Below are 56952 nucleotides of genomic sequence, written 5' to 3' on the forward strand. Positions count from 1 at the left end.
ATCTGGAGGGCGCCGCCGAGCGCTTCTGGCAAGACGTCAACCAGCGTTACGAAAGCCGCCGCGTCGATCCGATGCGCCCGCTACTGGCGCCAGATACGCTGTGGCTGCGCGTCGACGCGCTGTTCGGCGAGCTGAAGGACTGGCCGCGCATCGCGCTGAAAACCGATGAGCTGCCGGCCAAGGCCGGCAATACCAATCTGGACTACCATGCCCTGCCCGATCTGGCGGTGCAGGCGCAGCATAAATCCCCGCTGGATAACCTGCGGCGCTTTATCGAAGGCTTCGACGGCAGCGTAATTTTCTCCGTCGAGAGCGAGGGGCGGCGTGAAACGCTGCAGGATCTGCTCGGCCGCATCAAGCTGGCGCCGGCGCTGATTCAACGCCTCGATCAGACGGAAACGGCGGGCCGTTACATGATGGTCGGCGCCGCGGAACACGGCTTCCTCGACGGCCTGCGCCGGCGGGCGCTGATCTGCGAAAGCGATCTGCTCGGCGAGCGCGTCAGCCGCCGCCGGCAGGACAACCGGCGCACCATCAACACCGATACCCTGATCCGCAACCTGGCGGAGCTGCATCCCGGCCAGCCGGTGGTGCACCTGGAGCACGGCGTCGGCCGCTACGTCGGCCTGACCACGCTGGAGGCCGGCGGCATCAAGGCCGAATACCTGATCCTCTCCTACGCCGGTGAGGACAAGCTGTACGTGCCGGTTTCTTCGCTGCATCTGATCAGCCGCTACGCCGGCGGCGCGGACGAAAACGCGCCGCTGCACAAACTGGGCGGTGACGCCTGGACGCGCGCGCGGCAGAAAGCGGCCGAGCGGGTGCGCGACGTGGCGGCGGAGCTGCTGGATATCTACGCCCAGCGCGCCGCCAAGGCCGGTTTCGCCTTCAAACACAACCGCGAACAGTATCAGCTGTTCTGCCAGAGCTTCCCGTTCGAAACCACGCCGGATCAGGAACAGGCGATCAATGCCGTATTGAGCGACATGTGTCAGCCGCTGGCGATGGATCGCCTGGTGTGCGGCGACGTCGGCTTCGGCAAAACCGAAGTGGCGATGCGCGCCGCCTTCCTGGCGGTGGAAAACGGCAAGCAGGTGGCGGTGCTGGTGCCGACCACCCTGCTGGCGCAGCAACACTTCGACAACTTCCGCGATCGCTTCGCCACCTGGCCGATCCGCATCGAGATGATGTCGCGCTTCCGCAGCGCCAAAGAGCAGCAGCAGGTGCTGGACGACGCGGCAGAAGGCAAGGTGGATATCATCATCGGCACCCACAAGCTGTTGCAGAGCGATCTGCGCTGGAAAGACCTGGGGCTGCTGATCGTCGATGAAGAGCACCGCTTCGGCGTGCGCCATAAGGAGCGCATCAAGGCGATGCGCGCCGACGTCGATATCCTGACGCTGACCGCCACGCCGATCCCGCGCACCCTGAACATGGCGATGAGCGGCATGCGCGATCTGTCGATCATCGCCACCCCGCCGGCGCGCCGGTTGGCGGTGAAGACCTTCGTGCGCGAATACGACAGCCTGGTGGTGCGCGAGGCGATCCTGCGCGAAGTGCTGCGCGGCGGCCAGGTTTACTACCTCTACAACGACGTCGAAAACATCGAGAAAGCGGCGCAGCGCCTGGCGGAGCTGGTGCCGGAAGCGCGCATCGCCATCGGCCACGGCCAGATGCGCGAGCGCGATCTGGAACGGGTGATGAACGATTTCCACCACCAGCGCTTCAACGTGCTGGTGTGCACCACCATCATCGAAACCGGCATCGATATTCCCAGCGCCAACACCATCATCATCGAGCGCGCCGATCGCTTCGGCCTGGCGCAGCTGCACCAGCTGCGCGGCCGCGTCGGGCGCTCGCACCACCAGGCTTACGCCTATCTGCTGACGCCAAACCCGAAAGCCATGGGCACCGACGCCCATAAACGGCTCGAGGCCATCGCGTCGCTGGAAGATCTCGGCGCCGGTTTCGCGCTGGCGACCCACGATCTGGAGATCCGCGGCGCCGGCGAACTGCTGGGCGAAGACCAGAGCGGCCAGATGACCACCGTCGGCTTCTCGCTCTACATGGAGCTGCTGGAAAGCGCCGTCGATGCGTTGAAAAACGGCCGCGAACCGTCGCTGGAAGATCTCACCAGCAGCCAGACCGAGGTGGAACTGCGCATGCCGACGCTGCTGCCGGAAGATTTCATTCCCGACGTCAATACCCGCCTGTCGCTGTACAAGCGCATCGCCAGCGCGAAGAGCGACGGCGAGCTGGATGAGCTGAAAGTCGAGCTGATCGACCGCTTCGGCCAGTTGCCGGACGCGGCGCGCAACCTGTTGCAGTGTGCGGCGCTGCGCCTGCATGCGCAGAAGCTGGGCATCAAACGCATCGAGAGCAACGAGCGCGGCGGCTTTATCGAGTTCGGCGACAACAACCGCGTCGATCCCGGTTATCTGATTGGCCTGTTGCAGGGCAATCCGCAGGTTTACCGCCTGGACGGCCCGAGCAAGCTGAAGTTCACGCTCGATCTGGCCGATCGCCAAAAACGCCTGACGTTCACCGAAGAGCTGCTGGACGCCTTCCGCGAACACACGCTGGCGGCCTGAGGCCACGCGCCCCGCTCGCCGGGGCGCACGCTCCCATCCCCGGCTGCGGCCGGGCGGTTCTATCTTATCGCCAAGCCTTCTATCCCTCCCCAGGCGCTTCAGGCTACTCTGTGCCCTGTGTTATCGGGGGAGAACCGCATGAATATCGACGATGAACTGCAGGCGCTCAGCGAACAGGAAGCGACGCTGGCCTTTACCCATTTTGATGCCGCCACCGCCTGGGAACTGGGCGCGGCGCTGAAAACCGCCGCCGAGCGGCGCGGCCTGAGCATCGCCATCGAGATCCAACTGGCCGGGCAAACGCTGTTTTATTACGCCATGCCGGGCGCAACACCGGACATTGCCGACTGGGTGCGGCGCAAGCGTAATCTGGTGAACCATTTTCACAAAAGCTCTTACGCCATCGGCCTGCGCCTGCAGCAGCGGCAAACGTCGCTGGAAGAGCGCTACGGGCTGAGCGTGCGCGACTATTCGGTGCACGGCGGCGCCTTCCCGCTCACCCTGACCGGCCTCGGCTGCGTCGGCAGCATCAGCATTTCCGGCGCGCCGCAGAAAGAAGACCATCAGCTGCTGGTGAGCACTTTAGCGAACTTTCTCGGCTTATCTCTTCCCGCCCTACACTAACCGTTAAAACCTCGATTATTCCTTTGCTTTTCAGCCGCAGAATCTGCGGCTGACTTATCTGTTATCGGCATTTAGCCCCAAACAAAAGGGCGACTCTCCGATTTCCTGCGCCAAATTGATACAGGTCTGGTAATCCGCTGAGCAAAAGGCGTATGGTATCTGTCACGTGACAAGACGGACCTCATCGGGCCCGCCATTCCTTTCACTTTTGAAGATTTGGTACGCACCGTAGATGAAAACGCATGAAATAAACAAAATTCGCCCCTTCAGCGCACTGATAGACGCCTGCTGGCGGGAACCTTATAGCCTGGCGCGGTTGCTGAAAGACGCTATCGCCGGGGTGACGGTCGGTATTATCGCCATCCCGCTGGCGATGGCGCTGGCGATCGCCAGCGGCGTGCCACCGCAATACGGCCTGTATACCGCCGCCATCGCCGGCATCGTCATCGCCGTCAGCGGCGGTTCGCGCTACAGCGTCTCCGGCCCCACCGCCGCCTTCGTGGTGATCCTGTATCCGGTTTCGCAGCAGTTCGGCCTGGCCGGCCTGCTGGTCGCCACGCTGATCTCCGGAGTATTTCTGCTGCTGATGGGGCTGGCGCGCCTGGGCCGGCTGATCGAGTACATTCCGCTGCCGGTGACGCTCGGCTTTACCTCCGGCATCGCCATCACCATCGCCACCATGCAGATCAAGGACTTCTTCGGCCTGCAGCTGGCGCACACGCCGGAAAATTACGTCGGCAAACTGCACGCCCTGCTGCAGGCGCTGCCGACGCTGGATTTCGGCGATACCCTGATCGGCGCGGTGACGCTCTTGATCCTGATCTTCTGGCCCAAGCTCGGCCTGCGGGTGCCTGGCCACCTGCCGGCGCTGCTGGCGGGCACCGCGCTGATGGGGCTGCTGGCGCTGTTTGATCACCCGGTGGCGACCATCGGCTCGCGCTTCAGCTACCTGCTGGCCGACGGCAGCAGCGGCCAGGGCATCCCGCCGATCCTGCCGCAGTTGCTGCTGCCCTGGGATCTGCCGGGCGGCGGCGGGCAGCCGTTCACCCTGAGCTGGCAAACCGTTTCCGCCCTATTGCCGGCGGCGTTTTCGATGGCGATGCTCGGCGCGATCGAATCGCTGCTGTGCGCGGTGGTGCTCGACGGCATGACCGGCAAGAAGCACAACTCGAACAGCGAACTGATCGGCCAGGGCGCGGGCAACATCATCGCGCCGTTCTTCGGCGGCATTACCGCCACCGCCGCGATTGCCCGTTCGGCGGCCAACGTGCGCGCTGGTGCCACCTCGCCGGTGTCCGCCATCATCCACGCGCTGCTGGTGCTGCTGGCGCTGCTGGTATTGGCGCCGTGGCTCTCTTACCTGCCGCTGGCGGCGATGGCGGCGCTGCTGCTGATGGTCGCCTGGAACATGAGCGAGGCGCACAAGGTGGTTTACCTGCTGCGCCGGGCGCCGAAGGACGACATTCTGGTGCTGCTGCTGTGCATGTCGCTGACGGTGCTGTTCGACATGGTGATCGCCATTACCGTGGGCATCGTGCTGGCGTCGCTGCTGTTTATGCGCCGTATCGCCCGTATGACAAAGCTGAGTGAGCTGAGCGCCGACGGCGGCCGCCTGGTGCTGCGGGTGAATGGCCCGCTGTTCTTCGCCGCCGCCGAGCGCATCTTTACCGAACTGCTGGCGCGCAGCGAAGGCTACCGCACGATCGTGCTGCAGTGGGATGCGGTGCCGGTGCTCGACGCCGGCGGCCTGAGCGCCCTGCGGCGCTTTATCGACGAGTTGCCGGCGGACAAAAAGCTGGTGATCACCGACGTGCCGTTCCAGCCGCTGAAAACCCTGGCGCGCGCGCGGGTGCAACCGATCGAGGGCCGCCTGCAGTTCTACCCGACGCTGCCGGAAGCGCTGGCGGCCACCGGCGCCTAAACGTAAAAAAGCCCGACGAGTCGGGCTTTTTTTATGGTGACGAGCGCTTAGTTGCTGGTATCCAGCTCCGGGAAGCTCTTCACCAGGTCGTCGATGGCTTTCATCTGCGCCAGGAACGGCTCCAGCTTGTCCAGCGGCAGCGCGGACGGGCCGTCGCACTTGGCGTTGTTCGGATCCGGGTGCGCTTCGAGGAACAGACCGGCCAGGCCGACCGCCATGCCGGCGCGCGCCAGCTCGGCCACCTGAGCGCGACGGCCGCCGGACGCGGCGCCGAACGGATCGCGGGTCTGCAGCGCGTGGGTCACGTCGAAGATCACCGGATGGCCGCCGGTCACGTTTTTCATCACGTTGATGCCCAGCATGTCGACCACCAGGTTGTCATAGCCAAAGTTGCTGCCGCGATCGCACAGGATCACCTGGTCGTTGCCGCCCTCTTTGAACTTGTCGACGATATTGCCCATCTGCCCCGGGCTGACGAACTGCGGCTTCTTGACGTTGATCACCGCGCCGGTTTTCGCCATCGCTTCCACCAGATCGGTCTGGCGCGCCAGGAAGGCCGGCAACTGGATCACGTCAACCACTTCGGAAACCGGCTGCGCCTGCGCCGCTTCATGCACGTCGGTGATGATTTTCACGCCGAAGGTTTTTTTCAGCTCTTCGAAGATCTTCATCCCTTCTTCCAGGCCCGGACCGCGGTACGAGTGGATGGAAGAGCGGTTGGCCTTGTCGAAAGAGGCCTTGAATACGTAAGGAATGCCCAGTTTTTGCGTCACGGTGACGTAGTGTTCGCAGATGCTCATCGCCAGATCGCGCGATTCCAGCACGTTCATACCGCCAAACAGCACAAACGGCAGATCGTTTGCTACGTCGATATCGCCAATGCTAACCACTTTCTGTTTCATGCTTTCGCCTTTGTTAAGGTTGTAACCGTCGCCTTGCACACTGCGCGGAGTCATTGAATTAATGCAGCGTCACCTGTTTCGGCTCAATCGAATGGATCTGCACTTTGATCACTTCGCTGACCGGGTCTTCAGGACACTGCTCGACAAAATAGTTGAGATCGGAAATCGCGATATGGTTGCACTCCAGCTGGGCGTAAATCAGCCCGCGGTCGCGGATCTCGTACGGATCTTCCGGATCGAAGCACAGCACCGTTTCGCTGGTGCGCAGCGCCATTTCCAGCTGTTTTTCTTCCATCAGGGCGGCCTTCAGCGTATCGAGCATCTTGCGCACCACCATGATGTTCTCCGACTCGTCGAGGTCGTCGTCTTCCAGCTCGGCGCCCAGCCCCAGGTTGCCCTTGATCCACACTTCCAGCTGGTGTTCGCTCAGGGTTTCGCCGTTAAGCGGGTTGATCAGCCACAGCTCTTCGTCCAGCCAGTCGGCGCGCAGGATCAGCTGAGTGGGGAAAATCACCGGCAGCAGCGGCAGATCCAGCGCGTTGGCGATGTGCAGGAAAATGGTGCCCAGCGAGACCGGCGTGCCCTGCCGCCCTTCCAGCACCTTGTCCAGCCAGATGGCGTCCGACAGGCGGTAAACGCCGCTGGCGCCGCCGAAGCCCCAGGTCTTGTAAAACAGCTCGATGAGCGCATCCAGTTGCTGCTCCTGAGTGATATCGGCCGGCACCACCGCGCGCGCTTCGTCCACCAGCTGTTGCAGCTTTCGCTCCACGTCGGCAGCCGGGAAATCGCGCCGCACCGACTGCGACACCAGGATCACCCCTTCGCTCAGCGGCGAGGCGTTAAATTCAAAATCAGCAATGCTACTCATAGGTATCCCATCAGAAACGGTATTTTCGTCGTGGCAAGTTTAATTATCAGGTACAGGCAGCCCAACGCCAGCACGAACGCCACGGTTCGCAGCCGCTGACTTTTGGTCTTCTTGCCCAATGCGACGTAGCCAAGCAGGATATAGATAATAACGCCAAACAGCTTCTCGGTCAGCCATGAGTCCATACCCAGCAGCGGATAAAACCCGAACGTCACCACCAGCGCGATGCCGCTGACGAACAGCAGCGTGTCGTTCAGGTGCGGCGCTACCTTGACCCAGCGGCGGCCCATGATCGGCGAGCGGCGCCACTGCCAAAAGAAACGCAGCACAAACAAGGTAATACTGATGGCGACCGTCAGCAAATGGAAATGTTTCAACGCGGTGTATGCAGTCATGATGCTCCCTTAAATGGCCCGGGCGTCGTTATTATCAGTGGCGATTATCCCGGCCATTGGCCGAGCGTCACGCGGTCGTTGTCGCCGTAATCACGGTGGGTGGCGACAGCGGAAAATCCGGCGGCCTGCAGCAGCGCGCGCACGCTCTCGCCCTGCTGCCAGCCATGTTCCAACAGCAGCCAACCCTGCGGCTGCAAATGGTGCGGCGCCTGGCTCACGATGGCAGCCAGATCCGCCAGCCCATGATCGGCGGCGATCAGCGCGCTGCCCGGCTCGAAGCGCACGTCGCCCTGCGACAAATGCGGATCGGCGGCGTCGATATAGGGCGGATTGCTGGCGATCAGCGCGAAGCGTTGCCCCGCCACCGGCGCAAACCAGCTGCCCTGTAGAAATCGGACGTTGTCGATCTTCAGCTTGCGCGCATTATGCTGCGCCAGCGCGACCGCCTCCGGCTGCACATCGACGCCGATTGCCGAACAATCCGGGCGCTCGCTGGCCAGCGCCAGCGCGATGGCGCCGGTGCCGGTGCCGAGATCGAGGAAATGGCAGGGTTGCGGCGGCAGGCGCGCCAGCGCCAGTTCCACCAGGCATTCGGTATCCGGGCGTGGGATCAGCGTTGCGGGCGAAACCGACAGCGGCAGCGACCAAAACTCGCGCTCGCCCACCAGATAGGCCACCGGCTCACCGCGTTCGCGGCGCGCCAGCAGCGTCTCCAGTTGCTGTTGCTGCGGCGGCGTCAGCAGGGTTTCCCCGAACGCCATCAGGAAAGTTCTGGCCTTGCCGGTCACGAAACCCAACAGGATTTCCGCGTCGCGCCGGGCGCTGTCACTGTGGGTCAAACGCGCGGCGGCGGCTTTCAGCCAGTGTTGATAGTCCATCACTCTTGCTCGGCGGACAGCGCAGCCAGCTGGTCGGCCTGATACTCCTGCACGATCGGCTGGATCAGCATGTCCAGTTTGCCTTCCATCACCTCGTCCAGGCGGTAGAGCGTCAGGTTGATGCGGTGGTCGGTCACCCGCCCCTGCGGGAAGTTGTAGGTGCGATTGCGGTCGGAACGATCGCCGCTGCCCAGCAGGTTGCGGCGAGTGGACGCCTCGGCCTGCTGGCGCTTGGCCATCTCGGCGGCGCGAATGCGCGCGCCCAGCACCGACATCGCCTTGGCTTTGTTTTTGTGCTGTGAACGTTCGTCCTGGCACTCCACCACGATGCCGGTCGGCAGGTGGGTGATGCGGATCGCCGAGTCGGTGGTGTTAACGTGCTGGCCGCCAGCGCCGGAGGAGCGGAAAGTGTCGATTTTCAGATCGCCCGGGTTGATGTCCGGCAGCTCAGCTTCCGGCACTTCCGGCATCACCGCCACGGTACAAGCGGAGGTGTGGATGCGCCCCTGGGATTCGGTTTCCGGCACGCGCTGCACGCGGTGGCCGCCGGATTCAAACTTCAGCTGGCCGTACACGCCATCGCCGGAGACTTTGGCGATCACTTCCTTGAAGCCGCCGTGCTCGCCTTCGTTGGCGCTCATCACCTCGACGCGCCAGCGGCGGCCTTCGGCGTAACGACTGTACATGCGGAACAGATCGCCGGCGAAGATCGCCGCCTCATCGCCGCCGGTGCCGGCGCGCACTTCGAGGAAGCAGCTGCGCTCATCGTCCGGATCTTTCGGCAGCAGCAACACCTGCAGCTGCTGCTCCAGCTCTTCGCTGGCCGCCCGCGCCTGTTTCAGCTCTTCCTGCGCCATCTCGCGCATCTCCGGATCGTCCAGCATCATTTCCGCCGTCTCCAGATCCTCCTGCACCTGACGCCATTCCAGGAAGCAGCGGCTGACGTCGGTCAGCTGCGCGTATTCTCGCGACAGCGCGCGGAACCGGTCTTGGTCGGCGATGACGCCGGCATCGCCGAGCAGCGCCTGCACTTCTTCATGGCGCTCTTGTAACGCTTCCAGTTTGGCAACAATAGAAGGCTTCATGCGTGGTAATAAACCCTGTTAATAGAGAAAACTAATGCTGATCCAGCCCGAGGCTGTCGCGTAATAACTGCAACCGCTCCACGTCGCCGTCGCCGGCGGCCTGCTGGAGGGATTTGGTGGGGGCATGAATAAGACGGTTGGTCAGTTTATGGGCCAGCTCGTGTATCACCTGCTCCACGTTGGCGCCCTGCGCGATGGCGGCCAGCGCTTTGGCTTCCATCTCTGCGCGAATTTGGTCGGCCTGCGAACGGTAGTCGCGGATGGTTTCCACCGCGCCCTGCGAGCGCAGCCAGGCCATGAAGTTAGTGCTTTCCTGCTGCACGATCGATTCCGCCTGCACCGCCGCCGCTTTGCGCTGCGCCAGGTTGCTTTGAATGATGGCGTGCAGATCGTCCACGCTGTACAGATAGGCGTTGGCCAATTTGCCGACCTCCGGTTCGATGTCGCGCGGTACGGCGATATCCACCAGCAGCATCGGCTGGTTGCGGCGCGCCTTCAGCGCGCGCTCCACCATGCCCTTGCCGATGATCGGCAGCGGGCTGGCGGTGGAACTGATGATGATGTCGGCGTCCGCCAGGCGTTCGTCGATCTCAGGCAGGGTGATCACCTCCGCGCCGACCTCGTCCGCCAGCAGCTGCGCGCGCTCGCGGGTGCGGTTGGCAATGATCATGTGCCGCACTTTATGCTCACGCAGGTGGCGCGCCACCAGCTCGATGGTTTCGCCGGCGCCCACCAGCAAGACGTTGAGATCGGCCAGCGATTCGAAGATCTGCCGCGCCAGCGTACAGGCGGCGAACGCCACGGAAACCGCGCTGGCGCCGATGTCGGTTTCGGTGCGCACGCGCTTGGCGACGGAGAAGGATTTCTGGAACAGACGCTCCAGCTCGCCGGAGAGCGACTGGCCGCGTTGCGACTCGGCGAAGGCCTTTTTCACCTGGCCGAGGATCTGCGGTTCGCCCAGTACCAATGAGTCCAACCCGCTGGCCACCCGCATCAGATGGCTGACCGCGTCGTTGCCCTGATGCCAGTACAGGCTTTTCTTCACCTCTTCCGGACGCAGGTTGTGGTAGGCGCACAGCCAGGCGACCAGTTGCTCGTGCATGTGTTCCTGCTGCTCTACGCTGAGGTACAGCTCGGTGCGGTTGCAGGTGGACAACACGACGCCGCCCTGCACCAACGGTTGTTGGAGCAAGCTGGTCAGCGCCTCATCGATGGACTCTGGCGAGAAGGTCACCCTTTCACGCAGAGAAACCGGAGCGGTTTTGTGATTTATACCTAACGCCAGCAGGGTCATTGCTTCGAGTAATACTTATCTTGGTACGGGTTCTCGTTGAACGGCATTCTACTTGATGCGCGGGATCAATAAAAGTAACAACCGCATCTTCCGTTCAATCGCTGTCATAGATGACATCAATTAATGAATAAGCAATAAATACAGCAGGATAAATAGCCATGAGGTAGGTCGATTGCTTAAATTTTAGCGCAGTTTGCGATAACGCGCACGCTATTCGGCGTACACAACGGCGGCGTTTGCGCAACGAAGGCACCGCTTATCGGGCGCGCCTCCCCCGCCTTCAGGCGATTGTGTTACGCTTAATGGCGACCCCGACGCGCGTGCCGGGTTGGCATTGCGCCGGTAAAAGCGGCAAGATTCAACGCGATGCAGCAAAAAATTGACGCGCCGCCGCCGCCCCGTTAGCGTGAGCGCTGAATCCGGATTTCGTCGCGCATGCCCGCAAGGACAAAAGGACAAGAGAAAGTTATGCCAATACGCAAAGTTAGTTTGCTCCGTCTGATCCCGCTGGCCAGCCTGGTGCTGGCCGCCTGTACCACCACCAAGCCGACCGGCCCGGCCACCAGCCCGACCTCACCGCAGTGGCGCGCCCATGAGCAGGCGGTGCAGCAGCTCAGCACCTATCAGACCCGCGGCTCCTTCGCCTACTTGTCTGATCAGAAAAAAGTCTACGCCCGCTTCTTCTGGCAGCAGTTCTCGCCGGAGCGCTACCGCCTGCTGCTGACCAACCCGCTGGGCAGCACGGAAATGGATCTCAACGTGCAGAAAAACGTGGTGCAGCTGACCGACAACCAGGGCAAACGCTACGTCAGCGACAACCCAGAAGAGATGATCCGCAAGCTGACCGGCATGGCGATCCCGCTGAACAACCTGCGCCAGTGGATGCTCGGCCTGCCGGGCGAAACCGGCGATTTTGCGCTGGATGACCAATATCGCCTGAGCAAGCTGACCTACCAGCAAGGCGGCCAGACCTGGAAAGTGGATTACCAGGGCTACAGCAACGAGGTGCAGCCGACGCTGCCTAACCGCCTGGAGCTGCAGCAGGGCGACCAGCGCATCAAGCTGAAAATGGACAACTGGACGCTCAAATGATCCGCCAGTGGCCCTCCCCCGCGAAACTCAACCTGTTTCTGTACATCACCGGCCGTCGTGAAGACGGCTATCACCTGCTGCAGACGCTGTTCCAGTTTTTGGACTACGGCGACACCCTGACCATTGACCCGCGCCAGGACGATCGCATTCATCTGCTGACGCCGGTCGACGGCGTGCCGGACGAGCAGAACCTGATCGTGCGCGCCGCCCGCTTGCTGCAGCGCTATTGCGATGAGCGCGGCCTGCAGACCGCACCGCGCGGCGCCGACATCAGCATCGACAAGCGCCTGCCGATGGGCGGCGGTTTGGGCGGCGGCTCCTCCAACGCCGCCACCGTGCTGGTGGCGCTGAACGAACTGTGGCGCTGCGGTCTTGGCGACGACCAACTGGCCGAGCTGGGGCTCAGCCTCGGCGCCGACGTGCCGGTGTTCGTGCGCGGCCACGCCGCCTTCGCCGAAGGCATCGGCGAGCGCCTGCAGCCGGCCGAGCCGCAGGAAAAGTGGTATCTGGTGGCGCATCCCGGCGTCGGCATCCCGACGCCGGTTATCTTCGGCGACCCCGAATTGAAAAGAGACACCCCGGTTCGCTCCTTAAGTGAGCTGTTGCAGGCACCGTACGCAAATGATTGCGAACCGATCGCAAGAAAACGTTTTCGCGAGGTTGAACAGCTTCTTTCATGGCTGTTAGAATACGCCCCGTCACGCCTGACTGGCACAGGTGCTTGTGTGTTTGCTGAATTCGACACAGAAATCGCCGCCCGTCAGGTGTTAAATCAAGCCCCGGAGTGGTTGTGTGGTTTTGTAGCGCGCGGCGTTAACGTCTCCCCACTACATCGCATTCGTTCCGGGCGGTTTGAGTCGTAGCTCAACGTTTCGCTGCGCAGGGTCATGCACACCTGGCCCTGTTATCCCTGCGCTGCCTGCGGTCTCAATTTTAGTTTTACATACCCGTATGTATATTGCGCCGGCGTCGCCGACTGCCCCTTGGCGATGTCGTATGACAATATCTTCTCTGGACGCAAGCCTGAGGTTCTTCTCGTGCCTGATATGAAGCTTTTTGCTGGTAACGCCACCCCGGAACTAGCACAACGTATTGCCAACCGTTTGTACACCAGCCTTGGTGACGCCGCTGTAGGTCGTTTTAGCGACGGCGAAGTGAGCGTGCAAATCAACGAAAATGTACGCGGCGGTGATATTTTCATCATCCAGTCCACCTGTGCCCCGACCAACGACAACCTGATGGAACTGGTTGTGATGGTCGACGCCCTGCGTCGCGCCTCCGCAGGCCGTATTACCGCCGTTATCCCTTACTTCGGCTATGCCCGCCAGGATCGACGCGTGCGTTCCGCGCGTGTGCCGATCACCGCCAAGGTGGTTGCCGATTTCCTCTCCAGCGTAGGGGTTGACCGCGTTCTGACGGTGGATCTGCATGCTGAGCAGATTCAAGGCTTCTTCGACGTTCCGGTAGACAACGTGTTCGGCAGCCCGATCCTGCTGGAAGACATGCTGCAGCAGAACCTGGAAAACCCGATCGTGGTTTCCCCGGACATCGGCGGCGTAGTGCGTGCCCGCGCCATCGCCAAACTGCTGAACGACACCGACATGGCCATCATCGACAAACGCCGCCCGCGCGCGAACGTTTCTCAGGTGATGCACATCATCGGTGACGTGGCAGGCCGCGACTGCGTGCTGGTCGACGACATGATCGACACCGGCGGTACCTTATGCAAAGCGGCTGAAGCGTTGAAAGAACGCGGTGCCAAGCGCGTATTCGCCTACGCGACGCACCCGATCTTCTCCGGCAACGCCGTGGACAACATCAAGAACTCGGTGATTGATGAAGTGATCGTCTGCGACACCATTCCGCTGTCGCCGGAAATCAAGGCACTGAAAAACGTTCGCACTCTGACCCTGTCCGGCATGCTGGCTGAAGCCATCCGCCGCATCAGCAACGAAGAGTCGATCTCTGCAATGTTCGAGCATTGATGCGTCGTCTTTCCGGTGCGGCGCCCACCGCGCCGGAAAGATAGCGTGCCCGACAGCAGAAAAAGAAAAACCCGTTGGTGCGTATGCAACAACGGGTTTTCTACTCGTAGTCCAACATGACCTCAAACCTTAATGCACGGCAGATTTTCCCTTGCCCTGCTCTCGCTTCCCTTCTGATTTTTTAATCAATGCGACGAACGATGTTGGTCGTTGCGGCACCGTTTATCAAAGTGTTTTACCCACCAGTAGCGATCCGCCACCTGCTCGCGGCCGCCGATACGCGCGCCCACCAGCCACAACAGCGCGCCGACAAAGATACTCATGATGGCGCCGTGGGCGAAAAATTGCGGTAAATTGAACTGGGATACTTCAGCAATAATGGAGTATCCGACGCCGCCGATCATCACGACCAGCCCCAGCCCCATAAAAAAGTTGCCCATTCTGTCCGCGCTTCTACGTTTCATATGCCACCTCCATGATTGCCATGTGCCAACCGGGATAACGCTGCAACTTGTTAACCCACTTTGATAAGTTAAGTATAGTCCTTGTTGCGGCAAGGGGATTGCGGAGGCGATCACAAATGGTAAAGAATTATTGACACTTCTTAACGCGCCGCTGAAAATTAGCGGACAAATTGAATTATTCAGCTAATGAATCATTCGTCTTTCTTACCTAAGGCGACGGCGGGGATCGGATTTTGTCATTCGCCGCCCCGGCAGGTAGACTAAGGCCCTTTCCATTACCCTGATCATAGTGAATCTCCCAGTGAGCAGTATTAAATTGATAGTTGGCCTGGCCAACCCGGGCGCGGAATATGCCCAAACGCGCCACAACGCCGGCGCCTGGTACGTCGATCTGCTGGCCCAGCGCCACAATCAGCAGTTGAAAGAAGAGAGCAAGTTCTTCGGCTATACCGCTCGTTTGAACCTGGCGGGCAACGACGTGCGCCTGCTGGTGCCGACCACCTTCATGAACCTGAGCGGCAAAGCGGTGCTGGCGATGGCCAACTTCTACCGCATCGAACCAAACGAGATCCTGGTGGCGCACGACGAGCTGGATCTGCCGCCCGGCGTGGCCAAAATCAAGCTCGGCGGCGGCAACGGCGGCCACAACGGCCTGAAAGACATCCAGAACAAGTTCGGCAACAACCCGAACTTCTACCGCCTGCGCATCGGCATCGGCCATCCGGGCGACAAGAACAAGGTGGTGGGCTTCGTGCTCGGCAAACCGCCGGCCAGCGAGCAGAAGATGATCGACGAAGCGATCGACGAGTCACTGCGCTGCACCGAGATGCTGATGAAGGATGGGCTGGAAAAAACCGTTCAGCGCCTGCACAGCTTCAAGGCACAGGCCTGAACCTTGCCGCAGCGGGCGCCCTGCCCGCTGCCTGCTTCTAGCCGCGCGGGTTGAAGGTCTCCTCGCTCACGCGGCGGTCATCGGCGGTAAACCCCTCCTCCGCCACGTAATACTGCGGATCGTCCAGCTCATGGCTGCAGAAAGGGCCTGCGCGCTTGAGCAGGCGCACGCAGTCGCCGCTCAGGTGGCGCAGCCGAATGCTTTTCCCCGCCGCCAGGTAACGCGCCGTCAGCTTATCGATCGCCTCTACGCCGCTGGAATCCATCACCCGGGTGCCGGCAAAATCCAGCACCACGTTCTGCGGATCGCTTTGCGGCTCGAACAGCTCGGCGAAAGCGGCAGCAGAGCCGAAGAACAGCGGGCCATCGAGCTGATACACCGCCACGTCGCCCGTTACCTGCCGCTGGCGCACGCGAATGCGCGCCTGCTGCCAGGCGAACACCAGCGCCGAGATAATCACCCCGCTGATCACCGCCACCGCCAGATCGGTAAAGATGGTGATCAGCGTGACGGCGAGCATCACCAGCGCGTCCGCCTTCGGCATACGGCGCAAACGGCGCAGCGAACTCCACTCGAAGGTGTTGTAACACACCACCAGCATCACCCCGGCCAGCGCCGCCACCGGCAGCAGGCCGATATAGCGCGACAGGCTGACCACGAACAGAATCAGCAGGATGGCGCCCACCGTGCCGGAGAGGCGCCCGCGCCCGCCCGAGGTAAAGTTGATGATCGACTGGCCGATCATCGCGCAGCCGGCGAAGCAGCCGAACAGGCCGCACACTGCGTTACCGGCGCCCTGCGCGATGCTTTCGCGATTGCCGTTGCCCTTCTTGCCGCCCATTTCATCCAGCACCGTCATGGTCAGCAGCGATTCAATCAAACCGACCAGGGCAATCACCACCGCATAGGGCAGCACCACCCGCACCATTTCCAGGGTGAACGGCGCCGTCGGCAGGCTGAAGTGCGGCAGCGCGCCGGAAATGTCCGCCAGATCGCCCACCCGCAGCGTGTGCAGATTGAGGCCGATCGCTAACGCCGAAACCACCAGCAGCGCCGCCAGCGAAGACGGAATGGCTTTGGTCAGGCGCGGGAACAGCACCACCACCGCAATCGCCAGCGCCACCAGGCCGTACATCAGCGGCCCCTGCCCGGCGATCATCTTCAGCTGCGCCAGCATGATGACGATCGCCAGACCGTTGACGAAGCCGTGGATCGCCGGCAGCGGCACCAGACGAATGAACTTGCCCAGCCGGAAGGCGCCGATCAGGATTTGAATGCCCCCGGCAAACAGCGTGGCCCACAGCACGTAGCCCATGCCGTACTGCGCCGCCAGGCTCATCAGCACCACCACAATGGAGCCGGCGGCGCCGGAAACCATGCCCGGCTTGCCGCCGAACAGCGCCGTGACCAGGCCGATAATAAACGCGGTATGCAAACCGACGATCGGCGAAAGACCGGCGACCAGCGAAAAGCCGACCGCCTCGGGGATCATCGAAACCGCCACCACAAAGCCCGCCAGGACTTCATTTTTAACGTCCGCGATCCTGACGTTACTCAGGTTAAACATGCATTATTCACTTATGACAGATGACATCATCTCCCCGCGTAGCGGGTATGGGGTACCGCAAGGTGCGGCAGACTGCAGGCGGGCACAGCTCAGGGTGGCGTAGGCAAGAAATACATCCGGCGCGTTTCCTGTCGGTTAATCGGAACGGCCAGTATGGGTAAATGTGATCCAAATCTCAATCAAAAACCGGCCGCGGGTGCTGCGCTCGCCCCGGCCAAACAAGTCTGATCGAGATAAACGCCCATTACGTGTATAATGGCGGCATTATTTTGCCCTTTATGCAGTCGATTAAACCTAACCGGCTGATAGTTAAGATATTTAAGGTGATTACAACATGGGATTCAAATGCGGTATCGTCGGCCTGCCTAACGTAGGCAAATCCACCCTGTTCAACGCGTTGACCAAAGCGGGCATTGAAGCAGCCAACTTCCCGTTCTGCACCATTGAACCGAACACCGGTGTGGTGCCGATGCCCGATCCGCGTCTGGATAAGCTGGCCGAGATCGTCAAGCCGCAGCGCATTCTGCCGACCACCATGGAATTCGTCGACATCGCCGGCCTGGTGAAAGGCGCGTCCAAGGGTGAAGGCCTGGGCAACCAGTTCCTGACCAACATCCGCGAAACCGAAGCCATCGGCCACGTGGTGCGCTGCTTCGAGAACGACAACATCATTCACGTCAACAACAAGGTCGATCCGGCCGAAGACATCGATGTGATCAACACCGAGCTGGCGCTGTCTGACCTCGACACCTGCGAGCGCGCCATCCACCGCGTGCAGAAGAAAGCCAAAGGCGGCGACAAAGACGCCAAAGCCGAGCTGGCGGCGCTGGAGAAATGCCTGCCGCACCTGGAAAACGCCGGCATGCTGCGCGCGCTGGATCTGAGCGACGAAGACAAAGCGGCGATCAAATACCTGAGCTTCCTGACCCTGAAGCCGACCATGTACATCGCCAACGTCAACGAAGACGGCTTCGAGAACAACCCGTACCTGGACACCGTGCGTAAAATCGCCGACGCCGAAGGCTCCGTGGTGGTTGCCGTGTGCGCCGCCGTGGAATCCGACATCGCCGAGCTGGAAGACGAAGAGCGCGACGAGTTCATGGCCGAGCTGGGTCTGGAAGAGCCGGGCCTGAACCGCGTGATCCGCGCCGGTTATGAACTGCTGAACCTGCAGACCTACTTCACCGCCGGCGTGAAAGAAGTGCGCGCCTGGACCATCCCGGTCGGCGCCACCGCTCCGCAGGCGGCCGGCAAGATCCACACCGACTTCGAAAAAGGCTTTATCCGCGCGCAAACCATCTCTTATGACGACTTCATCACCTACAAGGGTGAGCAAGGCGCCAAAGAAGCCGGCAAAATGCGCTCCGAAGGTAAAGACTACATCGTCAAAGACGGCGACGTGATGAACTTCCTGTTCAACGTCTAAGCCCTTCCCCGCAGCATTGCTTTCGGCTGCCGGAAACGGAAAAATCCACGCTTCGGCGTGGATTTTTGTTTTTATCTCCCCAGACTCAGACTCCCCCATTTCCCCCTTCCACGCCGAGGGCCGGTTTGCCGCCGAGTGACCGGCGAATCGCTGCCGCCGGCAAAACCCGCTAACGGCGCGCTACAGCAGCGCAATCATCTTCAGCAGTTCCACCCGATTGCGGGTGCCGAACTTTTTGCCGGCGTTATTGAGGTGCGAATAAACGGTTTTCGGGTGCAGGTTAAGCCGCCGAGCGGTCAGGCGGATATCTTCGGTGCGGGCGGTTTCACACAGCACCGCCGCCTCGCCAGGCGTGATCGCCGCCGCCCGATGCCGGTTCCCCACGTGCCGTTCGCTCGTCTCCTGGCGGGCCAGCGTTGCGCAAGTCTCTCGCACCACCTGCAGCGTTTCCCGTTTGTGCAAAATCGCATCCGGCTGCGCCGCGGCGATAAACGCCAGGATCAGCGGCGAAGTCTTATCGATAAAGAACAGTAACCGGACATCTTTATATTCACCACGTGAATATTTAATGAAATTTAAATACGCCTCGAACCGGTAAATCTCCTGAGGAAACTCCGTAATAATTAAATCAGGCGCCGGAATTATATTTTTAATAATATTCATATTGGGTGAGGATAAGGTTATCACGCCGCCGCCCAGTAATGTTTTCATACCCAGCCGGCACAGCGGTGAACCGTCGATATAAATCACTCTCACTTTAATTCTCCTTATCAGCATGAAAGCATGCTTCCACACCTCAGGCGGCTTGTCGCTGCTCTTTTTTGGGGTAATTCGCCTGCAAAGCACACCGATATAAAACATCTTGATAACATGTTTTTCAAATAATCACGCAACCGTCAGCATGTTGATTAATACGCAAAAAAGGCATGAATGTTTCAAATTATTTCCACATAAAAAACTGGCGATCCAATAAAAACGCAACGCAATGATATAGATCTATTTTCTATTTTGTATGATATAAGCGCAAATGAAAAAAAATGTAACAACGGGCACCACAACCTTATTACTTCATTCAAAACATCTATAGGGAAAATTCTTAGTTTGTTAGGATGAAAATCCATGTTTGCCGACGCGTTTAAAAAACAATTGCGCAACATGATTAATCAACAACCGCACGTCAGTAATTTATTACTGTCAGGAAAGCTTTTATCTAAAGTAAATTAAAGGGCATTTCACATGAATGTTAAATTAGTCGCATTATCCATGCTGGCTCTCTCCGGCGCCTGTGCGGCCGCTTCGTCCAATACGGTGCAATTTAAAGGCGAAGTCAGCACGCAAACCTGCTCGGTGAATATTAACGGTAACCAATCCAATCCGGTCGTTCTGCTGCCGACCGTCGCCGCCAGCAAACTCGCCACCAAAGGCGCCACCGCCGGCGACACCACCTTCACCGTCAACGTGACCGGCTGTGCGGCGGCAACCAGCGATACGGCGATCAAAACCGTGCTGGCTGGCAACAACCCGACCACCAACGGCAACCTGGGCAACGCGGGCGATGCGGCCAAGGTGTCCATTCAACTGCTGGACAGCGACGCCACTACGCCGCTGTCGTTCGCCAGCGGTTCGACCGTCACCACGTCGGCGATGACGCTGGCCAAAGACGCCACCTCCACCTCGCAGAACCTGGTGGCTCGCTACTACGCGGAAGACACCGGCGTGGCGGCCGGATCGGTGATCGCCACCGCACAGTTCGCCATTAGCTACAAATAAGCCGGCGTCAGGCGCCATACCTGTTGATGCCAGCGCCGCCCTTCGCCGGGCGGCGCTGAATGACTCGCTCCCTTTATCGGTTCACGTTTATGCCGCAGATAACCCGCTCCGCCCGCCGATGGGCCGCCCTGTCGCTTTGCCTGATGAGTTTTGCCGCTACCCACGCCTCGGCCAGCGTGACGCTGCTCGGCAACCGCGTGATCTACCCCGCCGAGGCGCGGGAAAAAACGCTGCAGTTCACCAACGACGACGGCACCCCGGCGCTGATGCAGATCTGGCTCGACATCAATAACCCCAAATCCACGCCGGAAAACGCCGATGCACCTTTCGTCGCCTCGCCGCAGATCTTCCGCATGAATCCGCACAGCGGGCAGATGGTGCGGCTGTCGTTCGTCGGCCAGCCGCTGCCGCGCGATCGCGAATCGCTGTTCTATCTCAACTTCCTGCAGGTGCCCGCCGTGCGCCAGACGGACAGCGACAAGAACAAACTGCTGCTGGTGGTCACCAATCGGCTGAAGGTGTTCTATCGCCCCGCCGGGCTGGCCGGCGACGCCAACCACGTCATCGATCGGCTCAGCCTGCGCCAGGCCGGCAACGCGCTGCGCGTCGACAACCCGACCGGCTACTACGCCAACGTCAGCCAGGCCGCGATCCTGAGCGGCGCGAAGCGCATCGCCATCCCGCAGGCGGATCTGATCCCGCCGTTTTCACAGGCCAGTTGGCCGGTGAATGGGGAGGTGCGGCAGGTCGCACTGCGCGTCATCAATGACTATGGGGTGGAAATCTCACGCACCCTGAACGTCGCGCGCTGAAACCAGACAGGGAGGTATTCATGTTCGATGCTCGCAAGGCGGCGCCGCTGCCCGCACGCTGGTGTTGCGCGCTGCTGGCGCTGCCGCTGGGCTGCGCCGCCGCCGACGGCTATACCTTCGATCCCGCGCTGCTGCGCGGCAGCGTGCTGAGCAACAGCGCCCTGAGCCAGTTCAACCAACAGGACGCCGTCGCTCCCGGCAGCTATCAGATCGATCTGTACCTCAATGGCCAGTTTCTCGAACGCGATCAAATTCGCTTCGTACGCGCAGGCAAGCAGGTGCTACCCTGTTTCGATCGGCCGCAGCTGACGCGCTTCGGGTTGAAAAATCCGCCGACGGCCGCCGAAGCGGAATGCCTGCTGCCCGGCCGGGATCTGAAGGACATCACGGTGAACGCCGATATCTCGCGGCTGCGGCTGGATCTGAGCATTCCGCAGGCGCTGTTGAACGGCCGGCCGCGCGGCAGCGTCAATCCCGCCAGCCTGGACAGCGGCGAATCGATGGCCTTCGTCAATTACAACCTCAACCAGTACCACGTCAGTTACCGACAGGGGCAAACCCGCGATCTCGACTCGACCTACGCCAACCTGAACGGCGGCTTCAACCTCGGGCTATGGCGCTACCGCCAGCAGTCCAGCTACCGCTACGATCGGGAGTTCGGCGGCCATCTGGACACCAGCCGCCGCTACGTACAGCGCGCGATCTTGCCCTGGCGCAGCGAAATGCTGTTGGGCGAAGGCTTTACCGACGGTCACTTCTTCTCCGGCCTGGGCTTTCGCGGCATTCAGCTCAGTTCGGACGACCGCATGCTGCCGGATTCGCAGCGCGGCTATGCGCCGGTGGTGCGCGGCGTGGCGAAAAGCAACGCGCGCGTGACGGTGCTGCAGGGCAAAAGCACGCTGTATGAAACCACCGTCGCGCCGGGGCCGTTCGCCATCAACGATCTGTACGCCACCAACTACGCCGGCGATCTCACCGTGGTGGTCACGGAAGCCGACGGCAGCGTCAGCACCTTCACCGTGCCGTTCGCCGCGGTGCCGGAATCCATCCGCCCCGGCCAGTCGCGCTACTCGGCGATCATCGGCCGTTCCCGCTACGTCGGCGACAACGATCTGTTCAGCGAAGTGACCTGGCAGCACGGCCTGACCAACGCCCTGACCTTCAACCTCGGCAACCAGCTGGCGGACGGCTATCAGGCGATGATGCTGGGCGGCGTGTACAGCAGCTGGCTGGGCGCCTTCGGCATGGATACCACCTATTCCCACGCCAGCCTGCCGGACGGCGGCGCCGCCGGCTGGATGCTGCACCTCTCCTATAGCCGAACCTTCAGCCCGACGGACACCACCTTGTCCATCGCCGGCTACCGCTACTCCACCGAAGGCTTTCGCGATCTCAGCGACGTGCTCGGCGTGCGCCGCGCCGCCACCACCGGCCAAAACTGGCAGTCCGACTCCTACCGCCAGCGGTCGCGTTTCGAGGTCGCTGTCAATCAGGGAATGGGCGCGTTCGGCAGCCTGACGATGTCCGGCTCGACTCAGGACTACCGCGATCAGCGCGGCCGCGACAATCAGCTCCAGCTGGGCTGGGGAAAAACCTTCGGCAACGGCGTGGCGCTTAACCTCTCCGTCACCCGCACCCGCAGCCTGGGCTACAGCAACGGCGACTACCGCGGCTACGGGCCGCTGGATAACGTCTACAGCGCGCCGCTGGCGCAGAGCGCGCAGACCGTCACCGCCCTGTCGCTGAGCTTCCCGCTCGGGCGTTCGTCATCCGCCCCCAGCGTCTCGCTGTTGGCCAACCACAGCCAGGGCCAGGGCGGCAACTATCAGGCCGCGCTGTCGGGCAGCGTCGGCGACGAACAGCCGGTCAGCTACGGCCTGAACTTCACCACCGACGACGATCGCCAACAAAGCATCTGGGGCGGCAACCTGCAAACCCGTCTGCCTTACGCCAACGTCACCGGCTCGTTCTCCACCGCGCGCCAGTACCGGCAAGGCTCCCTGTCGCTGCAGGGGGCGGTGGTGGCGCACCGCGGCGGCGTGACATTAGGGCCGTATGTCGGCGATACCTTCGCCCTGATCGAGGCGCCCGGCGCCAGCGGCGCACGGGTGATGGACGGCCAGGGGGCGCGCGTCGATCGCTTTGGCTACGCGCTGGCGCCGTCGCTGGTGCCCTATCACTACAACACCGTCGCACTGAACCCCGAGGGCATGAACGACAAAGCGGAGCTGGAAGACGGCCAGCGGCGCGTCGCCCCGTACGCCGGCGCCACGGTGCGCCTGCGCTTCAACACCGTGCGCGGCCAGGCGCTATTGATCACCGCGCAGCGGCCCGATAACGCGCCGATCCCGATGGGCGCCAACGTCCTCGACGCAACGGGCAACAGCGTGGGCATGGTCGGCCAGGCCAATCAGGTGTATCTGCGCAGCGACCGGAATGCCGGTGCGCTTACGCTGAACTGGGGCGACGCGCCCGGCCAACAGTGCACGCTGCATTACCGCCTGCCCGCCGGGGAAGACGGCCCGATTCAACGGCTCAGCGCCCCGTGCCGCTAGCCCGTTCACACTGATTCTCAGGAGAGACGATGAAACGCATTTCTTACCCGATCGCCGCCCTTGCTCTGCTCGCCCTGTCGCTGTGCGGCGCGCCCGCCGCGCTGGCGCAATGCACCCGGGTCGCCCCCTGGATCGATTCCGGTTGCGATCCCTGCGGGGTGGGCACGGCGCTGGGCCGGGTTAACCTGACCAGCACTTACCTGCAGCCCGTCGGCACGCCGCTGGGCACCAGCGTGTTCGATCTCACCTCCGGCACGCGCTATCCCGATCCCAACAAAGTGTTGTATGAGTGCGACGCCGGCGATGCGGGGCAAATCTATGAAGTCTTCGCCACCAACGGCGACGATCGCGTCGGCGGCTATTACGATCTGGGCGCCCAAGACGGCAACCCCAACTACTACGCCACCTACTTCCCCTACGTCGGCATCCGCCTGACCCATCTGGATTCCGGCAAGGTTTTTACCCGCTACTGGCAGTCGGCGCCGATTACCCGCTACGCCACCGTCGGCAGCAAAATTCAGATCCGGGTGAAAGACTTCAGCGCCATCCGCGCCGATCTGATCCGCATCAGCTCGCTGCCGGGCGCGGGCGCCAGCAACTACTGCGGCTACAGCGCCGGCAACCCGCTGGTGGGCATGGCCTCGACCACCGGCAATTCGAACTATACCTGCACGCAGCCAAACGGCTATGTCACCTTTCAGGGGCCCGGCATCGCCTCGGATCCTATCGGCAGCGACTCCGCCACCAACTACGCCACCTGGGGCACCGGGCGCTGGAACGCGATGGGCATGGGCACCGCACCAATCTCCTCATTGACCTATACCGCCACCTGCGTGGCGCGCAACGTCACGCCGCTGGTGATCCTGCCGACCATATCCGTCAGCCAGTTGACCGCCGGGCAAACCTCACAGGCGCAGTTCACCATCAATATCGAATGCGACAATGCCGCCGTGTCCGGCGTCAGCAGCAACAATACCGCCCTCGGCCTGCAGGTGCCGTATGAAAGCTATGTCGCGGCGCAGCAGCTCGGGCTGGTCAGCGCCAACGGCGGCGTGAGCTACCTGCTCTCCAGCGGCTACGGCACCGACAGCAGCGTCGCCACCGGCGTGGGCATCGCGCTCGCCAACGCCGGCAACGGCGCGCCGATGAACTTCGTCGGCTGGGCGCGCTGCAGCGCCGGGCAATGCCCGCAGGGCAACGACGCCGGCTGGTATCCGGTGCTCAACGGCGCCAGCGGCGGCGGCAGCACCGCGGCGGGGTTCACCCACTACACCACCCAGCTCACCGCCACGCTCGCCCGGCTGCCCGGGCAAACCGTCACCGCCGGCAAAGTGGACGCCAGGGCCTACGTCTGGGTTAAGGTGCAATGATGAGAAAGAAATATCTGACGATCGGATGCGCCCTGCTGCTGGCGCTGGCGGCCATGGGCGCGCAGGCGGGCATCATCGCCTCCGCCACCCGGGTGATTTTCCGCGAGGGCGACACGGAAAAAACCCTGATGTTGCTCAACACCAACGGCTATCCGATCGTGGCGCAAACCTGGGTCGATAACGGCGACGTCAACGCCGCCCCCGAGCTGTCGCGCGCGCCGTTTGTCACCCTGCCCAGCGTATTCGCCCTGCCGCCTTCGGCGCTGAAAGGGCTGCGGATCCTGTTTGCCGGTGCGGCCCTGCCCACCGACCGGGAGTCGGTGTTCTGGCTTAATCTGTATGAGATCCCGCCCAGCCAGCCGACCAGGCCGCCGCTGACGTCGCGCGTGACGCTGGCGATGAACACGCAGATGAAAATCTTCTACCGCCCCAAAGCGCTAAAGGGAAACGCCGAAAACGCGGCCGAGGCCGTCTCGTTCTCGCTGCAAAAATCGCCGGGCGGCTATCTGCTGCGCTGTCACAACCGGTCGGCGTTTTATCTCTCCTTCGCCCGCATCGCCGTGCAAACCGGCAAGCGCGATTACCCGGTGCGGCAAGAAAGCGACATGATGACCGCACCGTTCAGCATGCGGGATTATCACCTCGACGGCGTTGCGGCGCCGACGCTCCCTTCTCAGATCACCGTTCAGGCCACCTTCATCAACGACCAGGGCCAGCAGATCGTCAAGTCATACACAGCAACCCCATAACGATAAAAAGCAGTACATTTTTTTAAGTACAGGAAATAGGGAAAAATGAGTCTAAGCAGATTCCAGCTACAGTTTCACCTGGAGAAACAGGCCAACAACATCAGGCAGTCACCGGCATTTCATACCGCCATCGTCAAACACGGGGAATTATTGAAGGAGACCTACAAGAAGCATCCGCTGTTTTACAAAATCATCTTCAGGAACAGCCGGTTCATCATTTGTTCCACCATCCTGTCCATTTACTACCACCAGCCCGCCGCCGGGCTGAAAGACATCAAAGCCTTTTTTAAAGGGAAGAACATCATCAGCGAGAACTCTCTGGACTCCTTTCTGTTCTTTTTGCGGGTCGGCCGCCGGCTGGAGGTCAAACCCTGTGAACATGACAAGCGCCAACTGCGCTATAAGCCTACGCCGCACGCGCTGGCGGAAACCCAGGCGCTGATCGCCTCGATGGCGCGGCCCTACCAGGCGCTGGCGCCACAGATGCCTATCGCGGCGCTGCTGGCGGCGCCCGACTTTCTGCCCACCTTTTTCGCCGCCTACGGGCAGCTGATGCTCAAGGAAATTTACCTGATCGATCTGGTGCCGCAATCCGGGCTGTTTATCAGCAAGGACGCCGGCCACATGGTGCTGCTGATGCTGCATATCGAAAGCATCCGGCAGGACTCCCCCTTTCTGCTGCTCTCCTCGGCGAAAATCGCCAAGTCGTGCTCCGTCTCACGCGCGCACGTGAATCGCATTCTGCAGGCGGCGGAAAAATCCGGCCTGCTGACCACCACCAATAACGTGGTGATCGAACTCAACAGTTCGTTCTTTATCATGGCGGAGCGCTATTTCAGCCTCTATTTCGCGATGGTCGAATTCGGGCTTGAACGGGTTTGGCACACGCCGCAGACCGCCGAGCCCCGCTGAGCCGTTTACCGCTCCCGCAACACCCGATCGATCAACCCCCAGGCCGCCGCTTCGTCGGCGGTCATAAAGCGATCGCGATCCAACACCCGCTCCACCTCTTCGTAGCTGAGGCCGCAATGTTTGGCGTACAGCCGGATCACCGTGTCTTTGGTGCGTTTCATCTCTTCGGCATGAATCAAGATGTCGGAGGCCTGCCCCTGAAAGCCGCCCAGCGGCTGGTGCACGTGCAGGCTGGCGTTGGGCAGCGCCATGCGGTGGCCCGGCTCTCCGGCCATCAGCAGGAACGAGCCCATCGAGCGCGCGGTGCCCATGCACAGCGTATGCACCGGCGCGCGGATATACTGCATGGTGTCGTAAATCGCCAGCCCGCTGGTGATCACCCCACCCGGCGAGTTGATGTACAGGTGGATCGGTTTCTCCGGGTTTTCCGCTTCCAGAAACAGCAGTTGGGCGCACAGCATTTCGGCCACGTCGTCGTTGACTTCGCCATTGAGGAAAACGATCCGGTCGCGCAGCAGGCGCGAATAAATATCAAAGGAACGTTCTCCCCGGCTGGTCTGTTCCACCACCATCGGGACGAGCATCATCTTCTCACGCATCGGTGAACTCCTGGGTTGGCAAAAGGGAAATGAATTTAACGCGTCAGGCGGCGAGCATCATCGTCACCGAACCGTCATTGGCGGCGTCGAGCTGGTGGATAATCCGCAGCAGGCTGCCGCCAGCGGCGTCCGGCACTATCTGCAGCGTCACCACGCTTTCAAGGAACGGCGGCCGGTCGTCACGCAGACGATAGCTCACCGCTTCGCCCGGCGTGGCGGCCAGCGGTTCGGCCTGCGCCAAATCCCCCGGAGGCAGCCACTGCTCGCGCAGCTCGGGAATGCTGAGCGCTCGCCACACTTTTTCCGGCGGTGCATCGAGCGAATACTCCAATATCAGCCGATCGCGCGGCGGCTGCTCAGCCTGTTTGTTCATTGATCCATATCCTTCAGCAAGGTTTGCAACGCGTCGATGCGCGCCGGCCACCAGGCGCGGTACTTCGCCAGCCAATCGGCGATCTGCGCCAGCCCTTCCGGGTCGACCTGGTAATTGACGAAGCGCCCCTGCTTCGTCTCGCGCACCAGCCCGGCATTGCGCAGCACCGCCAGGTGTTGCGACATCGCGGACTGGCTGATGGGCAGCCCTTCGCGCAGCGCGCTGGCGTTCATGCTGCCGACGGCGAGCTTGTCGAAGATGGTGCGGCGAGTCGGATCGGCCAGCGCCTTGAAGATGTCATTTTCGTTCATACAAATACATTAGTATTCACTTATGTATTATGCAAGCGCCAGGGCAGGATTTTTGCGCAAAGCGAGACTCCGCGCCGGGGCACGGAGCCGATAGAGGAGAAATTACAGCGGTTTATTGCAAACGGGCGTGGTCAGCGCGGATTGCCCGGCCTGCGCCCCTTCCTGCGCTTCGAGCGCGAGGCGCGCCAAAGGCATGTCTTCATGGTAGCGCGCCTCGGCGCTCAGGCTTTTCGCGTAGCGGTTGTACTTCCACCAAGCGTAGCCGAGGAACACCACCAGCCCGCCGACGTTATAGAACACGATGGTCATGATGCTGGCGCCGGTCGGGAACGTCGAGGCGAAGAAGCCGACGGTGAAGATGGCGATCAGCACGCTGACGATGGCGATGCCCTGCAGGCGCGAGCCCATTTTGAAATCGCGCGCCACCCGGTCGTACTTCAGCCGCAGATTCAGGTAGGCCAACATGATGAACAGCGGCGGCAGCATCGAGGCCGCGGCGGTCATGTTGATCAGCGTGTTCATCAAATCCTGCACGCTGCTGGAACCCAGCGTTGGGATCAGCATCAGCGGGATGACGATGAAGAACTGGATCCAGGCGGCGCGCGTCGGCACGCCGTGCCGGTTCAGACGAATGGTTTTCTCGCCGAAAATGCCCTTCGGGATCTCGGTGAAGAAAATCTTCACCGGCGCCGCCGTCCACATCAGCAGCGAGCCGAACATGGCGGTGAAGGAGACGATGCCGACAAAGCGGTTCATCAGCACCGTCGGCAGGCCGAAGTGCGCCGACAGGCCTTCGAACACCTGCACCGTGCCGCCGGTGAAATGCAGGTCAGCGCGGTGGACGAACACGTTGATCAGCAGCGAAGACACCGAATACAGCACGCCGATGAACAGCCCGGAAACGATGATCACCTTCACGAAGGCGCGGCTGCCGCCTTTCACATCGTTCACGTACACCGCCACAGACTCCGCCCCGCCCGCCGCCTGGAAGATCCAGGCGGTAATGCCGAGGAACGCCCAGTTGAAGTTCGGCGTCATCGCCTGCACGTTGATCGGGTCGGCCGGCTCGATGCCGCCCAGCACCGCCGCGCCCGCCAGAACGATGTAGGAAAACGTCAGCAGCAACATCAGCGACGAGGTCACCGAGGTCATCGGCCCCAGCAGTTTTGCGCCGCTGTTGGAGATGTAGGTCGAGAAGGCGAACAGGAAGATGCTGATGATCGCCGTGGTCAGCGGGGTAAACACGTAGTCATAGCCCAGGAACGCGTAAGAAGCGTAGGCGATGACGCGCGGCAGCAGCGCGGTGAAGAAGAACAGGTTCACGAACCAATAGGTGTAGGCGGTGATAAACGCCCAGCGCCCGCCGAGCGCGCTTTTCACCCAGGCATAAACGCCGGCCTCGGAGTTGCGGTTGAGCGAGACGAACTCGGCGATGATCAGGCAAAAGGGAATGAAGTAAAGGATGGTCGCCACCAGGAACACCGGCGACGAGGCGACCCCGAGCTGAATATTGTTGTTAATCACGTTGTTGAAACTGAACACTGCCGCAAACGTCATCGACAGCAGGCCAAACTTGCCGATGGTGTTTCTGTTCGACGCAGCCATAGAGATTCTCCGAATGGTGTAGGGGACTTCGGTTTGTTGTTATCGATCGGCGAGCGCGCTATTTGTTAACAAAATAGCTGTCTTCCACCGTCACTTTTAAAATGACTTTTTTTACCTTGCCGCTTTCTGTGAAGCGGTGAGCCTGGTGGTTTTCGAAGATCGCCACGTTGCCTTTGCCGACCCGGCGCTTCTCGCCTTCGCCGCTGAAAAACTCGCGGTCGGTTTCGTCCTGATAGGGCGCCACCGTCGTCAGCGCCCGCTTGTCGGCCACCTCGACGGTCTCTTCCCCCTCAAGGTAATAGTGCACATCGAAGTAACGGCGGTTGCCCTCCAGCCAACCGTGCTGGCGGCCGGCGCCGACGCTCAGCCGATACGTCAGCGAGTCGCCGATCGAATGGCACACGTTCGGGCTGATGCGATCGACATTGGCGATCGCCTCCATGCAGCGCAGCCACTTCTTGCCGCTGTGATAGATGCGCTGGAACTCCGCCAGGGATTCGAGAATGATCATGCGTTTTCCTCCGCAGACTGCGGGTGGTGGTGAGCGGGCGCGAAGTCATAACCGGCGAGCGCGGCGCCCTGCGTTTGCCGCCCGTCGAACGGCACCAGCGTGAAACCGTAGCTGAACGGCGCCAGATAGACCCGGTGGGTATCCAGCACTTCGGAGCCCCAGGAGTTGGAGCCGAGGCCGAGGATCTGGTCGTCCAGGTTCAGCGTCAGGCAGTCGCTCGGTGCCAGCTCGTTGATGTGCTGGGCCTGGTGCAGCATCTCGGCGCTGTAGGGCCACAGGCTGAAATTGATCGGCCGCCGCGGCTGGATGAAGATCCCCTTGCCCGCCGCGTCCTGCAAACTCAGCCAGCGCACGTCCTGCCGATTGCCGTTGTCCTGCGGGAACGGATAGTGTTCGAACAGCGCGTCGGCGCGCTGCCGGTAGTGGCCAATCAGGTTGGCCCGGCAGCTGTCACGGTAGTTCTCGCCCGGCCCGCGGCCGTAGTATTCCACCTGCTCGAAGCGGCGGCTGATGCCGAAATCGAGGCCGATTTTCGGGATAATCTGGCGGAAATCGCCGTAAGGCTCACCGGCCAGATCCAGGCTGACGTAGCCCTGCGGGGAGATGCGCCAGCGGTAGGTGCAGCGCATGCCGAAGTCGAACACCGGCGGCGCGATCAGGCTATGTACCTCGATCAGCAGATCCTCGCCCTGCCATTGCCGATTGAGGCGGCGGAAGTGCTGCTGCATGATGGGGAAGTGATGCGGCAGCCAAATCCCCTCATATTCCTGTTTATGGTTATCGATCACCGGTTTGAAGAAGGTAATGCGCGGCGCGCGCCCCACCACTTCTTCATCGTCTACCCGCCACGACAGCAGTTCGCCGCTCAGTAGCGAGAACGCCAGCTGGAACCGGCCGCCGCTGACGATCAGCCGATGATTTTCCTCGCGGCATTGCAGCGCCGGCGCATCGGCCGGTGGTGGAGCCGGTCGCCGCGTCGCCGCCCGGCGCAGATGCTGATAATGTCCCAGCCGCTGGCCGCTCTCGCTGTAGCGGGTGGCGCTGTCCTTATGCACCGCCACGTCGATCAGCGTTTCCCCCTGCCCCAGCGCCAATACCGGCAGGTGCATGTCTTCGCTCTCGCCCGGCTGCAGGTGCGGCAGCTTGAATTCGTAACTCGCCACCTGGCGGCCGTCGGTCTTGACGCTGACTTTCAGCGTGATGTCCGCCAGCGAGCTGAACCAATAGCGGTTTTTCACCCGCAGCACGTCGCCTGCGCCTTCCTCCGCCGTCACCTCCACCGGGCACAGCACCTGCTGGTATTCACGCAGGCCGGGGCCGGGGCGCTGGTCCGGGTAGATCAGGCCGTCCATGCAGAAGTTGTAGTTGTTCGGATAGTCGCCGTAATCGCCACCGTACTGGTAGCGCTCGCGCCCCTGTTCGTCGCGGCTCAGCAGGCCGTGATCGCACCACTCCCAGATGTAGTGCCCCTGCAAACTGGCGTGGCGGTTGAACACCGACTGGTATTCGAACAGCCCGCCGGGGCCGTTGCCCATCGCGTGGGCGTATTCGCACAGGATGCGCGGTTTGGGGTGCGGGTATTCGCCGAAGGCGTTCATCATCGCCACGCGGGAATACATGGTGCTGATCACGTCGGTCACTTCGGCGTCGCGATCTTCTTCATAGTGGATCAGACGGGTCGGATCGAGCGCCTTGCAGCGCCGGGCCATGGCGCGAATGTTGCAGCCGTAGCCGGACTCGTTGCCCAGCGACCAGATAATGATCGACGGGTGATTTTTCTGCGCCGCCACGTGGCGTTCGATGCGCTCGACGTAGGCCTGCTCCCAGCGCGGATCGTCGGTGATGCGGCTCAGATCGCCGACGTTGGCGAAGCCGTGGCTCTCCAAATCGGTCTCCGCCATCACGAACAGGCCATAGAGATCGCACAACTCGTAAAAGCGCGGATCGTTGGGGTAATGGGCGGTGCGCACCGAGTTGATGTTGTGCTGTTTCATCAGCACGATGTCGCGCTCCACCCGCGCCATATCAACGGCGCGCCCTTTGCGGTGATCGTGATCGTGGCGATTGACGCCGTGCAGCTTGAGGTAGCGGCCGTTGACGTACATCAGCCCGTCGCGCACCGCAATCTCGCGGAACCCCACCCGCTGCGGCACCACGCCCAGCAGGTTGCCGGCGCCGTCATACAGACTGAGCAACAGCTGATACAGATAGGGATTTTCTGCATTCCACTGCTGCGGGCAGCTGACCGGCAGTTCGAAACGGCAGTTCAGCGCCCGCTCGATGCGCAGATCGTCGTGCCACTGCTCCGCCACGCAGCGATCGCCGTCGAACAGCTGCGCCTGCAGGCGGCAGCCCTCGGCGGCCTGCACACCGAGATGGCGCAGCTCGGCATCGATCGCCAACTGCGCGTCGCAATAGCGCTCATCGAAGGTGGTGACCAGCGTCAGATCGTGAAGGTGGGTAGCGCTCTGGCCGATCAGATAGACGTCGCGGAAAATGCCGGCCATCCACCACATGTCCTGATCTTCGATGTAGGTGGAGTCGGCCCACTGCATCACCCGCACCGACAGCAGATTCTCGCCCTGCCGCACATAGGGGCTGATGTCGAACTCGGCGCACAGTCGGCTGCCCTTGCTGAAGCCGACATAGTCGCCGTTGACGTACACCTCGAAGTAGGTTTCCACGCCGTCGAATTTGATCAGCACTTGCTGATCTTGCCAGCCGGCGTCGAGCGTAAAGTGGCGTTGATAGGCGCCGGTGGGGTTATTGGTCGGCACGTAAGGCACGTCGATCGGGAACGGGAAGCCCTCATCGGTGTACTGCAGGTGGCCGTGCCCTTCCAGCTGCCACATGCCCGGCACCGCCATATCGCCCCAGTCGTTCATCGGCTCCCGGTAAAATGCCGCCGGCACCTGCGCCGGGTGCTCGAAGAAGCGAAAACGCCAGCGGCCGCTCAGCAGTTGGAAACGCCGGCTGGCGTTGCGATCGAAGCTCAGCGCCTGCCCGGCGTCCGCGTAGCTGAAGAAGCTCGCGCGCGGTGCCAACCGGTGCTCCGACTGTTTTTCAATGTTTTCCCAATTATTCACGTCACGTCTCCCGACACCTGTGCAATGCGGAAACGATAGTAAATATTTAGTAAAAATTACAGTTGATATTTACCAAATGACGACAGGATCACAATAAATCTCAAAGGCCTTTTTTATCATGACGTTAATTTTGAGCGCCAACGCCCCCGCCGAGGCGGGGGCCGGTCAGGCGACGGTGGTGTCGCGCAGCTGCAGCGAGCTGGGAACGAAGATCGACAGCGGGACGGCGCGCTCATCGCGCAGCCGCTCCGTCAGCAGGTTGACGGCCTGTGCGCCCATGGTTTCCGAAGGGATGCGCACCGTGGACAAGGCGGGGAAAATAAAGCGGGCGGTGGGAATATCGTTGACGCTGATCAGCGCGATCTGCCCCGGCACCTGAATGCCGTGTTCGTGCAGCGCGCGCAGCACGCCGATCGCGATCGAATCGGTCGCCACCAGCAGCGCCGGCGGATAGCCATTCTGGCTCTGCAACATCGCTTTCGCGCACTGGTAGCCCGACTGGCTGCTGAAATCGCCGTGGTAAATGTCCTGCGCTCGCACCACATTTTGCTGCCGGCCATACTCGACGAATGCCTGCTCGCGCTGGTCGATGCCGGCCGGATGGTCGCGCCCGCCGATAAAGCCGATGCGCTGATAGCCGCGGCCGATGAAGTAGTCGATCACCTTGCGGCTGATCTTGTACAGGTCGACATTGACGCAGTCAAACCGCTCATCCTCCACCACGCCGTCGATGAACACCACCGGCGTTTCCTGCTGCCTGAGCTGCTCATACAGCGCGGGCTGTGGCCGGCCGATCACCAGCAGGCCGTCGGCCGCCGGCAGCGCCTTGTCGCCGTTGAAGTCGTAACCGGCGCTCAGCGCCACGCCCAGCTTTTCGCACTGCGTCTCGATGCCGTAGCGCATCGCCAGGTAATAGGGATCGTTGATCTCCACGCCCTGCGTATAGGTGAACAGCGCGGCGAAATGCAGGCGTTGCCCGCTTTGCCGTTTGGAAGGCGCGATCTTGTATTCGAGGCGTTCCGCCGCTTCCAGGATCTTCTGGCGGGTTTGCGCCTTCACGCTCAGGGTGGGGTCGTCATTCAACACGCGCGAAACGGTGGCGACGGACACATTAGCGGCTTCAGCAATTTCCTTCAGTGTGGCCATAGAGTCCCAATGCACAGACGAAAAACGGTAGCTTAATCGGATAGCGCCGCGGCGTACAGCGCCGCCCGCCTCCTCTCCTTCCCAGACCGGGCCAGAACACGCTCATGCCAGCCGTTGCCGGGCGCCTGCAGCGAAAGATACCCATTTCACCCGCTGTGATCAAGTTAACGATTTACTGATTAAAGCATATTTTTTACTAAATATTTTACTAATATACCTGCCGTTTACCGTCCCGCCGGGGCGGTTTTTTCTCCCAGGGAGCCGGGAGCGACCTCGCGTGAGCCGCCGCTCGGCTGACGTTCCGATCCACCCAACACCAGGCCTATGCCCCATGAAATCACTAAGCCATCACGCCCTGTTGCCCTTGTTGCTGCTCGTTAACGCGCCCGCCTGGGCGGCGCAGGAACCGGTGACCCCGGCGGAGCGCAATCAGCTCCCACCGCCGCCGCTACCCGATAGCGCCGCGACCGCCCTGCGTTTTTACGGCGAGCTCGGCATCGGCGGCAGCGTCTATTTGAACGGCGAACATCAGCATCAATACAGCGACGGCACCTATATCGAAGGTGGCCTGGAGATCAAACGAGGCCACTGGTTCGGCCTGATTTACGGCGAAGGCTGGACCGTGCAGGCGGACAGCCAGGGCCACGCCTGGACGCCGGGCCACGGTTGGGGCGGCTTCGAGGGCGGGTTGAACCGCTTTTACGGCGGTTACCGCACCGACGACGGCACCGAGATGATGCTCAGCGTGCGCAACGACTCGTCGCTCGACGACCTGCAATGGTGGGGCGACTTCACGCCGGAATACGGCTACGTGATCCCCAACACCCGCGATCTCAGCTACGCCGCCAAGCTGCAAAACCTGACCGGGCGTTTTCGCTACAGCGTGACGGCGGCGCCGGAAAGCCGCATCGACGAGAGCAAGGCGCTGCTGCACTTCGGCAAATACGATCGCTATTCCGACAAGTACACCTATCGGGCGATGATCAACGGCTACACCCAGTACGACCTGCAGGACAATCTGACGCTGCTGAACGGCCTGGAAGTGACCGACGGCCTGGGGCAGCTGTTTTTGCTGGGGCTGCGCGGCCAACACCTGGCCGGCCGCGTCTGGCACCACACCGGCAAAGGCGACAGCGGCGGCCATTCCGGCAGCGAGTCGGGCCTGATGCTCAGCGCGATGACGGAAACCGCCAAAGGGCTGTATCTCTCCACCGCCTACAGCTACGCCCGCCACCGGTTTGATAATGCGGCGGATACTGCCACCTCATACGCCCAGTTCGGCGTCTGGTATGAATACGCCGGCGGCAAGCTGGCCACCGCGCTGGACAGCAAATTCTTCATGCGCAACGACAGCACCGGCGCCAGCAACTCGGTGTTCCTGATGCAATATTTCTATTGGTAACCGTTGAGGCTCCTACGATGAACATGACTCCCCTGACCCCGCTGGCCGCTGCCCTCACCCTCGCGCTGACGCTGACGGGCTGCGCGCCGAAAACGCCCGACGCCGACGCCCCGTTGGCCGAGCGCTATAAAAACGTCATCGACCGCCGCGGCGCGCCGCACTTTATGCTCGATTATGATTTCGACGATCACCAGCGCTTCAATCCGTTCTTCGATCTCGGCGCCTGGCACGGCCACCTGTTGCCGAGCGGGCCGGAAGGCATGGGCGGTTTCCCCGGCCCGGCGCTGCTGACCGAAGAGTACATCAACTTTATGGCCAACAATTTCGATCGGCTCAGCGTCTATCGAGATGGTAAGTCGGTGCATTTCACTATGACGGCCTACAGCCTGCCCGGTGCCCTGGTGCAGCGGCTCAGCGCGCCGGGCGTGACCGTCAACCTGACGCTGCGCTTCGCTGGCGCGCGCACCTCGCTGCTGGAAACCCAAATCCTGACCGACACGCCGCTGGAGCTGGTGTGGGACGGCGAGCTGCTGGAACGTTATGCGGCCAAAGAGCAAAAACCGCAGCCGCCGGCGACCCTCGCGCAGGCATTTCCTGACTACACGCGCCGCATTGTGCCGACGGCTGACGGCCTGCGCGTCACCTTCGGCAAAGTGCGCGCACCGTCGCAGCTGATGACTTCCGGCCAGTCCGAGTATCAGATCCACAAATCGCTGCCGCAGCGCACCACGGTCGACGGCCATCGCTTCCGAGCCACGGCGCGCATCGCCGGCTCCACCACCCTGTACACCACCTACTCGCACTTGCTTACCGCCGAAGAAGCGCGGCGCGAACAACGCGCCACCGCCGACATCCTCGCTCACCCGCAGCGCTATATGGCCGCATCGTCCCAGCGTTGGGAACGCTATCTCGCCACAGGGCTCAGCAACCCGCACGCCACGGCGGAACAAACCCGCGTGGCGGTCAAAGCGATGGAAACGCTCAACGGCAACTGGCGCGGCGCCGCCGGGGCGATGAAGTTCGACTCGGTCACCCCGTCGGTGACCGGACGCTGGTTCTCCGGCAACCAGACCTGGCCGTGGGACACCTGGAAACAGGCCTACGCCATGGCACACTTCAACCCGGACGTGGCCAAGGACAACATCCGCGCGGTGTTCGCCTTCCAGATCCGGCCGGGCGATGCCCTGCGCCCGTGGGACGCCGGTTTCCTGCCCGACCTTATCGCCTACAACCCCAGCCCGGAGCGCGGCGGCGACGGCGGCAACTGGAACGAGCGCAACACCAAGCCGAGCCTGGCGGCCTGGGCGGTGATGGAGGTGTATCGCGACACCGGCGATAAGGGCTGGCTGGCGGAGATGTACCCGAAGCTGGTGGCCTATCATGACTGGTGGCTGCGCAACCGTGACCACAACGGCAACGGCGTGCCGGAGTACGGCGCCACCCGCGACAAAGCGCACAATACCCCCGACGGACGCATGTTGTTCACCGTCAAGCGCGGGCAGCGCGAGCAAACGCTGGCCGGCCTCGACAATTACGATCGCATCGTGCGCGAGGGGCAGTACGACAGCATCGAGATCCCGGCGCAGACCGCCGCCTCCTGGGAGTCGGGCCGCGACGACGCGGCGGTATTCGGCTTTATCGATCCGGATCAATTGGCGCGCTACCTGGCGCAGGGCGGCAAACGCGAAGACTGGCAGGTGAAATTCGCCGAAAACCGCGCGCCGGACGGCACGCTGCTCGGCTACTCGCTGCTGCAGGAATCGGTGGTTCAGGCCAGCTACATGTACAGCGACAACCGCTATCTGGCGGAGATGGCCGATATTCTCGGCCACGGCGCCGAGGCCGCCGCCTTCCGCGCCAAAGCCGACCGGCTGGCGGCCTACATCAACACCTGCATGTTCGACAAGCACAGCGGTTTCTTCTATGACATCCGCATCGAAAAGCGGCCACTGGCCAACGGCTGCGCCGGCAAACCGATCGTCGAACGCGGCAAAGGGCCGGAAGGCTGGTCGCCGCTGTTCAACGGCGCCGCCAGCCAGCCGCACGCCGATGCGGTGGTCAGGGTGATGAAAGATCCGCGCGAGTTCAATACCTACGTGCCGCTCGGTACCGCGGCGCTGACCAATCCGGCGTTCGGCGCGGACATCTACTGGCGCGGCCGCGTGTGGGTCGATCAGTTGTATTTCGGCCTCAAGGGCATGGAACGCTACGGCTATCGCGACGATGCGGTGGCGATGGCGCAGGCTTTCTTCCGCCACGCCGACGGCCTGGTCGCCGACGGGCCGATCCGCGAGAACTACAACCCGCTCACCGGCAAGCAACAAGGCGCGCCGAACTTCTCCTGGAGCGCGGCACACCTGTACATGCTGTATAACGACTTCTTCACGCAATAAGCCGCAGCGGCCACCGCCATCGTTGCCCGGCGGTGGCCCGCGTTTATGAGCGGATCGGGATCACCAACACGTCGATATTCAGCTGGTTGATGGCGTTGCGGGTGGAAGAAAACAGGTTGCTCCACAAATCGTGGTGGTGGCCGAACACCAGCAGATCGATATTCTTGTCCACCACTGCCGTGCGCAGTTCGTCAACAAAGCCGCCGCGCCCGATAATCACTTCCGCGATCGGGTAATTGACGTTTTGCGTGGTGGGTTCCAGCTCTTTGCGGATCTTCTCTTCGAACGACGCGCCCTCATAGCTGTGCTCCGAAAAGCCGATCGCCGCATGGTAAGTGTCATAGTGGACGTCCACATAGATCAGCGAGAGTTTGGCCTTCAGCGCCTCCGCTAACAGCGCCCCCTTTTCGACCAATCGTTTGCCGTCATCGCTCAGATCGGTGGCAATGACAATATGGTGGTAACACATAGCGCCTCCTGTCATGGACTCGGTAGAGCCGAGGCTCCGATATCACGTCAGAGTCATATCGTTATGGTTAATTTTAGTTCAGAAACGGCGCGCGCGGCGGGAGAGATAACGGCGGGAAAGCCCCGTTGCCGGGGCGGAAGGGAGAGGTTACTTTTCGCGCTGCGCCTCAAACCAGACGTTGCACAGCGACAGGATCAGCGTGTTGGCGTCTTTCACCAGCACGTTATCGCCGGGCACCCCATCGGTGCCCTGATCGGTGATGCCTTTGATGACGGTATCCGCGTGCTGAATGGCCACGCGCTCGACCGACGGCGTGCTGATGCCCAGCATCGGGAAATCGATGTAGGAACTGCTGCCGGAATTGTCCTCGACGAACTCCTGCGCTTCTACGGTGCTGACGGTGGCGCCTTCGCTTTTCAGCGCCGTGCCGTTCCAGCTGAATGCATCCGCCTTATAGCTGATTTTACCGCCGATCAGGCTCTGCGCCTGCTGTTGATCCCAGCAGCCGGTGGTCTGAGTCGGCACAATTTTACTGACGCGCCAGTTGCCCAGCAGCTGTTTGGGGATCGGCCCGGTATCGCTCTCCGCCGCCCGAACCTGAGTCGCCGAGACGCAGGCCAACACCACCAGCGGCAGCAGCGCCTTGCTCCAAGTGTTCAATCGCATTGTTTTTTCCTTCGTTTCAGTACCCAGTCTGCCCTCGCGGGCCAACGGCTATCATAATAAGCCCGCCGATTCGCCGTCAAAACAATCCGCACCGCGCCAGGCGGCGGCCGCTCATAGCTAATCGCTATGAGTCATAGTGAATCAGTATTTTGTTTTATCCCGACGCTCACCTACAGTCACTGCCACTATTCTGTCCGCCAAAATTAGCAGGCAATGTTGACAAGGACCCTGGGAAAATGACATTTACGCTGAAAAACCTCACCCTGGCGCTGGCCGCCGCCGGCACACTGCTGCTGACCGCCTGTGGCCCGACCGCACAGGACGATCACCACATCAAGGTCGGCATCAGCGCCGGCATCGATCAGTCGCTGTGGGCGGTGGTGCAAAAGGTCGCCAAGCAGAAATACGATCTGGACGTGGAGGTGGTGACTTTCAACGACTACGTGCTGCCGAACGAAGCGCTGAATAACGGCGATCTGGACGTCAACGCCTTCCAGCACAAGCCGTATCTGGACAAGCAGATGCAGGAGCGCGGCTACAAGCTGGCCGCGGTGGGCAACACCTTCGTCTACCCGATCGCCGGCTATTCGAAGAAGATAACCGCACTCAGCCAGCTGCCGGACGGCGCGCAGGTGGCGGTGCCGAACGATCCGACCAATCTGGGACGCTCGCTGCTGCTGTTGCAAAAACAGGGGCTGATCACCCTGAAAGACGGCGTCGGCCTGCTGCCGACCGCGCTGGACATCGTCGGCAACCCGAAAAAGCTGAAGATCGTCGAGATTGAAGCGCCGCAGCTGCCGCGCGCGCTGGACGATCAGAAAGTGACGCTGGCGATCATCAACACCAACTATTCCAGCCAGATCGGCCTGTCGCCGGCCAAGGACGGGCTGTTTGTCGAAGACAAAAACTCGCCGTACGTCAACATCTTCGCCAGCCGCATCGACAACAAAGACAGCGAGAAAGTGAAGGATCTGGTCAAGGCCTATCAGACCGACGAAGTGGCGGCCAGCGCCGCCGACATCTACAAGGGCGACGCCGTCAAAGGCTGGTAACCCTCCCCCGCATGCCCGTGGCGCCCGCCACGGGTTTTTCATTTCCGCCCTACGCCGCGCCGTTCAATTTTCGCCCACTCAGATCACAAATCAAGCATGGCGCTTTAGGTGAATAAAGCTGCCATGTTGTATACAAGTTTGCGTAAATGTTTTCTATTTGTTTCAAAAAACCGCTGGGGAAAATAATGAAAAATAGAAAAATCAAAGCGTTGCTTGTTACCTGCGCCGTGGTCGGCGCCGCGTTGCTGGCCATCGCCGGTAAAGCGGAGAACGCCGATAAAACCTTCCTCTCCGTCGCCACCGCCTCCACCGGCGGCACCTACTACCCGATGGGCGTCGGGTTGGCCAACGTCTGGAGCAACCGGCTGAAACGCCAGGGGATACAGGTCACCGGCCAATCCTCCGCCGGTTCGATCGAGAATATCGACCTGCTGCAAAAAGACGAGGCGCAGCTGGCGATTTTGCAGAGCCTGATCGCCGTCGAAGCCTATCAGGGCGTGCGCAACTTCGACGGCCGCGCCTACGGCGATCTGCGCTCCATCTCCATGCTGTGGCCCAACGTCGAACACTTCGTAATGCTGGAAAGCCGGGTCAAAGACGGCACGCTGAACGATATCGCCGGCACGCGCTTTTCCGTCGGGCCGCAGGCCAGCGGCACCGAACAGTCGACGATGATCATCCTACAGGGCGTCAACCTGACCAAGAAGTCGCTGTCGGCGGAATACCTCGGCTACGGCGACACGGTTTCCGCGATGCGCGACGGGCGCCTGGACGGCGGCGCCCTGCCCGCCGGGGTGCCGGCCGCCGCCGTCACCGACATGTATGCCAGCGGCGTGCCGGCACGCATCCTGGAAGTCACCGACGAACAGCTGGCCAGCATCAACGCCATCGCCAACTCCTGGTTCCGCTTCGACATCAAGGCGGAGACCTACCCGCGCCAGCCCAAAGCGGTCGCCACCATCGCGCAGCCCAATATTCTGGTGGCCCTCAGCCGGCTCGATGAAAAGCTGGTGTACGACCTGACCAAAACGATGTTCGAGAACCTGCCGGAAGTGCACCAGGTGCACAGCTCGGCCAAATACATCTCGCTGGAGAATGCGCTGAAAGGCGTTTCCGTGCCGCTGCACCTCGGCGCCTATCGCTACTACCGCGAAGCCGGCGTCGAGATACCCGATTATCTGATCCCGCCGGAAGCCGCCGCGCTGGCCGCCAACCCCTAACCCAGGAGGACGTATGAGCACTCACCCTTCTTCACCGCAGCCCGCCGTCGATCTGGACAAGGAAGCCGGCGCCGGCAACCGGCCGCTGAGCGGCATCTATTTGCAGCTGGCAACCGTCCTGGCGATCGCCATTTCCGCCTATGCCATCTACGCCAACGCGCTGTCCAACACGCAGGAGTTCTACCGCAACACCACGTTCCTGAGCGGCATTCTGATCCTGGGCTTTATCCTGTTCCCCTTCTCGGCCCGGCACGCCACCCGCAGTTTCAACCGCTGGGACTATCTGTTCATCATCCTGACGCTGGTCAGCTACGGCTATTTCTACGTTAACTACGTCGATCTGCACGTGGTACGCAAGAGCATCCCCAACGCCACCGACTATGTGATGGCGGCGATCGGTATCGGCGTGCTGTTCGAAGCCGCGCGACGCACCACCGGCTATTTCATCCCCGGCCTGGCGAGCTTCGCCATCCTCTATGCGCTGTTCGGGCAGTACTTCATGGGCATTTTCGGCCACGGGGGCTTCTCGGTGGAACGCCTGCTGTATCGGCTGTTCATGACCAGCGAGGGGATTTTCGGCATCACCCTGTCCACCGCCTCCACCGCCATCGTGGTGTTTATTCTGTTTGGCGCCTTTCTCAGCGTCAGCGGCGCAACCGCGCTGTTCAACGATCTGGCGCTGGCCGCCGCCGGACGCCGCCGCGGCGGCCCGGCCCAGGTGGCGGTGATCTCGTCGGCACTGACCGGCTCGTTGAGCGGCAGCGCGGTGGCCAACGTCGCCACCACCGGCACCTTCACCATTCCGCTGATGAAAAGCATCGGGCTGTCGTCCCGCTTCGCCGGCGCCGTGGAAGCCACCGCCTCCACCGGCGGCATGATCATGCCCCCCATCATGGGCGCGGCGGCGTTTATCATGGCCGGTTTCCTCGGCATCTCATACACCACCATCGTCATCGCCGCCATCGTGCCAGCGCTGCTCTATTACGCCGCGCTGATCATGGCTATCGATCTGGAGGCCAAGAAACAGGGCCTGAAGGGCATCAACAAGGAGAACATCCCTCAGGTGCGCGCGGTGCTGAAGGCGCGCGGGCTGCTGCTGCTGCCGCTCGTCATCGTCATCGGCACGCTGCTGCTGGGCAAAACGCCAATCTATGCCGGCTTCCTCGGCATCATTTCTATCATCGTCGCCAGCTGGCTCACCCCCGACAGTTCGGTGCGCATGACGCCGAAAAAAATCGCGCTGGCCTTGAACGACGCGGCGCGCGGCTCGATCCAGGTCACCATCGCCTGCGCCGCCATCGGCGTGATCATCTGCGTGGTGACCATGACCGGCATCGGCTCCACGCTGGCGTTCAACATCGTCGCCATGACCGACAACACCCTGTGGATGATCCTGCTGGTGGTGATGCTGGTGTGCATCGTGCTCAGCATGGGGCTACCCTCCACCGCGCTCTACATCGTGGTGGCGGTGACCGTGTCGCCGATCCTGATCAAAGCCGGCGTGCTGCCGCTGGCGGCGCATTTCTTCGTGTTCTGGTTCGGCGCGTTGTCCAACATCACGCCGCCGGTGGCGCTGGCCAGCTACACCGCCGCCAGCATCGCCCGCGCCGATCCGATGCAAACCTCGTGGGACGCGGTGCGCCTGGCGCTGCCGGGTTTTATCATCCCGTTCATTCTGGTCTACAACCCGATGCTGTTGATGCAGGGCGACGATCTCAACCCGCTGTCGGTGCTGCATATGGTGATCAGCGCGCTGGTGGGGATCTACGCCCTGTCGATCGCCAGCGCCAATTTCTGGCTGATGAAGACCCACTGGCTGGAGCGGGTGCTGTTTACCGCGGCGGCGATTTTACTGATCAAACCGGGCCTGATGACCGATCTGGGCGGCGCGGCCCTGATCGCCGCCGCCGCCGCCATGCACCTGCTGCGCTATAAACAGCGCGCCGCGCTGCCGGGAGGCGCGTCATGATCCGCAAGGTCACGCGCCAGAAAGCCTCTCATCAGGTGCTGGCGCAGCTGAAAGCCGGCATCAACGACGGCACCTTTCCGGTCGGCGAGAAGCTGCCGTCGGAAAACGTGTTGGCGGACGCGTTCGGCGTCAGCCGGGTGCCGGTGCGCGAGGCGCTCGGCGTGCTGGAGGTCAGCGGCATCATCTCCTCACGCCAGGGCGGCGGCCACCGGGTGGAACAGCATTCGCTGCTGAGCAAATACGAACCGCTGGTGATGGAGGTAGCCGACCGCTGCGAGGTGGAAGCGCTGCTGGAAATGCGCGAAGTCATGGAACAGCAGGCGGCGCGCATGGCCGCCGAGCGCCGCACCGAACAGGAGTTGCAGGCGATCGAACAGGCGCACCTCGCCTTTCGTGACTGTACGCTCAACGACGGCCAGATCGGCTATCGGCAGGACTACCTGTTCCACCGCGCCATCATGCAGGCTTCGCATAACCCCTTTTTCGTGCAGATCCTCGATAACATGCACGAGCTGTATCTGGGGGTGCTGGTGTACTCGCTCAGCAAAAACCTAGGGCGGCAGGCCGAGCGCCAGCGGGTGATCGACGAACATGAGCGGGTATTTATCGCCATTCGCGACGGCGATGCGGCGGCGGCCACCGCCGCCATGCAAAGCCATCTGAACAACGTACGCGGCAAATTACGCCGCCTGGAAAACGAGGAGCAAGAGCCGTGATGTACGACGCGATCGTTATCGGTGCCGGCCTGGTGGGGCTCGGCGTGGTGAATGCGCTGCAGGAAGCGGATCCGCAGCGGCGCATTCTGATCCTGGAAAAAGAGCGCGGCCCGGCGGCGCACCAAAGCGGCCACAACAGCAACGTGGTGCATTCCGGCATCTACTACACGCCCGGCAGCCTGAAAGCGCAGTTGGCAAAACAGGGCAACCGCAGCATGTTCGCCTTCTGCCGCGAACACGACCTGTATCACGACCAATGCGGCAAGGTGATTGTCGCCACCCAGCTAAACGAACTGGATCGGCTGGAGAACATCTATCAGCGCGGCCTGCAAAACGGCCTGCAGGTCACCCGGCTGTCGCAGGCGCAGCTGCGGGAGCGCGAACCGCACGTCAATGGCCTTGAAGCGCTGCTGGTGCCCGACGCCGGTATCGTCAACTACGCGGAGGTGGCCGCCAAGCTGGCGGAGATCATCGTGCGGCGCGGCGGCGAGATCGCCTACGGCCATCAGGTTGAGGCCATCCGCGAACACGCCGGCGGCGTCACCGTCACCGCCGCCGGCGACACCTTCGAGGGAAAACTGCTGATCAACTGCGCGGGGCTGTTCAGCGATCGCATCGCCAAACTGGCCGGTTACGAAACCGGCATGAAGATCGTGCCGTTCCGCGGTGAATACTATGTGCTGGACGACGCGAAAAACCACCTGGTCAACCATCTGATCTACCCGGTGCCCAACCCGGATTTCCCTTTCCTCGGCGTGCATTTTACCCGTATGTATAACGGCAAGCGCGACGTCGGCCCCAATGCGGTGCTGGCCTTCAAACGCGAAGGCTACCGCAAATGCGACTTCAGCCTGCGCGATCTGAGCGAGGTGCTCGGCTATCGCGGCTTTTGGAAAATCGCCGGCAACTACCTCGGCGAAGGGCTGGCGGAAATGCGCCGTTCGCTGTCGCGCCGCCGCTTTGCCGAGAACGCCCGTCGGCTGATCCCGGCGCTGCAGGAGCAGGATATTCGCCCCGGCCCGGCCGGCGTGCGCGCCCAGGCGCTGACCGCCGACGGCAAGCTGGTGGACGACTTCCACTTCGTGCAGGGCCAACGCTCGCTGCACGTATGCAATGCCCCCTCTCCGGCAGCGACCGCCTCGCTGGAGATCGGCCGCGAGATCGTGCGCCGCCACCTGTCCGCTTTCTGACGCCCGTTGAGGCCACGGCGCCCGTGGCCTCAGCCGCGCTGGATGGACACCCCGCCATCCACCAGCATCGCGGTGCCGGTGACGAATGAAGAAGCGTCAGACGCCAGATACAGCGCCGCCTGCGCGATCTCCTCCGGCACCGCCAGCCGCTTCAGCGCGTGCAGTTCGGCCACCTGTGCCAATGCCTCCGGGGTATTGCTCATCTGCCGGCCCATCGCCGTATCGGTGCCGCCCGGCAGCAGCGCGTTCACCCGAATGCCGCGCCCGCCGAACTCCACCGCCAGCGCCTGCGTCAGGCCGATCAGCCCCGACTTGCCGGCCGCATAGGCCGCCGTACCGGGAAACGCCGCGGTGTGGCCGACGAAGGTGGAGGTGAAAATCACCGAGCCCGCGCCGCGCTCCAGCATGGCGGGGATTTGATATTTGGCGCCGTAGTAGGCGCTGGACAGGTTGGTTTCCAGCACCTCGCGCCACTCTGAGGCACTCAACGCCAGCGACGGCCCCAGCGGCCCCAAGGTGCCGGCGTTGTTGAAGGCGATATCCAGCCCGCCGAATTCGTCGACCGCCGTCGCCGTCAGCCGTTCGGCGAAGGCTTCGTCGCGCACGTCGCCCACCACCGCAAGCGCCCGGCCACCCTCGCGCCGAATGTCCTCCACCAGCTCCGCCAACAGCGGCTCGCGCCGCGCGCCCAACACCAGCGCTGCGCCCTGGCGGGCGAACAGCAGCGCCGCCGCTTTGCCGATCCCCGAACTGGCGCCGCCGATCACCGCCACCTTGCCGTTTAATGCGTTCATCGCTCATCCTCACACGGTCTAAAGATCCTCAGTGTGAAGCAAGATCCGGCGCCGCGCTGGCCGCAAGCGGACATGTAACTGACGCCAATAAAAAAGGCGCTGCAAGCAGCGCCCCGGCAACGCGAATCTGACGGTTAACTCACGGCCTGGCCGCATACTTCTGCATCGTGGCCGGCGTCACCAGCTCGAACGGGATCCAGTAATACGGTTCGAGCTTTTCCCCGTTGATCATGCGCTGCGCCACATCGACCGAGGCTTTGCCCTGGCCGACCGCGTCCTGGAACACCGTGACCTGCATCTTGCCGGAGGCCAGCGCCTTGAGGCCGTCCGGCGTGGCGTCGATGCCGCCGATCAGCACTTTCCTGTCCGCCTTGCCCGCCTGCTGCAGCGCCATGATTGCGCCGATCGCCATCTCGTCGTTGTTGGCGGCGACGATGTCGATCGCTTCGCCGTTGGTCAGCCAGTTCATCATCAGATCCATGCCTTCACTGCGTGAATAGTTGGCGCTCTGCTTCTGCACCACCTTCATTTTCGGGTACTTGCTCACCACCTGCTCCACGTCTTTGGTGCGCTGCAGCGCGCCGGCGTCGGTCAGGTTGCCGATCATCACCGCCACGTTGCCCTGATAGCCGGCCAGCCGCGCCAGCTCTTCCATCTGCAGCGTGCCGGATTCCCGCTCGTCGGAGCCGACGAACACCACGCCCTGCGGCAGTTTGGCATCGCCCGGCGTGCGGTTCACGTACACCAGCGGCACGCCGGCGGCCTGCACCATTTTGGTCATCACCGGCGTGCTGGCCGAGTTGACCGGATCGACGATAATCGCGTCCACCCCGGCGCTGATAAAGCTCTGCACCTGATCGGTCTGGCGGCCGACGTCGCCGCGCGCGTCCTCGAACTGCACGGTGATGCCGCGCGCCTTGGCCTCCTTGTCGATCGCCTGGCGGATGATGGTGAGGAAATTCTGGTCGAAATAGGCCATCGACACGCCGATGGTTTGCGCCCATGCCGGGGTAGACGCGCACAGCGCCACCGCCAGCCACAGCCCTTTCAGGTAGTTCATGATGTGCCCCCCAGGTAAAAAAACGCCGCCGGCCAACCCTGACGCCGGCGGCAATTCACGGCAATCAGTGTTTTTTACGGTTGCGCCGCATGTCGATCGACACGGCGGCGACGATAATCACGCCCTTGATGATGTCCTGAATGTAAGAGTCGACGCCGATAAAGGTGAAGCCGCTTTTGATAAGGCCCAGGATCACCGCGCCGATCAGCGTGCCAGTGATGCGCCCGACGCCGCCCATCAGGCTGCTGCCGCCGATCACTGCCGCGGCGATGGCGTCCAGCTCGTACGACATCCCCATGCTCGACTGGCCGCTGCTGACGCGCGCCGCCAGCACCACGCCCGCCAACCCCGCCAGGCCGCCGGCGATGGTGTAAACCGTCACCAGGTACTTATTGACGTTGATGCCGGAAACCCGCGCCGAGGTCATGTTGCCGCCGATGGCGTAGATGTATTTGCCGTAGCGGGTGTGCTTGAGTGCGATATGGAAGATCACCGCAATCACCAGGAAGATGATCACCGGCATTGCGCCCTGGCCGATTGACGTGAAGCCGTCCGACAGGAAGCTGACCGGGTTACCCTTGGTGTAGTACTGCGCCAGGCCGCGCGCCGACACCATCATCCCCAGGGTGGCGATGAACGGCGGAATGCCGGTGCGGGTGATCAGGAAGCCGTTGATAAAGCCGCAGACGATGCCCACCCCGATCCCCGCGCCGATCGGGATCGCCGCCGGCAGATCGAGCAGCCCCGGATACATCGGCGAGATGCTGTCCGAGGTCTGCGCCAGGCTGGCCGCCACCACCGCGGTCAGCGCAATCAGCGAGCCGGAGGAGAGATCGATGCCGGTGGTGATGATCACCTGGGTGACGCCCACCGCGATGATGCCGATGATCGCCACCTGCAGCACGATCAGCAGCAGGCGGTTCGGGTTCAGCAGGAACGACTGATCGCGCATGTACCAGCCGAGGATTTCGAAGATCAGCGCGATGCCGATCATCACGATGAAGATGCCGGTATCCTTCGGCATTTTGCCGCTCAGCCCGGAGAACAGCGTTCCCTTGCCCGTTGAATCGGCGGAGAGCGGCTTCTCAATCTTTACGTTACTCATGATGTTCACCCTTCGTTATTCTGAGGCCAGCGCCAGGATCTTCTCCTGGTCCGCGTCGTCTTTGTCCAAAATGCCGGTGATGCGGCCGCCGTGCATCACCATTACCCGGTCGCTCATGCCGAGGATCTCCGGCAACTCGGAGGAGACCAGAATGATGGCGACGCCGCGGTTGGCCAGCTCGCTGATCAGGCGGTAGATTTCCGCTTTCGCCCCCACGTCGATGCCGCGCGTCGGTTCGTCGAGGATCAGGATTTTCGGCTGCGCCAGCAGCCAGCGCGCGATCAGCACCTTCTGCTGGTTGCCGCCGCTGAGGTTATTGATGATCTGATCCATGGTCGGCGTTTTGATGTTGAGCTTTTTAATCTGATCCATGCAGTCTTTGGCCATCTGCACGTGGCTGACGAAACCGTTCTTGCCGATGTATTCCGACAGGTTGACGATGCTCATGTTCTCGACCACCGACAGCACCAGAAACAGGCCGGATTTCTTGCGGTCTTCAGTGAGGAACGCCAGCCCGCTCTCGATCGCCTTCGCCGGGGAATCCACCTTCACCGCCTGGCCTTCGATAAAGATCTCGCCGCCGTCCGCCGGGTGCATGCCGAACAGGCTTTCCATCACTTCGCTGCGCCCGGCGCCCACCAGCCCGGCGACGCCGAGGATCTCGCCGCGCTTGACGCTGAACGACACGTCATGGAACCAGCCGCTGCGGCGCAGCCCCGCCACCCGCAGCACTTCCTCGCCGATATTGTTGTTGAATTTTGGGAACATCTGCGTCAGTTCGCGCCCCACCATCATGGTGATCAGCGACTGTTTGGTCAGGTTTTCGGTTTTGTCGCAGGCGATGAAGGTGCCGTCGCGGAAGATGCTCACTTCGTCGGTGATGGCGAAGATTTCGTCCATCTTGTGGCTGATATAGATGATGCCTTTGCCCTGCTCGCGCAGCTCGCGGATGATGGCAAACAGGTGCACCACTTCGCCTTCGGTCAGCGCCGAGGTCGGTTCGTCCATGATCAGCACGTCGGCGTTATAGGACACCGCCTTGGCGATCTCCACCATCTGCTGATTGGCGATGCTCAGCTCGCCCACCAGCGTGTCCGGCTGCAGTTTGATGTTCAGCCGCGCCAGCAGCTCGCGGGTTTGTTCGTTCAGCTGTTCGTGGTTGACGAACCCCAGCCGCGCCGGCTCGCGCCCCAGCCAGATGTTTTCCGCCACCGTCATGTAAGGCACCAGGTTCAGCTCCTGGTGGATCATGGAAATGCCCGAATGCAGCGCCTGCAGCGTGTCGCTGAAGGTGACCGGCCGGCCTTTGATTTTGATCGAGCCTTCGTCCGGGTGGTAGATGCCGATCAGGCATTTCATCAGCGTCGATTTGCCCGCGCCGTTTTCCCCCATCAGCGCGTGCACGCTGCCGGGTTTGATTTTAATCGAGACCTTATCCAGCGCTTTGACGCCGGGGAACTGCTTGCTGATGCCTTCGGCCTCAAGAACATAAGGGTACATACCGCTTACCTCCGCACTGACCCACGTTTTCCGCCGCGCTCGCCCCACATCGGCGCCCGCGGCGGGCTTCAAGGCTTATTTCTTGTTTTTATCGGCGAATTGCTGGTAATTGGCCTGGGTGATCAGTTGGTAAGGGATCAGCACGTTGCTCTCCACTTTCTCGCCTTTCACCAGTTGAACGGCGGTCTGCACCGCGCCTTCGCCCTGGCCTTTGGCGTCCTGGAACACGCTCAGCGCCAGATCGCCCTTCTTGATGAACTCCAGCGCGTCCGGCGTGCCGTCAACGCCGGCCACCAGCACGCCGGATTTCTTGGCTTGCTTCAGCGCCAAAATAGCGCCGATGGCCATTTCGTCGTTGTTGGAGGCGATGGCGTCGATCTGCTGGCCGGACAAAATCCAGTCGGTGGTGACGTCTACCGCCTCTTTGCGGAAGAATTTGGCGGTTTGCTTATCGATAATCTTGATGCCGGGGTAGTTGGCCGCCACCTCTTCCACGCCGCGGGTGCGGTCGCGCGTGGCTTCGCTCGACAGCTCGCCCATCAGGATCATCACGTTGCCCTTGCCGTTCATCAGCTTGGCCAGTTCCTCCATCTGCAGCTTGCCGGCCAGCTTGGAGTCGGAGCCGACGTAGGCCATGCCGGCCGGCAGCGCCACTTCCGGCTTGCGGTTGACGAACACCAGCGGGATCTTGGCCTTCTCGGCCAGCTTGATCATCGGCTTGACGCCCTGGGTATCCACCGGGTTGAGGATGATGGCGTCGACGCCCTGGCTGACGAAGTTTTCGATTTGTTGAATTTGCTGCGCGATGTCGCCCTTGGCGTCTTCGAACTGGCCGCTGACGTTGCCGTCGGCCTTCATTTTGTTTTGCATCGACTGGCGCAGAATGGTGAGGAAGTTGTCATCGAAGTAAGCCATGGAAACGCCGATCTTGATGTCTTTCGCCAGCACGCTGGCCGGCAGCATGCACATCAGTACCGAGGCGGCGATCAGTTTCTTCAGCTTCATGTTCGTTACCCTTTAATCGTTAGAATGAAGAGGTCTGTTGGTTGACAGCTAATGAAAAATATTTTTTACATTCAAACAACAATACGGTCGGTGTTATCCCTTTGATACGGCGAATTTACCGCGTTATCGCCGTATCAAGGCCGTTGTAAAAATGGTGATCGATGTCTCAAAACAGATTAAAAACAACCAATTGAAATAAACCCCTGGCACAACAAACGGCGTCTTTACCGCTTTATTAAATGTTTATTTCATAATTGAGATTATTGAAACTTTTTAACCCAAACAAGCGAAACATGCATTTTGGAATGGCTTATTAACAAAAACATGACACGGATCTAACAAATGAAGTGCAAGCCGCCGGCGAGCGTGCTCCTTTCGTGCGCCGGCAAAAACTGCGAGCGGCCGCGCAGTTTGCGGTTTCCGCGTTTCCCGACCATCCTTACTCGGCAATAATGGACATATCCCTATCTCAGGAGGACCTGACATGCAGCTCAGCAGCAAGGTGCGGATGAACCGCCTGTTCAACAACGGCAAGTGCCTGGACGTGGCGATCGATCACGGCATCGCCAACGAACCGGATTTCTTGATAGGCCTGGAAGATATCGAACGGGTGATGGGCAACCTGATCGCCGCGCGCCCCGACGCCATTCAGGTCAACTACGGCCAGGCGGATCTGCTGCAGCGCGCGCCGCAGCGCGAAAAACCGGCGCTGGTGATGCGCACCGACGTCGGCAACGCCTATAACGCCGCCCGCCACCGCGAGATGTGGGCAGTGCTGCACAACCCGGAGGCGCCAATCCTGGCGGCGCTGCAAATGGACGCCGCCGCGGTGGTGGTCAATCTGTATATGATCCCGGATGAGCCCGGCATTTTCCGCCAGTGCGTGGAGAACATCGGCCGCCTGCGCCACGCCTGCGATCGCTACGCCATGCCGCTGATGATCGAACCGCTGGTGATGGCGCCGGCCGGCCAGGGCGCCGCCTACGGCTCGCTCGGCGACGTGGAGAAGATCGTGCCGCTGGTGCGGCTGGCGCGCGAGCTGGGTGCCGACATCATCAAGGCCGACCCGACCGATCGGGTGGACGATTTCCACCGCGTGGTGGAAGCGGCGCGCTGCCCGACGCTGGTGCGCGGCGGCGGCAAGGGGGAGCTGGGGCCGGTGCTGGAGAAATCCGCCGCGCTGATGGCCCAGGGCGCCTCCGGCATGGTTTACGGCCGCAACGTCTATCAACACAGCAATCCGTCGCAGGTGGTGCGCGCGTTGATGGCAATCATCCATCAGGGCGCCAGCGGCCAACAGGCGCTGGAGATCTACCACCAGCAGTGACACGCTTTTGTAACTAAAATAAGCCCCCCGCTCCCCGGCAGCATGCTATAACCTGCTGCCGGTAACTGCAGCTTGCCTCATTCCTCGCTAGAATACGCCGTGATATCGCCATTCGGAGAACCGCCATGCCAAAACAACGGGTGCCGCTCAAGCTGAGCACCTCCATCACGCTGATGGTGTCCGCCATCATCGCTTCGGTGCTGCTGGTGGTGTTCGCGCTGTTTTTCGTGCAGATGAGCCGCGAGGGGCAAGATCAGCTGCAGCAAAAAGCCATCGCCGTCGCCAATACGCTGGCGCTCTCCAGCACCGTGGTCGACGGCCTGCAGCGGCGCGACCAAAGCGGCGCCATTCAACGCTTCGCCGAGCAGGTACGCCATCAAAACGAGCTGCTGTTCGTGGTGGTGGTAGATATGCAGGGTATCCGCTATTCGCACCCCAAACCCTGGCTGATCGGCAAGCATTTTATCGGCGACGATCTGGCGCCCGCGCTGCAAGGCCACGTCAACAGCGCCATCAACCGCGGCACGCTGGCCCCGGCGCTGCGGGTGTTCGTGCCGGTGTATGACGCGCAGAAACAGCAAATCGGCGTGGTGGCGCTCGGCATCGCGCTGGACACCGTGCAGCGGGTGGTGGCGGAGAGCCGCTGGATCATCTATTGGACCATCGCCTTCGCCGCCCTGGTCGGCAGCCTGGGCACCTTCTTCCTGGTCTCCGCGCTCAAGCGCATCATGCTGGGTTTCGAGCCTTACGAAATCTCCAACCTGTTCGAACAGCGCAACGCCATGCTGCAGTCGATTAAAGAAGGCGTGATCGCGGTCGATAATGAATCCCGCATCACCATCGTCAACGACGAAGCCAAGCGCCTGCTGCGCCAGAGCGGCCCGGTGGAAAACCTGCTGCTGGAAGCCGCCAGCAAGCACTGGCCGGCGCAGCTGCATCTGGCGGAGGTGCTGGCCAGCGGCCAACCGCTGCGCGATCGGCAGATCGGCTTCAACGGCAGCGAACTGCTGACCAATACCGTGCCGGTGATCGTCAACGGCCAGGTGACCGGCGCCATCGCCACCTTCCGCGACAAGACCGAGGTCAGCCGCCTGCTGCAGCGGCTGAGCGGCATGGCGCACTACGCCGATGCGCTGCGGGTGCAGTCGCACGAATTTATGAACAAGCTGCATGTGATACTCGGCATGCTGCACATGAAGGCCTATCAGCAGTTGGAAAACTACATCATCAATACCGCCAGCAACTATCAGGAAGAGATCGGCGCGCTGCTGCGCAAGATCCACTCGCCGGAAGTGGCGGGCTTCTTCATCGGCAAGATCAGCCGCGCCCACGAAGCCGGTGTTGAACTGACCATCGAGGAAACCAGCCTGCTGCCGGAAACCGACGATGCGGAAACCACGCATGTGCTGATCAGCGTGCTCGGCAACCTGATCGAAAACGCCATCGACGCCATCGACGGCGTTGAGGGCCACGAGATCGGCCTGAGCTTCCATCATCACGACGATCAATTACACTGTATCGTCAGCGACGATGGCCCCGGCATCGATCCGGCGATCGGCGCGCGCATCTTCGAACACGGATTTTCCACCAAGGGAACCGGACGTGGCATCGGCCTGGCGCTGATCCGCAGCCATCTGGAGAAACTGGGCGGCAGCATCGATTTCGAGTCCGAACCGGGCGAGCTGACCCAATTTTTCGTGCACCTTCCCTATCAGGCCAAGAGCAGAACTCATGATTAACGTACTGATTGTCGACGACGACCCGATGGTGGCGGAGCTGAACAAATACTACCTGAGCCAGGTCGGCGGTTTTCACTGCCAGGCGACGGTCGCCACTCTGAGCCAGGCGCGCGCGCTACTGGCCGATGCCGGCGTCAGCATCGATTTGGTGCTGTTGGATATCTACATGCAGCAGGAGAACGGGCTGGATCTGCTGCCCGGCCTGCGCGAGCTCGGCGAGAAGACCGACGTGATCATCATCTCCTCCGCCAGCGACGTGAACACGGTGCAAAAAGCGCTGCACTACGGGGTGGTGGATTATCTGATCAAACCGTTCCAGTTCAGCCGCTTCAAGGAGGCGCTGAGCCACTACCGGCAGCAGTCGCAGCTGTTGGCGCAGCGCGAGTTTTCGCAGGCCGACGTCGACAGCCTGCTGCGCCGCCAGCCCGGCGGCCAGGAGAGCAAAAAGCTGCCGAAGGGGCTGACCAGCATCACCCTGAGCACGGTCTGCGAGTGGATCGAACAGCAGCACGATAACGAGTTTTCCACCGACAATCTGGCCAACGCCATCGGCATTTCGCGGGTCTCCTGCCGCAAGTACCTCATCTATCTGGCGGAGAGCGGCATTCTCGGCACCCGTATTCTGTACGGCGCCACCGGCCGCCCGGTCTATCTGTATCAGCTGAAACCGGACGCGATCGCCATGCTGAAGGAGCATTGCCGCCCGGCCTAAACGACGCCGGCGCTGATGGCGCCCGGACGATTAATGTTAGAAGCTGTGCGTGTAACACTTCGCCTCGCGGTGAGGATCTTTCGAGCGTCTCCGCAGGCAGCGCTGCTTTTTCTGTTGCTGCTCCAGGTTCCGCTGCTGCCGCTCGGCGGTCTCTGCCGCCTCGCGCTGCTGTTCGCGCGCAATCGCCTGCTCGTTGGCCAGCGTCAGGTTATCGACATTCCACACCTTGTGGCGCAATGCGTCGCGCTTTTTCTGGTACTCCTCGGTGACCTTACTGTCCTTCGGCGGCGCCGCATGGTATTCCAAATCCACCCGCGCCTGCGCGAAGCAGCAGCTACACAAGGCCACGCCGGCCAACACAATCCTTTTCATCAATGACTCCTTTTACATCGCTTGACTCTGCGCGCACGCCGGCTCAACACCCGTTTGGCGATGCCGGCGGTTTTTCCTCGGAATGCGGCGCTCGCTGCCCACCGGTGACGGGCGCTTTGCCGGGCTCGATACCGCACTCCGCCAAGCGCGCCAGCTCCTCCGCATCGCGCTCTGTCGGCGTCGCTTCCTCACTCATTTCCTGCCGCAAATCCTGCGCCAATGCTTTCAGGCGCTTTTGAAACAGCACCGGCGACACGCCTTCGCACGGCCTGTCGTAACGCGCCGCGCCGGCACTTTGGCTTAACGGCAGCAACAGCAAGAGAAAGATCGCGGCCATCTCCTTCGCCATGGGCAACTCCTTTGATTACGCCGAAATAAACCGGCGGTTCCCTATAAGGAAAACGAATTGTCTGTTAACGCAATGAATGGTTGGGCCACGGCAGAATAACGCAGGAAAGGTAAACCCTCCGACAATATCGGCAGAATGCGCGCATTAATTTGGCTGAATATATTTAGCGGCTTAACGATCGAATATTTTCGCCCCATCAAAGGTGCCGCCAATGCCGACGTTTCCTTCATGTAATACCGAGGAGGCGGACTCACCCGCCATGATGCGTTGCCGCTGTTCCCGCGTGGCAGGCTGCGGCTGAGACCAGTCTGGGGACGTCGACGTCGGCTGAATCGCGCTACAGCCGCTCAACAAAAACAACGATACCGTGGCACAATAACGCCATGTCATAATTTCCTCCTTAAAGGAAATAAAATACCCGCAGCCGGCGGCAAGGGTAAATAAAAAAATGACTTTCTTTAGTTTAATAACCGCCGTTATTTCACCATCCGACTGCCGATGTTAATCACCCGGTTCGTCTGTTAACCCAAAATAAACATTTTCGCTTAGCCACCCGATAATTCGCAGGCAATAAAAAAGGCCGGGCTAACCCGACCTTGTTTGACCGCTCGACGCGCTTAGACCAGCTCGATCACGTCGAAATTGGCTTCGCCGCTCAGATCGGCGTCGTAGTCAACGCCCTGCAGGCCAAAGCCGAACAGGCGCAGGAACTCCGCCTTGTAGCCCTGATAATCGGTCAGTTCGTTGATGTTGTTGTCGTTCAACTGCTGCCAGATGGCACGGCAGGTTTCCTGCACTTCGTCGCGCAGTTCCCAGTCATCCAGACGCAGGCGGTGTTTCTCGTCGGTGTCCGGCGCCGCGCCGCTGTACAGCTTGGTGGCGAACAGACGCTGGATCTGCTCGATGCAGCCTTCGTGAATGCCCTGCTCCTTCATGATTTTGAACACGATGGAGATATACAGCGGCATCACCGGAATGGCAGAGGAAGCCTGAGTCACCACCGACTTGAGCACCGCAACGTAAGCCGCGCCGCCTTTGGCCTGCAGCTTCTGGTTGATGGCGTGCGCCGCGCGATCCAGATCTTCTTTCGCCTTGCCCAGCGTACCATGCCAGTAGATTGGCCAGGTCAGATCGGTGCCGATGTAGGAGTAAGCGACAGACTGCGCGTTATCCGCCAGCACGCCCGCTTCGTCCAGCGCGTCCATCCACAGTTGCCAGTCCTGGCCGCCCATCACCTTCACGGTGTCGGCGATTTCTTGCTCGTTGGCCGGCTCGACCACGGCTTCAACCAGCACGTCTTTGTTGGTGTCCAGCGCGACGGATTTGTACGGCTCGCCGATCGGCTTCAGTGCGGAACGCACCACTTCGCCGGTTTCCGGCATCTTACGCACCGGCGAAGCCAGCGAGTAAACCACCAGGTCAACCTGACCCAGGTCTTTTTTGATCAGATCGATCACGGTCTGACGGCACTCGTTGGAGAATGCGTCGCCGTTGATGCTTTTCGCGTACAGGCCTTCTTCTTTAGCTGCCTTGTCGAAACCGGCGGAGTTGTACCAACCGGCGGAACCGGTTTTGCCTTCGCTGCCAGGCTTCTCGAAAAATACGCCGATGGTGGCCGCACCGCTGCCGAAAGCGGCATTGATGCGCGAGGCCAGACCGTAACCGGTGGATGCACCAATGACCAGCACCTTTTTAGGCCCGTTTTTCAGTTCGCCGCGCGACTTAACGTAGGCGATTTGCTCACGGACGTTGGCTTCACAGCCTGCCGGGTGAGCGGTGGTGCAGATAAAACCACGAATTTTAGGTTTGATAATCATAGTAATTTTTTCTTGGTAGCTAAAAACCGAAGGACAATATACCTGATTTTCTCAATATACTTAAGAAAGTGCGAAAACAAGCGCAGTGAACAGACCAGTCGGCAAGCCCACCGCCGAGGCATGTCATGATGGTAAAGGGATAATCATGGCAGGCCGGATTGCGATTACCCGGCCTGTCGAGGGTCACGCCTTGTTCTTTTCCAACTGCTCAATCAGCGTGTAACGCAGCGATGAGGCATCGGCCGGCACGTTCTCTACCGGAGTAACGCGCACTTTCAGCCGATACTGATAGCCCGGTTCGAAGGTGAAACC

The 56952-nt window shown here is 61.5% G+C and carries 52 protein-coding genes (2 of these 52 running past the window's edge); 24 read left to right on the forward strand and 28 right to left on the reverse strand.

All coding sequences use genetic code 11. From position 1 onward, the window contains the following. From mfd to dauA, 3 genes are all read left to right on the forward strand, one after another. A protein-coding gene (gene mfd / locus ACJ8IM_RS13010; RefSeq protein WP_101455822.1) for a transcription-repair coupling factor crosses the window boundary here: on the forward strand, window positions 1-2591 show its 3' portion. Its footprint begins 883 nt before the window's first position; 2591 of the gene's 3474 nt are visible here — the last part of the coding sequence; its start codon lies off the left edge, out of view; it ends in the stop codon at window positions 2589-2591. Between the two features lie 138 nt (window positions 2592-2729). After that, window positions 2730-3215, forward strand: a complete 486-nt coding sequence (locus tag ACJ8IM_RS13015) for a heme-degrading domain-containing protein (RefSeq protein WP_060420679.1) — start codon at window positions 2730-2732, stop codon at window positions 3213-3215. Window positions 3216-3447: 232 nt separating this feature from the next. Next, window positions 3448-5136 carry a C4-dicarboxylic acid transporter DauA gene (gene dauA / locus ACJ8IM_RS13020; protein ID WP_060438774.1) on the forward strand — a complete coding sequence of 563 codons (1689 nt, stop codon included), beginning with the start codon at window positions 3448-3450 and terminating at the stop codon, window positions 5134-5136. A 47-nt stretch (window positions 5137-5183) separates the two neighbouring features. Here dauA and kdsA read toward each other — a convergent pair whose 3' ends face one another. From kdsA to hemA, 6 genes are read right to left on the reverse strand one after another with little or no spacing between them, the layout of a single operon-like run. Continuing rightward, window positions 5184-6038, reverse strand: coding sequence for a 3-deoxy-8-phosphooctulonate synthase (kdsA, locus tag ACJ8IM_RS13025; RefSeq protein ID WP_004941087.1), 855 nt, complete (start codon window positions 6036-6038; stop codon window positions 5184-5186). 58 nt (window positions 6039-6096) lie between these two features. Continuing rightward, window positions 6097-6906 (reverse strand): invasion regulator SirB1, encoded by an 810-nt coding sequence (sirB1, locus tag ACJ8IM_RS13030; RefSeq protein ID WP_033653850.1) that lies wholly within the window; start codon window positions 6904-6906, stop codon window positions 6097-6099. Beyond that, on the reverse strand, window positions 6903-7304 hold the full coding sequence (locus tag ACJ8IM_RS13035; RefSeq protein ID WP_170310367.1) for a SirB2 family protein: 402 nt from the start codon (window positions 7302-7304) through the stop codon (window positions 6903-6905). Before ACJ8IM_RS13035 ends, sirB1 begins: the two co-directional genes overlap by 4 nt. Window positions 7305-7345: 41 nt before the next feature. Continuing rightward, window positions 7346-8179, reverse strand: coding sequence for a peptide chain release factor N(5)-glutamine methyltransferase (gene prmC / locus ACJ8IM_RS13040; RefSeq protein ID WP_060418451.1), 834 nt, complete (start codon window positions 8177-8179; stop codon window positions 7346-7348). Beyond that, window positions 8179-9264 carry a peptide chain release factor 1 gene (prfA, locus tag ACJ8IM_RS13045; protein ID WP_033646391.1) on the reverse strand — a complete coding sequence of 362 codons (1086 nt, stop codon included), beginning with the start codon at window positions 9262-9264 and terminating at the stop codon, window positions 8179-8181. Before prfA ends, prmC begins: the two co-directional genes overlap by 1 nt. A 31-nt stretch (window positions 9265-9295) precedes the next feature. After that, window positions 9296-10558, reverse strand: coding sequence for a glutamyl-tRNA reductase (hemA, locus tag ACJ8IM_RS13050; protein ID WP_033638164.1), 1263 nt, complete (start codon window positions 10556-10558; stop codon window positions 9296-9298). Window positions 10559-11026: 468 nt separating this feature from the next. Between hemA and lolB the strand changes: the two genes are divergently transcribed. From lolB to prs, 3 genes are all read left to right on the forward strand, one after another. Continuing rightward, window positions 11027-11650 (forward strand): lipoprotein insertase outer membrane protein LolB, encoded by a 624-nt coding sequence (gene lolB / locus ACJ8IM_RS13055; protein ID WP_033653848.1) that lies wholly within the window; start codon window positions 11027-11029, stop codon window positions 11648-11650. After that, window positions 11647-12513: a 4-(cytidine 5'-diphospho)-2-C-methyl-D-erythritol kinase gene (ispE, locus tag ACJ8IM_RS13060; protein WP_033638162.1), complete on the forward strand. Its 867-nt coding sequence runs from the start codon at window positions 11647-11649 to the stop codon at window positions 12511-12513. Before lolB ends, ispE begins: the two co-directional genes overlap by 4 nt. Before the next feature lie 174 nt (window positions 12514-12687). Beyond that, complete coding sequence (gene prs / locus ACJ8IM_RS13065; RefSeq protein WP_004941061.1) at window positions 12688-13635, forward strand: ribose-phosphate diphosphokinase; 948 nt, start codon at window positions 12688-12690, stop codon at window positions 13633-13635. 185 nt (window positions 13636-13820) lie between these two features. Here prs and ychH read toward each other — a convergent pair whose 3' ends face one another. After that, window positions 13821-14099: a stress-induced protein YchH gene (gene ychH / locus ACJ8IM_RS13070; RefSeq protein WP_025302491.1), complete on the reverse strand. Its 279-nt coding sequence runs from the start codon at window positions 14097-14099 to the stop codon at window positions 13821-13823. Window positions 14100-14400: 301 nt separating this feature from the next. Between ychH and pth the strand changes: the two genes are divergently transcribed. Then, complete coding sequence (pth, locus tag ACJ8IM_RS13075) at window positions 14401-14991, forward strand: aminoacyl-tRNA hydrolase (protein WP_004941053.1); 591 nt, start codon at window positions 14401-14403, stop codon at window positions 14989-14991. A 37-nt stretch (window positions 14992-15028) separates the two neighbouring features. Here the strand turns inward: pth and ACJ8IM_RS13080 are convergent, their stop codons facing one another. After that, entirely contained in the window at window positions 15029-16558 is a 1530-nt protein-coding gene (locus ACJ8IM_RS13080; RefSeq protein WP_033653847.1) for a SulP family inorganic anion transporter, read from the reverse strand. A gap of 334 nt (window positions 16559-16892) precedes the next feature. Here ACJ8IM_RS13080 and ychF point away from each other — a divergent pair, with 334 nt between their 5' ends. Beyond that, window positions 16893-17984: a redox-regulated ATPase YchF gene (ychF, locus tag ACJ8IM_RS13085; protein WP_033646394.1), complete on the forward strand. Its 1092-nt coding sequence runs from the start codon at window positions 16893-16895 to the stop codon at window positions 17982-17984. A 180-nt stretch (window positions 17985-18164) separates the two neighbouring features. On the opposite strand, the gene ACJ8IM_RS13090 is transcribed toward ychF, so the two are convergent. Continuing rightward, entirely contained in the window at window positions 18165-18845 is a 681-nt protein-coding gene (locus ACJ8IM_RS13090; protein WP_230116443.1) for a helix-turn-helix domain-containing protein, read from the reverse strand. Window positions 18846-19220: 375 nt separating this feature from the next. On the opposite strand from ACJ8IM_RS13090, the gene ACJ8IM_RS13095 reads away from it, so the two are divergent. Genes ACJ8IM_RS13095 through ACJ8IM_RS13120 form a run of 6 tightly spaced genes read left to right on the forward strand, consistent with a single transcriptional unit; the run spans window position 19221 to window position 26152 of the window. Continuing rightward, entirely contained in the window at window positions 19221-19754 is a 534-nt protein-coding gene (locus ACJ8IM_RS13095) for a fimbrial protein (RefSeq protein ID WP_015377562.1), read from the forward strand. A gap of 59 nt (window positions 19755-19813) precedes the next feature. Further along, complete coding sequence (locus tag ACJ8IM_RS13100) at window positions 19814-20566, forward strand: fimbrial biogenesis chaperone (RefSeq protein WP_223182005.1); 753 nt, start codon at window positions 19814-19816, stop codon at window positions 20564-20566. A 20-nt stretch (window positions 20567-20586) separates the two neighbouring features. Beyond that, window positions 20587-23121 (forward strand): fimbria/pilus outer membrane usher protein, encoded by a 2535-nt coding sequence (locus ACJ8IM_RS13105; RefSeq protein WP_101455820.1) that lies wholly within the window; start codon window positions 20587-20589, stop codon window positions 23119-23121. Window positions 23122-23150: 29 nt separating this feature from the next. Continuing rightward, window positions 23151-24491: a fimbrial protein gene (locus tag ACJ8IM_RS13110; RefSeq protein WP_033638147.1), complete on the forward strand. Its 1341-nt coding sequence runs from the start codon at window positions 23151-23153 to the stop codon at window positions 24489-24491. Beyond that, entirely contained in the window at window positions 24491-25240 is a 750-nt protein-coding gene (locus tag ACJ8IM_RS13115) for a fimbrial biogenesis chaperone (RefSeq protein ID WP_033653845.1), read from the forward strand. Before ACJ8IM_RS13110 ends, ACJ8IM_RS13115 begins: the two co-directional genes overlap by 1 nt. Window positions 25241-25285: 45 nt before the next feature. Further along, window positions 25286-26152: a hypothetical protein gene (locus ACJ8IM_RS13120; protein ID WP_033653844.1), complete on the forward strand. Its 867-nt coding sequence runs from the start codon at window positions 25286-25288 to the stop codon at window positions 26150-26152. Window positions 26153-26157: 5 nt separating this feature from the next. Here the strand turns inward: ACJ8IM_RS13120 and ACJ8IM_RS13125 are convergent, their stop codons facing one another. The 7 genes from ACJ8IM_RS13125 to ebgR form a co-directional block, all read right to left on the reverse strand. Next, window positions 26158-26751, reverse strand: a complete 594-nt coding sequence (locus ACJ8IM_RS13125) for an ATP-dependent Clp protease proteolytic subunit (RefSeq protein ID WP_033638144.1) — start codon at window positions 26749-26751, stop codon at window positions 26158-26160. Between the two features lie 43 nt (window positions 26752-26794). Beyond that, window positions 26795-27124, reverse strand: coding sequence for an SRPBCC family protein (locus tag ACJ8IM_RS13130; protein ID WP_033646406.1), 330 nt, complete (start codon window positions 27122-27124; stop codon window positions 26795-26797). Beyond that, on the reverse strand, window positions 27121-27435 hold the full coding sequence (locus tag ACJ8IM_RS13135; protein ID WP_033646407.1) for an ArsR/SmtB family transcription factor: 315 nt from the start codon (window positions 27433-27435) through the stop codon (window positions 27121-27123). Before ACJ8IM_RS13135 ends, ACJ8IM_RS13130 begins: the two co-directional genes overlap by 4 nt. 102 nt (window positions 27436-27537) lie before the next feature. Then, window positions 27538-29040 carry an amino acid permease gene (locus ACJ8IM_RS13140; protein WP_033653843.1) on the reverse strand — a complete coding sequence of 501 codons (1503 nt, stop codon included), beginning with the start codon at window positions 29038-29040 and terminating at the stop codon, window positions 27538-27540. 58 nt (window positions 29041-29098) lie between these two features. Further along, window positions 29099-29551: a beta-galactosidase subunit beta gene (locus tag ACJ8IM_RS13145; protein ID WP_033653842.1), complete on the reverse strand. Its 453-nt coding sequence runs from the start codon at window positions 29549-29551 to the stop codon at window positions 29099-29101. After that, window positions 29548-32637 (reverse strand): beta-galactosidase subunit alpha, encoded by a 3090-nt coding sequence (gene ebgA / locus ACJ8IM_RS13150; protein ID WP_033653841.1) that lies wholly within the window; start codon window positions 32635-32637, stop codon window positions 29548-29550. The genes ACJ8IM_RS13145 and ebgA overlap by 4 nt, the downstream gene beginning before the upstream one ends. Before the next feature lie 165 nt (window positions 32638-32802). Beyond that, the gene (gene ebgR / locus ACJ8IM_RS13155) at window positions 32803-33783 is read right to left on the reverse strand and encodes a transcriptional regulator EbgR (RefSeq protein ID WP_033646411.1); all 981 of its coding nucleotides are present in this window, start codon (window positions 33781-33783) and stop codon (window positions 32803-32805) included. Window positions 33784-34114: 331 nt separating this feature from the next. Between ebgR and ygjJ the strand changes: the two genes are divergently transcribed. Both ygjJ and ygjK read left to right on the forward strand, forming a co-directional pair. Next, on the forward strand, window positions 34115-35185 hold the full coding sequence (ygjJ, locus tag ACJ8IM_RS13160) for a protein YgjJ (protein ID WP_033653840.1): 1071 nt from the start codon (window positions 34115-34117) through the stop codon (window positions 35183-35185). 17 nt (window positions 35186-35202) lie between these two features. After that, window positions 35203-37578 (forward strand): alpha-glucosidase, encoded by a 2376-nt coding sequence (gene ygjK / locus ACJ8IM_RS13165; RefSeq protein ID WP_308317389.1) that lies wholly within the window; start codon window positions 35203-35205, stop codon window positions 37576-37578. A gap of 43 nt (window positions 37579-37621) precedes the next feature. Here the strand turns inward: ygjK and ACJ8IM_RS13170 are convergent, their stop codons facing one another. Beyond that, the gene (locus tag ACJ8IM_RS13170) at window positions 37622-38047 is read right to left on the reverse strand and encodes a universal stress protein (RefSeq protein WP_033638134.1); all 426 of its coding nucleotides are present in this window, start codon (window positions 38045-38047) and stop codon (window positions 37622-37624) included. 147 nt (window positions 38048-38194) lie between these two features. Next, on the reverse strand, window positions 38195-38713 hold the full coding sequence (locus tag ACJ8IM_RS13175) for a hypothetical protein (RefSeq protein WP_033638133.1): 519 nt from the start codon (window positions 38711-38713) through the stop codon (window positions 38195-38197). Window positions 38714-38949: 236 nt separating this feature from the next. On the opposite strand from ACJ8IM_RS13175, the gene metQ reads away from it, so the two are divergent. The 5 genes from metQ to lhgO all read left to right on the forward strand — a co-directional run bounded on the left by metQ (window position 38950) and on the right by lhgO (window position 44860). Further along, on the forward strand, window positions 38950-39765 hold the full coding sequence (gene metQ / locus ACJ8IM_RS13180) for a methionine ABC transporter substrate-binding lipoprotein MetQ (protein WP_033638132.1): 816 nt from the start codon (window positions 38950-38952) through the stop codon (window positions 39763-39765). Window positions 39766-39950: 185 nt separating this feature from the next. Beyond that, window positions 39951-40985 carry a TAXI family TRAP transporter solute-binding subunit gene (locus ACJ8IM_RS13185; protein ID WP_033638131.1) on the forward strand — a complete coding sequence of 345 codons (1035 nt, stop codon included), beginning with the start codon at window positions 39951-39953 and terminating at the stop codon, window positions 40983-40985. A 13-nt stretch (window positions 40986-40998) separates the two neighbouring features. Then, entirely contained in the window at window positions 40999-42954 is a 1956-nt protein-coding gene (locus ACJ8IM_RS13190) for a TRAP transporter permease (RefSeq protein ID WP_033653839.1), read from the forward strand. Beyond that, the gene (locus tag ACJ8IM_RS13195; RefSeq protein WP_033653838.1) at window positions 42951-43670 is read left to right on the forward strand and encodes a FadR/GntR family transcriptional regulator; all 720 of its coding nucleotides are present in this window, start codon (window positions 42951-42953) and stop codon (window positions 43668-43670) included. The genes ACJ8IM_RS13190 and ACJ8IM_RS13195 overlap by 4 nt, the downstream gene beginning before the upstream one ends. Further along, window positions 43670-44860, forward strand: a complete 1191-nt coding sequence (gene lhgO / locus ACJ8IM_RS13200) for an L-2-hydroxyglutarate oxidase (protein ID WP_033638128.1) — start codon at window positions 43670-43672, stop codon at window positions 44858-44860. The genes ACJ8IM_RS13195 and lhgO overlap by 1 nt, the downstream gene beginning before the upstream one ends. Before the next feature lie 29 nt (window positions 44861-44889). On the opposite strand, the gene ACJ8IM_RS13205 is transcribed toward lhgO, so the two are convergent. The 5 genes from ACJ8IM_RS13205 to ACJ8IM_RS13225 all read right to left on the reverse strand — a co-directional run bounded on the left by ACJ8IM_RS13205 (window position 44890) and on the right by ACJ8IM_RS13225 (window position 50324). Beyond that, the gene (locus tag ACJ8IM_RS13205; RefSeq protein ID WP_033653837.1) at window positions 44890-45654 is read right to left on the reverse strand and encodes an SDR family oxidoreductase; all 765 of its coding nucleotides are present in this window, start codon (window positions 45652-45654) and stop codon (window positions 44890-44892) included. A 139-nt stretch (window positions 45655-45793) separates the two neighbouring features. Beyond that, complete coding sequence (locus tag ACJ8IM_RS13210; RefSeq protein WP_033653836.1) at window positions 45794-46714, reverse strand: sugar ABC transporter substrate-binding protein; 921 nt, start codon at window positions 46712-46714, stop codon at window positions 45794-45796. Between the two features lie 64 nt (window positions 46715-46778). Further along, entirely contained in the window at window positions 46779-47819 is a 1041-nt protein-coding gene (locus ACJ8IM_RS13215) for an ABC transporter permease (RefSeq protein ID WP_025160279.1), read from the reverse strand. A gap of 15 nt (window positions 47820-47834) precedes the next feature. Beyond that, window positions 47835-49319, reverse strand: a complete 1485-nt coding sequence (locus ACJ8IM_RS13220) for a sugar ABC transporter ATP-binding protein (protein ID WP_033638125.1) — start codon at window positions 49317-49319, stop codon at window positions 47835-47837. A gap of 75 nt (window positions 49320-49394) precedes the next feature. Next, window positions 49395-50324: a sugar ABC transporter substrate-binding protein gene (locus tag ACJ8IM_RS13225; RefSeq protein ID WP_033638124.1), complete on the reverse strand. Its 930-nt coding sequence runs from the start codon at window positions 50322-50324 to the stop codon at window positions 49395-49397. Window positions 50325-50808: 484 nt separating this feature from the next. Here ACJ8IM_RS13225 and ACJ8IM_RS13230 point away from each other — a divergent pair, with 484 nt between their 5' ends. The 3 genes from ACJ8IM_RS13230 (at window position 50809) to dcuR (ending at window position 54102) form a co-directional block, all read left to right on the forward strand. Continuing rightward, complete coding sequence (locus tag ACJ8IM_RS13230; protein ID WP_033653835.1) at window positions 50809-51651, forward strand: class I fructose-bisphosphate aldolase; 843 nt, start codon at window positions 50809-50811, stop codon at window positions 51649-51651. A 125-nt stretch (window positions 51652-51776) separates the two neighbouring features. Beyond that, window positions 51777-53390, forward strand: a complete 1614-nt coding sequence (locus ACJ8IM_RS13235) for a sensor histidine kinase (protein ID WP_033653834.1) — start codon at window positions 51777-51779, stop codon at window positions 53388-53390. After that, window positions 53383-54102, forward strand: a complete 720-nt coding sequence (dcuR, locus tag ACJ8IM_RS13240) for a two-component system response regulator DcuR (RefSeq protein WP_033638121.1) — start codon at window positions 53383-53385, stop codon at window positions 54100-54102. The genes ACJ8IM_RS13235 and dcuR overlap by 8 nt, the downstream gene beginning before the upstream one ends. Window positions 54103-54138: 36 nt before the next feature. Here the strand turns inward: dcuR and ACJ8IM_RS13245 are convergent, their stop codons facing one another. The 5 genes from ACJ8IM_RS13245 to ACJ8IM_RS13265 all read right to left on the reverse strand — a co-directional run. Further along, entirely contained in the window at window positions 54139-54474 is a 336-nt protein-coding gene (locus ACJ8IM_RS13245; RefSeq protein WP_033653833.1) for a hypothetical protein, read from the reverse strand. A gap of 43 nt (window positions 54475-54517) precedes the next feature. Then, entirely contained in the window at window positions 54518-54823 is a 306-nt protein-coding gene (locus ACJ8IM_RS13250; RefSeq protein WP_033646422.1) for a hypothetical protein, read from the reverse strand. Between the two features lie 171 nt (window positions 54824-54994). Then, window positions 54995-55213 (reverse strand): hypothetical protein, encoded by a 219-nt coding sequence (locus ACJ8IM_RS13255; protein WP_033646423.1) that lies wholly within the window; start codon window positions 55211-55213, stop codon window positions 54995-54997. 227 nt (window positions 55214-55440) lie between these two features. Next, window positions 55441-56640, reverse strand: coding sequence for an enoyl-ACP reductase FabV (gene fabV, locus ACJ8IM_RS13260; protein WP_033638117.1), 1200 nt, complete (start codon window positions 56638-56640; stop codon window positions 55441-55443). Window positions 56641-56823: 183 nt separating this feature from the next. After that, window positions 56824-56952: the 3' end of a DUF4377 domain-containing protein gene (locus ACJ8IM_RS13265; RefSeq protein ID WP_033638116.1), read on the reverse strand. It continues 222 nt past the right edge of the window; the window shows 129 of its 351 coding nt (coding positions 223-351); the start codon falls outside the window, past its right edge — the gene reads right to left on this strand; its stop codon occupies window positions 56824-56826.

This window comes from Serratia sp. CY33525, assembly GCF_052169115.1.
Classification (GTDB): Bacteria; Pseudomonadota; Gammaproteobacteria; order Enterobacterales; family Enterobacteriaceae; genus Serratia; species Serratia sarumanii.

Bases quoted from the DNA above. Each gene is read 5' to 3' on its own strand.
- ACJ8IM_RS13195 (WP_033653838.1), top strand. From the start codon at position 42,951: ATGATCCGCAAGGTCACGCGCCAGAAAGCCTCTCATCAGGTGCTGGCG.
- ACJ8IM_RS13185 (WP_033638131.1), top strand. From the start codon at position 39,951: ATGAAAAATAGAAAAATCAAAGCGTTGCTTGTTACCTGCGCCGTGGTC.
- ACJ8IM_RS13210 (WP_033653836.1), bottom strand. From the start codon at position 46,714: ATGAACTACCTGAAAGGGCTGTGGCTGGCGGTGGCGCTGTGCGCGTCT.
- ispE (WP_033638162.1), top strand. From the start codon at position 11,647: ATGATCCGCCAGTGGCCCTCCCCCGCGAAACTCAACCTGTTTCTGTAC.
- ACJ8IM_RS13170 (WP_033638134.1), bottom strand. From the start codon at position 38,047: ATGTGTTACCACCATATTGTCATTGCCACCGATCTGAGCGATGACGGC.
- ychF (WP_033646394.1), top strand. From the start codon at position 16,893: ATGGGATTCAAATGCGGTATCGTCGGCCTGCCTAACGTAGGCAAATCC.
- fabV (WP_033638117.1), bottom strand. From the start codon at position 56,640: ATGATTATCAAACCTAAAATTCGTGGTTTTATCTGCACCACCGCTCAC.
- ACJ8IM_RS13135 (WP_033646407.1), bottom strand. From the start codon at position 27,435: ATGAACGAAAATGACATCTTCAAGGCGCTGGCCGATCCGACTCGCCGC.
- prfA (WP_033646391.1), bottom strand. From the start codon at position 9,264: ATGAAGCCTTCTATTGTTGCCAAACTGGAAGCGTTACAAGAGCGCCAT.
- lolB (WP_033653848.1), top strand. From the start codon at position 11,027: ATGCCAATACGCAAAGTTAGTTTGCTCCGTCTGATCCCGCTGGCCAGC.
- ACJ8IM_RS13115 (WP_033653845.1), top strand. From the start codon at position 24,491: ATGAGAAAGAAATATCTGACGATCGGATGCGCCCTGCTGCTGGCGCTG.
- lhgO (WP_033638128.1), top strand. From the start codon at position 43,670: ATGTACGACGCGATCGTTATCGGTGCCGGCCTGGTGGGGCTCGGCGTG.
- ACJ8IM_RS13015 (WP_060420679.1), top strand. From the start codon at position 2,730: ATGAATATCGACGATGAACTGCAGGCGCTCAGCGAACAGGAAGCGACG.
- ACJ8IM_RS13120 (WP_033653844.1), top strand. From the start codon at position 25,286: ATGAGTCTAAGCAGATTCCAGCTACAGTTTCACCTGGAGAAACAGGCC.
- ACJ8IM_RS13110 (WP_033638147.1), top strand. From the start codon at position 23,151: ATGAAACGCATTTCTTACCCGATCGCCGCCCTTGCTCTGCTCGCCCTG.
- ygjJ (WP_033653840.1), top strand. From the start codon at position 34,115: ATGAAATCACTAAGCCATCACGCCCTGTTGCCCTTGTTGCTGCTCGTT.
- ACJ8IM_RS13105 (WP_101455820.1), top strand. From the start codon at position 20,587: ATGTTCGATGCTCGCAAGGCGGCGCCGCTGCCCGCACGCTGGTGTTGC.
- dauA (WP_060438774.1), top strand. From the start codon at position 3,448: ATGAAAACGCATGAAATAAACAAAATTCGCCCCTTCAGCGCACTGATA.
- ACJ8IM_RS13245 (WP_033653833.1), bottom strand. From the start codon at position 54,474: ATGAAAAGGATTGTGTTGGCCGGCGTGGCCTTGTGTAGCTGCTGCTTC.
- ACJ8IM_RS13250 (WP_033646422.1), bottom strand. From the start codon at position 54,823: ATGGCGAAGGAGATGGCCGCGATCTTTCTCTTGCTGTTGCTGCCGTTA.
- ACJ8IM_RS13175 (WP_033638133.1), bottom strand. From the start codon at position 38,713: ATGCGATTGAACACTTGGAGCAAGGCGCTGCTGCCGCTGGTGGTGTTG.
- ACJ8IM_RS13190 (WP_033653839.1), top strand. From the start codon at position 40,999: ATGAGCACTCACCCTTCTTCACCGCAGCCCGCCGTCGATCTGGACAAG.
- ACJ8IM_RS13225 (WP_033638124.1), bottom strand. From the start codon at position 50,324: ATGAAGCTGAAGAAACTGATCGCCGCCTCGGTACTGATGTGCATGCTG.
- kdsA (WP_004941087.1), bottom strand. From the start codon at position 6,038: ATGAAACAGAAAGTGGTTAGCATTGGCGATATCGACGTAGCAAACGAT.
- ychH (WP_025302491.1), bottom strand. From the start codon at position 14,099: ATGAAACGTAGAAGCGCGGACAGAATGGGCAACTTTTTTATGGGGCTG.
- dcuR (WP_033638121.1), top strand. From the start codon at position 53,383: ATGATTAACGTACTGATTGTCGACGACGACCCGATGGTGGCGGAGCTG.
- sirB1 (WP_033653850.1), bottom strand. From the start codon at position 6,906: ATGAGTAGCATTGCTGATTTTGAATTTAACGCCTCGCCGCTGAGCGAA.
- ACJ8IM_RS13215 (WP_025160279.1), bottom strand. From the start codon at position 47,819: ATGAGTAACGTAAAGATTGAGAAGCCGCTCTCCGCCGATTCAACGGGC.
- ACJ8IM_RS13230 (WP_033653835.1), top strand. From the start codon at position 50,809: ATGCAGCTCAGCAGCAAGGTGCGGATGAACCGCCTGTTCAACAACGGC.
- ACJ8IM_RS13235 (WP_033653834.1), top strand. From the start codon at position 51,777: ATGCCAAAACAACGGGTGCCGCTCAAGCTGAGCACCTCCATCACGCTG.
- ygjK (WP_308317389.1), top strand. From the start codon at position 35,203: ATGAACATGACTCCCCTGACCCCGCTGGCCGCTGCCCTCACCCTCGCG.
- ACJ8IM_RS13095 (WP_015377562.1), top strand. From the start codon at position 19,221: ATGAATGTTAAATTAGTCGCATTATCCATGCTGGCTCTCTCCGGCGCC.
- ACJ8IM_RS13145 (WP_033653842.1), bottom strand. From the start codon at position 29,551: ATGATCATTCTCGAATCCCTGGCGGAGTTCCAGCGCATCTATCACAGC.
- hemA (WP_033638164.1), bottom strand. From the start codon at position 10,558: ATGACCCTGCTGGCGTTAGGTATAAATCACAAAACCGCTCCGGTTTCT.
- ACJ8IM_RS13100 (WP_223182005.1), top strand. From the start codon at position 19,814: ATGACTCGCTCCCTTTATCGGTTCACGTTTATGCCGCAGATAACCCGC.
- ACJ8IM_RS13130 (WP_033646406.1), bottom strand. From the start codon at position 27,124: ATGAACAAACAGGCTGAGCAGCCGCCGCGCGATCGGCTGATATTGGAG.
- prmC (WP_060418451.1), bottom strand. From the start codon at position 8,179: ATGGACTATCAACACTGGCTGAAAGCCGCCGCCGCGCGTTTGACCCAC.
- ACJ8IM_RS13140 (WP_033653843.1), bottom strand. From the start codon at position 29,040: ATGGCTGCGTCGAACAGAAACACCATCGGCAAGTTTGGCCTGCTGTCG.
- ACJ8IM_RS13080 (WP_033653847.1), bottom strand. From the start codon at position 16,558: ATGTTTAACCTGAGTAACGTCAGGATCGCGGACGTTAAAAATGAAGTC.
- ACJ8IM_RS13255 (WP_033646423.1), bottom strand. From the start codon at position 55,213: ATGACATGGCGTTATTGTGCCACGGTATCGTTGTTTTTGTTGAGCGGC.
- ebgR (WP_033646411.1), bottom strand. From the start codon at position 33,783: ATGGCCACACTGAAGGAAATTGCTGAAGCCGCTAATGTGTCCGTCGCC.
- ACJ8IM_RS13220 (WP_033638125.1), bottom strand. From the start codon at position 49,319: ATGTACCCTTATGTTCTTGAGGCCGAAGGCATCAGCAAGCAGTTCCCC.
- ACJ8IM_RS13205 (WP_033653837.1), bottom strand. From the start codon at position 45,654: ATGAACGCATTAAACGGCAAGGTGGCGGTGATCGGCGGCGCCAGTTCG.
- ACJ8IM_RS13125 (WP_033638144.1), bottom strand. From the start codon at position 26,751: ATGCGTGAGAAGATGATGCTCGTCCCGATGGTGGTGGAACAGACCAGC.
- metQ (WP_033638132.1), top strand. From the start codon at position 38,950: ATGACATTTACGCTGAAAAACCTCACCCTGGCGCTGGCCGCCGCCGGC.
- ACJ8IM_RS13090 (WP_230116443.1), bottom strand. From the start codon at position 18,845: ATGTTTTATATCGGTGTGCTTTGCAGGCGAATTACCCCAAAAAAGAGC.